This window comes from Paenibacillus alvei DSM 29 (assembly GCF_000293805.1).
Taxonomy (GTDB): Bacteria; Bacillota; Bacilli; order Paenibacillales; family Paenibacillaceae; genus Paenibacillus_B; species Paenibacillus_B alvei.
In genome coordinates this window covers 606,372-664,042 of the sequence record NZ_AMBZ01000004.1, presented here as the reverse complement: position 1 = coordinate 664,042, position 57,671 = coordinate 606,372, and the positions used below count along the sequence as shown (strand labels likewise).

The window sequence follows — 57,671 nt, the reverse complement described above, 5'->3', positions numbered from 1 at the left end:
AGTACATGGGTGTCTCCCGTACTGAACGTGCGCATGACCTCATCCTTTTCTGAAGGCGTCATGCGTCCATGCAGCAGCCCAACCTTCAAATCTGGAAACGCCTGTTGCATCTGTACATGTACATCGATTGCATTCTGTACATCCAGCTTGTCCGATTCCTCGATGAGCGGGCAGATGATATAAGCCTGTCGTCCAGCATCCACCTCGCGGCGGATAAAGCCAAGGACACGGTCGAGCATATCATGCTTCACCCAGTACGACTTAATCGCCTTGCGCCCAGCAGGCCGCTCACGAATAGAGGACACATCCATATCGCCAAAAGCGGTAATCGCCAGCGTACGAGGGATTGGCGTCGCGGTCATGAGCAGCACGTCTGGGTTCATCCCCTTGCGGCGCAATATGCTGCGCTGGTTGACACCGAACCGATGCTGTTCATCCGTAACAACAAGACCAAGTTTCCGGTAATGCACGTCATCCTGAATGAGCGCATGTGTCCCGACCATAATGTCGACCATGCCCATCTGCAGCGATGCGAGCAAATCTTTGCGCTTCCGTCCGGACAAGCTTCCTGTCAGCAGCCCGACCTCAATGCCGTGCGGCTCGAACAGCTTCGTCAAGGATCGCATATGCTGCTCTGCCAATATTTCCGTAGGCACCATAAGAGCCCCCTGGTAGCCTGCACGTACAGTAGCATACAAGGCAACAGCGGCCACAACCGTCTTACCGGAGCCGACATCTCCCTGCAGCAGCCGATTCATACAGGTAGGAGCCCTCATATCGTGCAAAATATCAGTTACAGCCTTCTTCTGACCATCTGTCAGCTCGAAGGGAAGACTGCGGACGAATTCGCGAATCGTCGCATTGCCAACCTCATGAACAACCCCGTCAGCACGCTCGCGGGTAACCGCACGGAATACGTGCAGTTTCAGCTGGAACAGCAGCAATTCCTCGTAGACCATTCGTCTTCGCGCCTGCTTGCCTTCCTCTGCATCCTGCGGCATATGCATCGCCCTCACAGCCTGCTTGCGCGGCATCAGTCGATAGCGCCGCATCAATTCCGGCGGCATCAGCTCAGGAATTGCTTCGCCGAACTGTTGAAGCGCTTGCGTAATCGTTTTGCGCATCCATGCCTGCGTAATCTTGCCACCGACTGAGTACACGGGCTGCAGGGTGTTTTTCCGACCTTCTCCACGATCCGAGAATTCAGATGTCGACACCGTCATCTGCAGTCGGCGCTGATCCCATTTCCCGGTCAATACAATCTCCCGCCCTTGCGTAAGCTGTTCGCGCAAATAATGGCGGTTGAACCATGTTGCTGTAATTAGCCAATCCTCTACCATCACTTTGCAGGACAAGCGAGACTTGCGTCCGAAGCGCTGCAGAACGGGAGCGCTCATTACCCGTCCTTCGACGGTTACTTTCTCTCCATCCTTTAGTTCGCTAAGCGAGCGCAAATGAAAATCATCGTAACGGTATGGAAAATAATCAAGTAAATCAGCAACGGTAGAGATGCCAAAGGCGTGAAGCTCTTGTTGTTTCGAAGCGCTCACGCCTTTAATCATCGTTACCGGACATTGTTTAAGTTCAATCATAATTGCACCACACTTACCCTATTGCACAGATTCGACGGAATCCGTATCTGCTGGCCACATGAACACAGCGCCTACGCCCGTACCAACATGGGTTCCGATGACAGCGCCGATAGCCGTGTATGAAAAAGAGCGGATATCGAAGCGCTGCTTAATCGCTTCCGTCAAGTCATCTGTTGCGGATTGGTCACTTGTATATCCCATCACGACATGGACCGGATGATCTGCATGATCCTGCTCCAGCAGTTCAACAATGCGCGCAACAGCCCGCTTATGCCCGCGAACCTTGTCCAACGCATACACTTCACCCGCACCATCCACAGATAGGATAGGCTTAATGTTAAGCAGCGTCCCGAACATAGCAGCAGCTTTGCCGATACGCCCTCCCTTATGCAAAAATTCCAATGAATCTACTAAAAAGTATAAAGAGCGCTCTGTTTGATAACGCTCGATCATAGCCAAAATCTCTTCCTTGGAATGCCCTGCTTCAGCCATGCGTGCCGCCTCAACTACAATCAGTCCAAACCCATAGGAAGCTGACTTCGAATCGACAATCGTAATATCCGCCTCTTCCTCAAGCATGCTCTTGGCAAGGACTGCGGATTGATACGTTCCGCTAAGCGCTGAGGACAAATGTATTGAAATAACTTGGGTGTCCGATTCTGTATTCAATCGTTTGTATACATCCAAAAACTCGACAGGCGAAGGCTGAGATGTTGTAGGAAGCTTATCAGCCTGCACCAGCTTCTTATAGAACTGTTCTGCATTGATCGTTACAGCATCCTTGAACATCTCTTGGCCAAAATGCACCTTGAGCGGTACCATCTCGATCCCGTAGCGTTCACGCACATCCTGCGGAATATCCGCTGTACTGTCCGTTACGATACGAATATGACTCATACAGAATCCCCCTCCACATTGTCCTACTCTACGGAAATGATATAGGAATAGATCGGCTGTCCGCCTTGATGCACTTCTACCTCAGCATTTGGATAATGTTCGCCAAGCCATGCCACAAGCGCTTCCGTATCCTCGTCCTTTGCTTCCTCCCCAGTAAGAAGCGTAACGACTTCCCCGTTGTTCTCCATCATCTTCGTTACCAACTGCTGCAAGGTATCTGTAACCGATTCAGTCGTTGTTACGATTTTGCCATTGACAATACCCATGTAGTGTCCAGCCTTAATCTCCAGACCGTCCAATGTCGTATCACGCACCGCGTACGTAACTTGACCGGATGTAATATGAGCAATAGCATCCTCCATAGCTGAACGGTTCACTTCTAAGCTTTCGTCCTCTTGGAAAGCAAATGCAGCTGCAATTCCTTGCGGAATCGTCTTGCTGATGAGAACCGTCACATCACGCTCCACAATCTCCGCAGCCTGCTTCGCAGCCATAACGATGTTGGAATTGTTCGGCAGAATGAAAATGTGCTGCGCCGAAATCGATTCAATGGCATCAATGAAATCCTGTGTGCTCGGATTCATTGTCTGTCCGCCAGACAACACAACATCTACGCCAAGGCTGCTGAAAATGTCACGAATCCCATCGCCCATCGCTACTGCGATGAAGCCATAAGGAGCGAGTTCTTCAGCTGGAGGTTCAATTGGAGTTGCCTCAATTGTCATTTCCTGCACAGGAATTTCCGCGAATATCTCTGGCATAGCGGATACATCTCCGTGTTCCCCATGTATGATTTCACGGTGCTGCTCACGCATATTCAAAATGTGCATTTGTGTCAGCTCGCCATATTCCATCGCGAGATCAAATACTTCGCCTGGCTTGCGGGAATGGACATGAACCTTAATGATTTCATCATCTGGAATCAAAATGATCGAATCCCCATTTTTGGCAAGCGCTTTCCTGAAATTGTCTTCGTCGAACGGCTTTGATGCACCGCGCGTACGATCAATGAAGAACTCCATATCGTACAAGAATTCAATATCTTCCGTATGCAGCTTCGCTTGAGCAGAAGTATGCAAATTCGGTGCTGGCACTGCGGATGGTGTATGAACTGTCGTAGGTGCAGCCGTCTCATGGAACGTGCCGTCAGCCGACTCCAGAACACTCAGGAATCCTTCATAAATATATACAAGGCCTTGTCCACCAGAGTCAACAACGCCTACCTGCTTCAGTACAGGCAGCATATCCGGTGTCTTCGCCAGTGCTTCCTTGGACTTCGCTACTACCTCCCGCATAAACTCCGTCAAATCTGGAGTACGGCGAGCGATTTGAACAGCGTGCTTAGCCGTTTCCTTCGCAACTGTCAATATCGTTCCTTCAACCGGCTTGACGACAGCCTTATAAGCAGTATCAACACCGCTTTGCATCGCATGAGCGAACTGAACGGAGTTTACCTCATCCAGACCAGCGACTCCACGGCCAAAGCCACGGAACAATTGAGACAAAATAACACCCGAGTTACCCCGGGCACCCATTAGCAATCCTTTGGACAAAACTTCTGCCGATTTGGCAATTGATGCAGACATCTTCGCTTTCAACTCAGTTACGCCTGCTGTCATCGTCAAATTCATGTTCGTCCCCGTGTCCCCATCAGGAACTGGAAAGACATTTAATGAATTGACGTGCTCTGCGTGGCGATTCAAACTGTCTGCACCACTTAGCACCATATTGGCAAATTGTGTTCCATTTAAAGAACGTATATTCAACGAATATTCCCCTTCCTAGCTTAATACGCGTACGTCTTGGACAAAGATGTTGACTTGCTCTACTGACAGGCCAGCTACATCATTCAATACATATTTCACTTTCTGTTGAATGTTGTGCGCCACTTCGGATATTTTCGTTCCGTAGCTTACAATAATATATAAATCGATATGTAGCGCATCTTGCTCTCGGCGCACTTCGACACCACGCGTCAGATTTTCGCGACCAAGCAGCTCTGCAATGCCGTCCTTCAACTGCTTGCGCGAGGCCATGCCCACAAGTCCATAACATTCCATTGCCGCAGATCCGGCGATGACTGCTACGACCCCTTCGGAAATATTCACAGATCCGAGATCAGTATCCAATTGAATGGTCATGGTTGTTCCACCCCTTTTTGTGAGTATTATGGACTAATCAACATTGTACTATAATAGAAAACAGAAATAAACAAAGTTTTTGATTCAGTTGACGAGGCTTTTTCGAATATGATATCATATTTGAGTATTTAATTGTATCAGGGTTGTTTTGGGATAAGGAGGTGTAAGGCATGGCTCGCAAATGTTATGTAACGGGGAAAAAACCTGGTTCCGGTAATCACGTATCGCACGCGAATAACAAAAACCGCCGCACTTGGGGCGTTAACGTTCAAAAGGTTCGCATCTTGGTAGATGGCAAACCAAAACGCGTCTACGTGAGCACACGCGCTTTGAAAGCAGGTAAAGTGACTCGCGTCTAATCCCATGAAAGATATACAAAAAGCACCTCGACGCGATCAGGTGCTTTTTTTCATATCTCAATGGAGGCTCCTCATTGATTATTCGTTCAATGAAGAGCCCTTTTTTATATATGCAATGATTACATGAGATGACACGGATTGATGCCATCTTGCAGAGAACGGTCGGCCCTCCGAACGGGACGGAACAACCGTTTCTGCTTCATGCCAGAACCCGCCGTAGTTCATATTTGTGCTGAGCCTGTTGTCCCGTTCCCGCTGTATCTCTAATGCGATTACGCTCGGGTGGTGGATGATAAATACGGATTCAGCATTATGGCCGCCGGGAACGTCAGTTTTTTTGAAACGTATTTAAGATGGCCTTGACGAAACCTCCCAAGAACTTAGGCAGCTTAAACGTATAGAACTTCATACTCCACCCTCCTCGTCATCTCATCTACCCTACAGTTCCATTCGCCGACCTGTCCGAAAGACCAGTCATGATAAGAAAAAAAGGTTACATGAGATCTGTGCTCATGTAACCACTATATGCCGACCCTATACGCTCTATGCATGGAGAGCAAGCCCGATTCGGAAGGATTCAAACAGCAGGCGCAGGCATTTGCTTCATATATGTGACAACTGACATCATGAATAAAAAGATGAAGTAAAACAATACGGACAAGGATACAAACCAAATCCGTACTCCTTTGGTTTCGTACCGCTTGAAGAACCTGTACCCGAGATACAACGCTCCTACCGAGCATACCAAGTTAACCGGAAATGTCAAAAACGCATACATTCCTACCAGCGATCCGCATACAAAACTGTACAGCGTCAGCATTAGCGCCGTTACCCACATGCTTTTCTCCCCTTTGTCGCTCAGAAGCATCACGCTCTCCCAGACAAACCTCTCGCGATGTTTCCTCACAATCTAGTTGCCGTGTCAACCTCTCTGGGCTGCTTCACGAATGAGACGTATCGCTTCAGTGCGATCCTCCGCTCCGTACACAGCGCTTCCTGCCACAAGCACATCTGCTCCTGCTGCCGCAACCAGACCGGCTGTAGCCGTTGATATGCCTCCATCCACTTCAATATGCACATCCTGTCTGCCGAGTTCGTTCAGCTTCATACGCAAACGCTTGATTTTATCGGTCATCGAAGAAATAAACTTCTGTCCACCGAACCCTGGATTCACCGTCATAATAAGGAACAAATCCACATCGCTGAGCAGTTCTTCAACGGCTGACAACGAAGTTCCTGGATTCAGAGCAATGCCGGCCTTGGCTCCGCATTCCTTAATTTGATGCACCACACGATGCAGATGCGGGCAAGCTTCCGCATGTACGGTAATGACATCGGCGCCGGCCTTGGCAAAGTCGGGAACATACTTCTCAGGCTCCACAATCATGAGGTGAGCATCCAATGTCAACTTCGTATGCGGACGGATAGCATCTACAATGAGCGGACCGAACGTTAAGTTTGGAACAAAGCGGCCGTCCATCGCATCGATGTGAATCCAGTCGGCGCCGCCTTGCTCTACGTCACGGATATCCTGCGCGAGCTTCGCAAAGTCGGCAGACAAAATGGAAGGGGCAATTCGGATGTCGTTCTGCTGTGTCATGTTAGTACCTCCGTTTCTTCTCTTTCATTTCCTCGAAAAATAGCACATAGTGCTCATAGCGGGATTTTGCAATATCACCTTGCTCCAAAGCCGTCTTTACCTGACAGCCAGGCTCATGAATATGCGTGCAGCCGCGGAATTTGCAGCCGTCCGCATACGCTCTGAACTCACGGAAGCAATCTCCAAGCTGATCAACGCCCAGCTCCAAAAAATCGAGCTGGCTAAATCCCGGAGTATCCGCAATATATCCGCCGCGAGGCAGCGCAAGCAATTCAACATGCCGCGTCGTATGCTTGCCTCGACCGAGACGGTGACTGATCTGGTTCGTTTCCAATGATACGCCAGGCAGCATCGCATTGAGCAGCGATGACTTGCCGACACCAGACTGGCCTGCAAATACGCTGATATCTTGATTCAGCTTGCTCTCAACTTCACCATAGCCATATCCGCCCCGGGCGCTGGTAGAGATAACGTCGTACCCGATATTCGAATACAGCTGAATCGTCTCTTCCATCTCTTGACGCGCAGCTTGCTGCACCGTCTCCGGCAGCCCATCGATAATATCGCACTTCGTCAGGACAATAACTGCATCAAGACCCGCATGCTCGATATGTACAAGGAACTTGTCCAGCAGTTGCCTGTTCAATATCGGCTCCGCTACAGAAAATACGAGCGCTGCCAGTCCTACATTCGCAATTGGCGGACGAATAAGCTCCGTCTTCCTTTTTTCAATTTGATCCACCGTTCCTTCTCCATTATCCGTCATAGAGAAGGTAACGCGATCTCCTACTAGCGGAGATACGCCTTTTTTCTTGAAAATGCCGCGGGCACGGCACTGAACGACCTCTTCGTCTGCAGACTCATCGGGCCGAACATAATAGAAGCCGCTCAGCGCCTTTACAATTAAACCTTTTGGCATACATGTTCCTCCAAGCTCTTCTCGTTCCTGCTGTTCATTGCACGGTATAAGGATAAACCGTTAGTTGCCAGATCCTTCACCGCCAACCTCTCCATTCTGTCCGCCATTCTCGGGGGGCGCAATGCCCCCCTCGCCATTACCTTGGCTGCCGCCTGAATCGGGATTTCCTCCAGACGGTGTATTAACCGGAATATCAGGCGGTGGCGGAATGTGCACAGTTCCCTGCTTCGCATCGGTGTAAGACACAGGATAAGCATCAACAAATTTGCCGTTACGCTCAAAGGACACCGCCCCATCCTTATTTGGAGCAAGAATAAGCTCCACGTTGAACGTTTTGGCTGACGTAATCGTTTCTGTTCCCCATTCCCTTTTCTCGCCGCGGGCATCCGTATAGTAAATTCGAATTTTACTCGACTTGCCTTCCACCTCAGGATACACGGTCAATGGGAATGTATATTGCAGTGCCTCGGGCGGATAGCCAGAGCTGACATAAATACGAACCTCCGCACCCTTCGTCACCGGATCATTTGGCTCATACGGCTGCTGCTTGATGACCTTGCCCTGTTCTTCATAGCTAGGCTCTTCCACCACACCGTCCTTGGCAAGCTTCAGTCCACTCGCCTCAATTGCGGCAATTGCAGCTTCCTTGGTCATACCTTTCAAGTTCGGCATGCCAAACGGCTCCTTGCCCTTGCTGACGACAAGCTTGATTGTGGCCGTTTTCGGATCGACCTCTGTATCCGGACTTGGCGACATGCTGACGACCATACCTTCCTGTATCTCGTCGTCATACACCAAATCCTTCTCGATCCGCGAATCCTCGAAGCCAAGACTATGCAGTTGATTCACAACACTGTCAACTGGCTTCCCCTTGTAATCTTCAAGCTTAACAAGCGGGGTTCCTTTGCTGACGTACAAGCGAATGGCGGATCCTTCCTTCACCATTGCCCCTGGAGGCTTGCTCTGGTCGAAAATCTTTCCGGCCTCGAAGCCTTCCTTATATTCCTCAACAACCGGATCTTCAATCTCAATCTTAAGAGCTCCTAGCTCTTTCTGCGCTTCACTTATTGTCTTGTTCTTAAGATCCGGAACCGCAACATCATTGACCACAAGCACACTTTTCACGTAATACACAACACCAATTAAAATCGCAAGGAATACAATAGTCACACTGGCCCAAATCGCCGGCTTCACCCAGGATTTGCGCTTGCCTGCTCCTGCAGCAGAAGAAGACGAGCGTTCAGGGAGGGTTTCCTTTTTCCTTGGGGAACTTTTTATTCGCCTCCCCAGTGGAACGAATTGCTGGCATAACCCTGGTTTCTTGATCGTCATCATACATGGGCCGCGGCTTGAATGTAATTTTAGGCTCATTCAGACGCTCCGGCAACAGGCATGTTTCCAGATCACGCATCATTTCCGCTGCGGATTGATACCGTTCAGCAGGATTTTTGCGCATCGATTTCAGAATGACGTTCTCTACACTTTGAGGAATATGCGGATTAACCGCTCTTGGCTCATCGAATGGCTCCTGCAAATGCTTCAGCGCCACGCTAATCGGACTCTCCCCGAGGAATGGAAGCTGGCCCGTAAGCATCTGATACAGCACGATCCCCAGCGAGTATAAGTCAGACTTTTCTCCCGTTGACACGCCCTTTGCATGCTCCGGCGAAAAGTAATGAACAGAACCAACCACAGAGCCGGTCTGTGTAATCGTCGATGAAGTAACTGCACGCGCAATCCCGAAGTCCGTCACCTTAACGCGTCCGTTCCGGCCGATCAGGATATTATGGGGCTTAATGTCACGGTGAATAATATGATTTTGATGAGCGTGATCAAGCGCATCACATATTTGAGTAGAAATGCGTATCGATTCGTCCACCTGCAGCGGGGCCCGTTCCAAAATAATCTCATTCAGATTGTGCCCTTCCACATACTCCATAACGATAAAGTGTGTATCCTCCTCCTGCCCAACATCATAGATGCTGACCACATTCGGATGAGATAAGGAAGCTGCTGACTGCGCCTCCCGGCGGAAGCGGCGAATAAACTCTTCATCATGAACGAACTGCTGGCGCAATACTTTGACTGCAACATAACGGTTCAGCAGATTATCCAGTGCCTTGTATACAAGCGCCATTCCACCGCCGCCAATCCGCGTAATGATCTCATAGCGGCCAGACAGTATAGTACCAATCATGAGCTACCCCCCTCTTCCATGACGCTGTTCTCCATACGATCCAGAAGAACTATCGTGATGTTATCATCTCCTCCGGCATCAAGCGCCTGTCCAAGCAGGCGATCCGCCTTAACCGGCAGAGGAAGCGAAGGATCAATGACAACTCCCCATATTTGTTCAGCATTCAGCATATTTGTCAGCCCGTCACTGCACAAAAGCAGCACTTCATCAGTCCGAAGCTCAATGGACAGCAAATCCACTTCAACCTGCTCGTCCGTCCCAAGCGCACGAATAAGCACATTGCGCCGTGGATGATGCTCTGCCTCCTGTGGCTCAATTTGGCCTCGCTTCACCAGTTCATTAACGAGTGTATGATCATCCGTCAACTGTTTAATTCCGCTGCGATTAAGCACATAGGCCCGACTGTCTCCGATATACCCAATAAACCCTTTCCATTCCGTTTTATCGAACAGCGCAGCCACAATCGTCGTTCCCATATGATGATATTTCTCATCTTGAGAAGCAATATGAAAAATCGTGTGATTCGCTCGAATAATCGCCTGTTCAAGCGCTTTGCCCAGCATGGCAGTGTCCAAATCACTCGGCAATGCTGACAATTCAGATATGACGGTTTCGACAGCAAGACGGCTTGCAATATCTCCCGCTTGATGTCCGCCCATTCCATCGGCTACGATCGCTGCGTAATAGCCGTTCGACAGCTCGGATACGAAGGCGCGGTCTTCATTTACCGCTCGTACGCGTCCTACATCAGAACGTTGAACAGCCCTCATTTTCGATCACCTCGCATTAGACTCCATATGTTTCGCTCGCAGCTGCCCACATGCTGCGGCAATGTCATGCCCCTGCTCTCGACGTATCGTCGAATTAATACCACGATCCAGAAGCGTACGGTGGAATGCAAAAATATCGTTGCGCGGGGTACGCACATAGTTCCGCTCTGGCACATAGTTGACCGGAATCAAGTTGACATGTGCGAGCATTTCCATACGTTTCAATACATCCGCAAGCTCTTCCGCATGCTCCACCTTGTCGTTTACACCACCAATAAGCGCATATTCAAAGGTAATGCGGCGTCCCGTCTTCACTTGATAATGCTTGAGCGCCTTCATCACTTCCTCGAATGGAAATCTGCGGTTAACTGGCATTAATTTCGAACGCAGTGCATCATTCGGCGCATGGATCGAGATAGCCAAGTTGATTTGTGTATTCTCGTCGGCAAAACGATAAATACTTGGCACAATCCCACTCGTAGACACCGTAATATGACGTTGTCCGATGTTAAGCCCCTTCTCATGAATCATGATGCGCAGAAATGCCATCGTAGCATCATAATTTTCAAACGGTTCCCCGTTCCCATAATAACGATGCTGCTTACGCGCTCTTCTGATTCGTCCAAAATTTTCTGAGCAGCCACGACCTGGGCTACAATCTCTCCCGCTGTTAGGTTCCGTTTCAACCCGCCAAGCGTAGAGGCACAAAAGGTACAGCCTACACGGCATCCAACCTGGGTCGTAACACAAATGCTGTTCCCGTAACTGTGCTTCATAATGACAGTCTCAATCGCATGGTCATCGTGCAAACCGAATAGGAATTTATACGTACCATCCTGCGATTTCATGTGCGTTATTTCTTTCAGTGTTACAAATTGGAAGCTATCCTCAAGCTTCTGACGAAGCGACTTGGACAAGTTCGACATCTCTTGGAAGTCGTCTACGCGCTTCACATACAGCCAGTCAAAAATTTGTCCGGCGCGAAATATCGGCTCTCCTTGCTCCTTCAACCATTCTTGAAGCTGTTCAAATGTAAGATCGTATATAAATGGTTTCATTTGTTCGTTCAACCTCTACCTTTCCTCAATCATGCAGTTCGATTTATTTTACCACAAATGGGCGAAATGCTAAAAGCGAAGTGTTGCAAGCACCAGATCTATCGAATTTGAAAAAGAAAGCCGCAACGTTCAAGAAGCCTTGTCTTGAGCGTTGCGGCTTATGCTTCACACCCTGTGCAGGTATTATCGTCTTAATGCGATTCACACGATCCCCGCTTACTTTCGCTTCTTCAGGCATGCGATGAAGAATCCATCCGATTCCGCATCATGTGGCAGCACCTGCAGCATACCTGCCGGGCTGCGCTTCAGCGCCGCAGCGAGAGGCTCCGCAGGGAGAGCCTGCTTCCACGTATCATCCAGTTCCCATCCTTCTTCGGCAGCGTATGCCAGGAAGCGGCGAACCACATCCTCATTTTCCGCTCGTTCAACCGTACAAGTTGAATATACAAGGCGGCCGCCTGGACGAACCAATTGAGCTGCCTGATCAAGCAGCTCAGCTTGAAGGGATGCGATAGATGCTACGTCCTCAGGACGCTTGGCCCACTTAATATCCGGCTTGCGTCTAATGACGCCAAAGCCTGTGCAGGGCGCATCGAGCAGAACTGCATCGAAGCTGCCAACAGGCAGCTCACGGCCTAGAATGGATGCATCTACATTCATCGTAGCTACGGATGTCAAACCCAAGCGTTCAGCCTGATCCGCGATAAGCGCCACCTTATGGGCATGGACATCATTAGCCACAACTTCCCCTTTATTGCCCATTCGCTCCGCAATATGTGTCGTCTTGCCTCCAGGTGCAGCACAGCAGTCCAGCACTCGCATGCCAGCCTCTGGCCGAAGCGCCTCAACGACAAGCATCGAGCTCTCATCCTGAACAGACAACTCACCATTGCGATACCATTGGCTTAACGCCAGATTACCGGCGCCCTCAGCCACAATGCCGTCCTTGGAGAGTGAGGAAGGCATTACATTTAAGCCTTCCGCTCTCATGTCGACAAGCAGCTTCTCTCGATTCGTTCGCAGTGCATTCACGCGTGCACTTCCGTGCGGCGGACGATTGTTCGACTCGCACATCGCAGCTGTCTCTTCTTCCCCGTAAGCCTTAACCCAGTTAGAGACTAGCCAAGCCGGATGCGAATGTTCCCATACGATACGAGAGACTGGATCTGAGCCAGCAGGAGTTTCCCATAATTGCGGCTCGCGCATGATCGCCCGCAAGACACCATTGGCGAAGCCGCCCATCGACTGGCCGCCTCGGCGCTTTGCAATCGTAACCGCCTCATTAATCGCGGCATGGGCAGGGATGCGATCCAGATAATGCAATTGATAGGCCGTCATTCGGAGCAGATTGCGCATCCACGGCTTCAGCTTGGCTAAGCCGCGCTGCACCTTCTGCTCCAAAACACCATCTATCGTGTTCAAACGTTGTATCGTTCCATATACAAGCTCAGTTGCAAGACCTGCATCAACACGCGCAAGGTTCGCTTCCTGGAGTGCTTGATTCAATTGCAAATTGCTGTAAGAATGCTCCTTCTCTACTTGAACGAGTACCTCTAGCGCAACATCGCGCGCTGTCTTACGCTTCTTCGCGCCCCCTGAATGCTGCTCGCTCACTTCAGCACCGTCCCTTGCACCATCTTGCCGCCACGAACGAATTCACTAGCAGCCATTGCCTTCTTGCCGGCAGGCTGCACCTCTGTCAGCCACAGTGTGCCTGCACCTGCCTGAACCTCTATGCCTCGCGGACTCAATGTTAGCACTGTCCCAGGTTCATGCACTCCTTTGGACACAGCAGCTTCAGACATACTCGGCGCCTCACATGCCCACACCTTGAACACCTCATCGTTCCACAACGTAAATCCGCCAGAGAATGGCACAAGGCCGCGAACCTGATTGAAAATATCACGCGCAGAACGCGACCAATCGATCTTCTCATCCTCGCGTTTCAAGTTAGGTGCATAAGTTGCTTCCTCATGAGGCTGCGGAACTGCCTGGATTCGGCCTGCAATCAAATCCGGCAATGTATCAATAAGAAGCTGGGCTCCGGCAGCACTTAGCTTCTGGAACATCGTGCCCGCATTATCCTCATCCGTAATCGGAACCTCGATCGGCCGAATCATATCGCCCGTGTCCATGCCTTCTGCCATATACATAATCGTTACGCCAGTCACCGACTCGCCGTTCATAATCGAACGCTGAATCGGCGCTCCCCCCCGATACTTCGGGAGTAGAGAGCCGTGAACATTAATACAGCCAAGACGAGGAATTTCAAGCACCGACTTTGGCAGAATCTGACCGTAAGCCGCGGTTACAATCAAATCTGGTTCCAATGCGCGAATATCCTCAATCGTGGTGGAGGTACGAAGTTTCTCTGGCTGCCATACGGTAATCCCATGTTCCAGCGCAGCAGCCTTGACCGGCGTAGGCGTCAGTATACGCTTGCGACCTACCGGACGATCCGGCTGAGTTACTACTGCTGCAACTTCATACCCTTCCTTCAGCAAATTCTCCAAGCAAGGAACAGCGAACTCAGGCGTCCCCATAAATACTATCTTTGTCATCGCTTATTCCCTGCCTTCGCGGGGCACCTCATATACCCGTTCTGCAATTTCGGTAAACAATACACCGTTCAAATGGTCAATCTCATGCTGGAATGCACGCGCCAAGAAATCTTCAGCTTCGATAGTAATTTCGCGCCCATTGCGATCAAGCCCTTTTACCGTGATTTTTTGATGGCGGCGCACATCACCATTAATTCCCGGGATGCTTAAACAGCCCTCCGGCCCAAGCTGCTCTCCTTCAGCAGACAGGATAACAGGGTTAACCATCCCGATCAAGCCATGTTCATCGCCGACATCTACAACAATGACACGCTTCAAGATACCGATCTGAGGTGCTGCAAGCCCAACTCCCTCCGCGTGGTACATCGTGTCTGCCATGTCTGTCAGCAGCTTCTGAATGTTTGGAGTAATTTTAGGGACTTCCTTTGCTACTTGATGTAGAACCTCATCCGGTTCATGTACAATAATACGCAATGCCATAGGGCACACCATCCTTTTTATCGTTATTTTGTAATTTATTCACCGCATATGGTAATAACCCATTCTTTATATGAATCCCTACATCATCATTTGCGGATCGATATCCACATTGAACCATACATCTTGTTCTTTAGATACCGTGTCGAACTCCTTCATCGCTTCCGCCATCAAGGAGGACAAATCCGCCTCCCCCTTGCTCTTGATAATGCATTGGAATCGATAGCGATTTTTAATACGCGGGATCGGAGAAGCAACGGGCCCCAAAATCTCAATCGCGTTACCCGATCCATTTTGTGCATGGAGCCATCCCCTCTGCTCAGCCAACTCCTTCAGCCTGTGTGCAGCATTTTCTGCGACGCGCACCAGCAGCGGCAGCTGTTCATGGGTCATAGAGAGAAGGGCTAATCGGCAAAATGGGGGAACCATTTGCTGCCGCCGATGCCTAAGCTCTTCCGAAGCGAACGCAGCGTAATCATGCTGCGCAGCATGGATAATCGAGTATGCTCCGGAGCATAAGTCTGTACAACCACTTCACCTGGAAGTTGATGTCTCCCTGCACGACCTGCAACTTGCGTAAGAAGCTGGAACGTCTTCTCTGCAGCGCGGAAGTCCGGCATATGCAGTGCAGAATCCGCAGTGATAACGCCTACCAATGTCACATATGGAAAATCAAGTCCTTTCGCGACCATTTGCGTCCCAAGCAGTACGTCTGCTTTTCGTTCGCCGAACTGGGCAAGCAGACGTTCGTGCGAGCCCTTCTCCGTCGTCGTGTCGACATCCATCCGAATGACACGGATGCCTGGAAAGCGCTTGGCAAGCTGCTCTTCCACGCGCTGTGTTCCGGTTCCAAAATAACGTATATGCTCGCTTTCACAAGAGGGACAGATAACCGGCGCTCGTTCCGCGTAACCGCAGTAATGACAGCGCATATGCCCTGACTTCATATGATAAGTTAATGAAATATCGCATTCTGGACATTGAGCAACATATCCGCATGTTCGACACATGACAAACGTGGAGTAACCACGGCGATTCAACAGCAGAACAGTCTGTTCCCCCCGCTCTATCCGCTCCTTCAGCGCCTTTTCCAGCGGAGCGCTGAACATAGAACGATTGCCAATCTTCAATTGCTCGCGCATATCAACGATTGTCACGGGAGGAAGCTCTCTTCCGCCGACGCGCGTCGGCATGGCCAGCGGAGCCAAATCCCAAGCAGGCGGCTCAAGTCCTGACGGCGGGACTTCATACCCATGAAGCTTGGCCGCATAATACGTCTCCATGGAGGGCGTCGCCGAACCGAGCACAACAACGGCCCCATGCAGCCGCGCCCGCTCTATGGCAACGTCACGGGCATGATACTTCGGTGTTTCTTCTTGCTTATAAGAGGTTTCATGCTCTTCGTCCATAATGATGAGACCGATATGCTCAAATGGGGCAAATACCGCCGAACGGGCGCCAATCGCAACCTGTACGCGCCGTTCTCGAATTTTCCTCCATTCATCATAACGCTCCCCTTGAGATAGGCGACTGTGCATGACAGCCACCTTCGAGCCAAATCGGCCCTTAAAGCGCTCCACCATCTGGGGCGTCAGAGATATTTCCGGTACTAATACGATAGCTTGTCTTCCAGAACGCAGACAACGATCGATCGCCTGCAAATAAACTTCTGTCTTGCCGCTCCCCGTAACGCCGTGCAGAAGAAATGTCTGTGCATACTCCTTATCCAGCACTTCCGTAATTCGGCTCAGAACGCCCTGCTGCTCTTCTGTTAGAGCCAGGGGCTGCGTAGGCTTGAAGCGCCGGTCTGCATATGGATCACGCAGAACCTCAACCTCATCGACGACTACCAGGCCTTTGCCTTCCAGAGCTTTAACCGCAGAAGCATTGAGCGAGCGAAGCGGAAGTTCTCCGCCGAATTCAAGAAGCTGATAAAGCAATTCCTGCTGGCGGCGGGCACGAGAGCCAATATCCACAGCCGCTTGTTCAGCCTGTTCCGGATCGACAGCCAGACTCACTCGCTTCAGCTTCTTCACACCGATTCGATCTTTAATGCGCTCTGTCTCCACTAGCCAACCATGCTGCAGCGCCTCTTTGATCAGAGCAGCAGCATCTGGAAAGGCTTGCAGCAGCTTATCAGCCGCAATCGGCTCATGCCGATCCACATAGGCAAGCAATTTAGGGGTTAAGCTGTCGGCCAGCAGCTTATGCGGCATCAGCGCAAGCTGATCAGGAAGCTGCATGTCTACGTTTGAATGATCTTCATGCAGCCGTGCATGATGCATGTACAGCACCGCATCCTCACCAAGCTGTACGGCTTTCTCCCGCTTGCCCTTCATTGCTCCTGGGATCATAACCTGCAGCGCTGCCGTTAGGGTGCATACATAGCGATCACTCATCCACTGTGCGAGCTGGACCAAATCAGGAAGCAGCGGAGGAACAATGTCAAGCAGCTGCTGGATTGGCTTCAGTCTTGAAATCGGCACGTCCGTCATATCTGAGAGCCCGATGACAAATCCCTGCACAGTTCGTCCGCCAAAGGGAACTCCGACCCTGCTGCCGATTTCCAGCCAAGCCTTCATCTCCTGAGGAATTGCATAATCAAATGGACGATTCGTTGCCTTGCTGGGCACATCAACAATGACCTGAGCCACAGAGCTGTGAGATCCTTCACCCAAGATCGTATCTCCCACCGTTTGGAACAATGGTTGATGTTCAGACATCCAGTCATGTCCGCTACTCAATCGGATGCACCTCTTCAGTGCGTGCCTGTGCTCTTACCGGATCATTCATTCTTGACGCAGCAAGCTGCAATATCCGCTTGGCAACCCCGCTCTTCGCTATGAGCGGAACCCGTTCTACGAGACCTTCCGCGTCATAGATCGATACCTCATTATTATCAGATCCAAATCCACCTTCAGAGCGAGATACATCGTTTGCTACAATGAGATCAAGCCGTTTGCGGCGAAGCTTGTCTGCAGCATGCTGATCAACATGCTCCGTTTCGGCAGCGAACCCAACGAGGAATTGTTTCGATTTTTGACGCCCAAGCTCTTCTAAAATATCTGGATTCCGTTCCAATTCAATAACAAGGCGCTCCCCTGTCTTTTTCAACTTCTGTGGCGCCCGATTAACAGGGCGATAATCTGCTACCGCAGCCGTTTTTACGACAAGATCGATTTCAGGGTAGCGGCTCATCACTGCCTCGTACATATCCTGTGCAGATTCCACACGGACAAGCGTTACTCCATCAGGCGGGCATACCTGTGTTTGGCCTGCAACCACGATAACCTGAGCTCCCATATTTCGAGCTGCCTCCGCAATCGAAAATCCCATTTTGCCGGATGAATCATTCGTAATATAGCGAACAGGATCAATGCGTTCAACCGTTCCACCAGCTGTAACGAGTACCTTTTTGCCATACAGCAGTTGTTCTTCTTGTGCTGCAGCTTCTGGCGTTCCACCTAAACGATTCAAGGCTGCGCTTGCTGTCGAGCTATTCAAGCTAGATTCAACGGAAAGCGCATTAGAAGCCATCCACTGCTTGAGCTGTTCAATGATATGCTCAGGCTCCGCCATTCTTCCCTTGCCCGTATAGCCGCAAGCAAGAAGGCCCTCTTCCGGTTCGATGAACTGTACCCCGCGTTCGCGCAAAATCGACATATTGTTCTGAACAGCAGGATGGGTATACATATGTACGTTCATCGCTGGCGCAACAATGACAGGCGCTGTTGTAGCAAGCAGCGTTGTTGTCAGCATATCATCAGCAAGTCCATGTGCCATCTTTCCAATTACATTTGCCGTTGCCGGCGCAACCAGAACCAAATCCGCCCGATCCGCCAAGTCAATATGCGATACAACCGAGGCATCCCTCTCATCAAATGTATCTGTATATACAAGCTGACGAGATAAGGTTTGGAAAGTTAATTCCGTTATAAACTCCGTAGCAGATTTCGTCATAATGACGTGAACCTCTGCGCCTTCTTGCTTAAGCTTGCTGCATAAGGCAGCAGCTTTATAAGCGGCAATGCCTCCAGTAACTCCGAGCACTATCGTTTTCCCTTGCAACATTGTAACCCGCCTTTCCGTTCAGCCGATGCGGCTTTCGTCGCTGATCGTTCGTGACCGCCACACAATTCATCCGGTCAACATAGTCTCTGAACGTTAAATTTCTTTTAGGAATGATTGCTCACACAGCAGCACCTCGTTCCCTCACGTTGAAAAAAATAACAACCTTGCGGTTGTTATCCATTTTCATACATGTATGAATTTCCGTGCTGCGTGCACCGCCAGTTATCTAACTTAGTTTATTATCTAGCGTTCAGCTCATTGCACTACAGTGCTTATTCACCTGGCTGAAGTTGGGTATGGTCTTGTTCTGTGTGAATATAATCGCCATAAATTTCTTCCAAGGCTACGCCCACTTGTTTATGGGATTTCGGGTTTTTCAACTCTGTACGTCCGCCCTCACGCAACTGGCGTGCGCGACGAGAAGCGGCAACTACTAAAGAATATTTACTGTCAACCTTTTTCATCAATTCATCAATGGAAGGATAAAGCATGGTTCAGCACTCCTTTTTTCATATCCTCGCTTCTGACAAACATCCAGCAGACAATATATGCCGTCTATCTGCGCTTTAGAAGCTGCTCTCTTCTAGCAACCGTGACAAGGCACACTTCCTATTGAAAGTGCGCCTTGCTGCAGTTTATTCATTAGTCTTAATCTTACAATGTTCGGCAATGATGATGCTCTCTATACGCTTGCATGCAAGATCAATCTCATCATTCACGACTGCATAATCGTAGTTCTCCATTAACGCAATCTCTTCAACAGCTACGTTCATGCGGGAATCGATAACATGCTCCTGCTCTGTGCCGCGTCCGCGAATGCGATCCTTCAGCTCGTCGAGCGACGGAGGAAGCAAGAAGATGAATATTCCATTCGGGAACTTCTCCTTCACCTTCATTGCGCCCTGCACTTCGATTTCCAAAATTACATCCCGGCCTTCGGCCAACTTCTGTTCCACGAAGTCGCAAGGCGTTCCGTAATAATTGCCCACGTATTCCGCATATTCAAGCAGGCGATCTTCCTCAATCATCTGCATGAATTCCTCGCGTGATTTAAAGAAATAGTTAACCCCGTCTACTTCGCCAGCACGCGGCTTGCGTGTCGTTGCAGACACGGAGTAGGTAAGATCGTTGGTCTTCTTCAATAAAGCTTTGCATACTGTGCCTTTGCCGACGCCAGACGGGCCGGACAGCACGATTAATAACCCCTTCTTCATCTTCGTCTCCATCTTATTCGTCGTTGTCGTCATCCTTTGTAGATAGACGGTGAGCTACCGTTTCAGGCTGTACTGCGGACAATATGACATGATCGCTGTCCGTGATAATTACAGCACGCGTACGCCGACCATATGTAGCGTCTATAAGCATATGACGGTCTCGAGCCTCTTGAATGATTCGCTTAATTGGAGCCGATTCCGGACTCACAATCGAAATGATACGGTTGGCAGATACGATATTACCAAAACCGATATTAATTAGCTTAATCGCCATTACAGGTCCTCCCTCTACTTTCGAGCGCTCCTAAAATTATTCAATATTCGCTGCTTGTTCGCGAATTTTCTCCAGCTCCGCTTTCATTTCCACGACGCGGTTCGTTATTTCCAAATGATTTGCCTTGGAGCCGATGGTGTTCGTTTCGCGGTTCATTTCTTGTACAAGAAAATCAAGCTTGCGTCCTATCGCTTCATTACTTCCGAGCAGTCGTCTAAACTGTTCGAAATGGCTCTTCAGCCGCGTCAATTCTTCATCAATGTTAGAGCGTTCCGCAAACAGTGCCACTTCCATTGCGAACTTATGTTCATCAAATGGAAAGCTGGCATCCAACAGTTGTTCGATACGTTGTTTCAGTTTCGCTCGATAATCGGTCACAACGACCGGAGCCCATTCTGTGAGTTCCATATGAAGCAATTCCAACCGGCTCAGTCGTTCCGCCAAATCTCGGTTGAGGTGGCTGCCTTCCATGGCGCGCATCTTGCACAATCCGTCCATTGCTTCCAGCAATCCTGATTCCAGAGAAGCAGCAAGCTCCTCCTCCGACCAAGAGGTTAACTCTCTAACCGTAAACAAATCAGGAAGCGAGAGCATGTCGGTAACCGACAAATCTCCCGCTACACCATACTCACTTTGAACTATTGCAGAAGCCTGAAGATACGCCTCGAGCGTATGCCGGTTCAATTCTACTACCGACTTGACTTCACCATTCTGCTCCTTATTGATATACACATCGATTCGGCCGCGGCTAACCTTCTGCTGAACGATGCGCCGAAGGCGATCCTCATAGCATGTCCACTCCTTCGGCAAGCGAAGCACAGCTTCGCAGTATCGATGGTTGACAGATTTCGCTTCAAACGTTATCTTATAACCGCCAATCTCGCGGTTAGATTGACCGTAACCAGTCATACTATAGACCACGGGCACCACATCCATTACCCTATTTTAATTGATTATGTCAGACGATACAAGGGGTCTGCTTGGCGTTCCGCTTTTTCCCATACATACTGGGTCAATTCAGCCGTCATTTCATAGAACATGAACGGCGTCATGAAGTAGATGCCCTTAAAATGGGTAAGCGCGACATCCAACAGCTCCTTCGCGATAGCAACGCCTTCCTTCCGTCCTGCTTCCCCTTCTAATCCGTTCATTCTTCTGCGTACATCATCAGACAATTGAATGCCAGGAACCTCATTGTGAAGATACTCTGCATTCCGTCCGCTAGCCAGCGGCATAATTCCGATAAATACAGGAACATCGAGATGTTTCGTTCCCTCTGCTATCCGTTCGATCAAACCAACATCATACACGGGCTGCGTCATAATATAATCCGCGCCTGCCTCGACTTTCCGTTCTAATCGAGCAATTGCCTTATCCAGATGCTTCACATTCGGATTGAAGGCGCCCCCAACGACAAAGTTTGCCTTCTGCTTCAACGGCTTGCCCGAGAATGCCAAACCGCTATTTAATTGTTTGATCATCCGTATGATCTCGAAGGAAGTCATGTCGTACACCGAGCTCGAATCGGGAAGATCTCCGAATCGGGCAGGATCTCCGGTTACGGCGAGCACATGGTCAATACCTAAGGCATGCAGCCCCATCATGTGAGATTGGGTTCCGATGAGATTGCGATCTCGACATGCAATATGGACAAGCGGGCGAATTCCGATTTTATCAAGTGCCATATAGCCGAGTGCCATATTGCTCATTCTTGTAACGGCAAGTGAATTGTCCGCCAAAGTAAGAGCATCGACCCCCGCCTCTTTCAATATTTGCGCACCCTTCATGAACTTCGATATATCCAGATCGCGAGGCGGATCCAGCTCTACAATGACCGTATGGCGGGATCGTACCATGTCGACTATCGATTCTTCTGCATCATGCCCATGCCCGCAGCCGTCGAAGCAAGCAGCACCGTCAGGCCAGTGCAAGGATTCCGCTTCCTCTTCGATGCCAATGCTTTCCGCGGGTTGTACAGGAAGCTCCGGAACCTCCACGTCATGCAGCGCTTCTACAATGGCTGCTACATGCTCAGGCGTTGTTCCGCAGCAGCCGCCGATAATCCGGGCACCCATCTGTACGAACTGAACCGCGCTCTGCGCCATATATTCTGCAGTAGCCACGAAATTGTAGCGGCCATCGACATAATCAGGGAGACCCGCATTCGGAAATGCGGACAGCGGCAGGTCAATACGTCCTTGGACACCTTCCAGTGCGCGCAGCACGCCATTTGGACCCATGTGGCAGTTCAGGCCAACTACATCGGCGCCATCATCTCGCAGGACGCGGAAGGCCTCAAGCAAGCTTTTCCCGTCCTTTGTTCTCCGAGATTCTTCCACGGCAAACTGACATATAACAGGAACATCATGATCCAGCTCGCGCACAACTTGCAGGGCGAGACGCATCTCCTCCAGATCATAAAATGTCTCGAACATAATCCCGTCAACGCCTTCTTCCAGCATGGCGGACAACTGTTCATGATAATCCCGAATGACTTGATTCGTATGGACATTCTCGCGTTTCCCTGCTCGAATAGAGCCCAGCGCACCTATGACATAAGCACGATCCTCCGCCGCTTCGCGAGCAAGACGGACAGCCGCTCTATTAATATCCTTTACAAGATGCTCTTTGCCATGTCTATACAGCTTCTCACGATTCGCAGTAAATGTATTCGTCTCAAGCAATTGCGCACCTGCATCCACATACTGCTTATGGATATTGCGGACAACATCCGGATCACTAACATTCAGTATTTCATATGAGATGCCTACAGGATACCCAAGTTGATACAAATACGTCCCCATTGCACCATCGCCAATTATGATCTGCTCGCGCAGCGCTTCCCGAAAGTTCTTCATCCTGTCTCGCACCCCAATCTCCCATCGTTGGTGAATCCTCTGTGTATAGTGGTAACTCGCTTAGTAAACATTCTATCAAGAAACCGCGGTTCATCAAGTAAAATCGCCTATTTTATTCCGCCTTTTTTGAAAAAACTCAGAAATTCCACCAAAATACTAAGAAATGATTGCCCATTCTGCCTATGTAAAAGGGCCAGCCGCATCATTTTTGCAGCCAGCCCTTGCCTACGCATAACCGATTTTGGATTCGCTTGTTACTCGTTCCTTACTTCCATTCTCCTTCAAATACAAACGTCGCCGGACCTGTCATATAGACATGGTTATCCGCTGGATTCCATTCTATAAATAAGTCCCCTCCAGCAAGGGATACGGTTGCCGCCCGGTCTGTCAGTCCATTCAGCACACTCGACACAAGCGTAGCGCAAGCTCCTGTTCCGCAAGCAAGCGTTGGCCCAGCCCCACGTTCCCACACCCGCATCGTGACATGATCGCGAGTATCGATGGAAGCAAACTCAACATTGATGTTCCGCGGAAAATAAGAATGACTTTCCAACAATGGACCCCAAGCGTGTATATCAAATGTTGCCGCATCATCCACAAAGATGACACAGTGCGGATTGCCCATCGATACCGCCGTAAATGAAAATGCATGGCCGCCTGCTTCAATCGGCTTGTCAACGATTGTCGCTTCATCAAATATGGTCGGTACCCGTAGCCCATCCAGCACAGGCTCACCCATATCTACGCGCACAGCATGGACGCTTCCATCCTGGCGAATGATTTGTACACGCTGGATACCTGCCCGAGTTTCAATCGTCAACTCATCCCGATTAACGAATCCATGCGCTACAACATAAGTCGACACGCAGCGTATCGCATTGCCGCACTGTTCAGCTTCTGTTCCATCTGAATTGATAATTCGCATCATCACATCAGCAGATTGGGAAGGCAATATATATACAAGACCGTCTGCACCAATTCCGAAGTGGCGATCACAGACTGCAATCGCCAACTCCGATACGTTAGCTGGGAGCTCCTGCTCTCCATAGACAATTACAAAATCATTGCCCAATCCGTGCATCTTCGTAAATTTCATTATAATCAACCTTTCTTACGGCAAACTCAGTTTGCATTATTAACCGCATTGATCCTATTTATAACAATACAAAGTTTACCGTATCAAGGCTGTTCAATCTATAAACCTAGTGGAAAAATATTTGTACTATTCGCATGATTCACATTTATACCGACATTACATTACGGAAGTAATGGCACAAGTAGCAGCAACATCACGCTGCTCTACGGTTAGACGTATATGCAGGTTTAGCACCGCTTGGACGTCCCGGTTTCGTGCCGGTCAGCACAGATCCGATGCCCATCAAGAAAGTTGGTATGCCGGCCATGACGAATGTAATCGCCCAGTCTCTAAAGTTAAGTGGTACCGTTTTAAATATTGGCTGCAAAGGCTCAATGTAAAGCACGCCAAGCAGAAGAAGAAGCGATGAGGCCACTGCCAGCACCAAATAACGATTTTGGAAAAAATTCCGATGGAAGATTGAACGAGAACTCCGGCAATCGAATACGTGAATGAGCTGAGCAAGCACGAGAGTCGCGAACGCGACCGATTGAGCCTTTGTAAGCTGCGCAGCACTGTCTGGATTCACACTCCATGTGAGCCAAAATGCAATCAGTGTGCACACCCCGATCAAAATACCGCGGCTAATAATTTTCCAGCCCAATCTGCGTGAAAAAATGCTTTCCTTTGCGGAACGCGGCCGATGCTCCATCAAATCCTTCTCCGGCTGATCAACGCCAAGCGCCATTGCCGGCAGACCATCGGTCACCAGATTCACCCACAGAATCTGAATCGGTACCAGCGGTAGAGGTAGCCCTAATATCATTGCAAGGAACATCACCAAAATTTCCCCAACGTTCGATGCCAGCAAGTAACGAATAAATTTTCGAATATTTTCATAAATGCCGCGGCCCTCTTCAATAGCAGCTACAATCGTAGCAAAGTTATCATCACTTAAAATAAGCGACGAGGCCTCTTTCGTTACATCGGTACCTGTTTTGCCCATTGCAATTCCAATATCCGCTGCCTTAATCGCCGGCGCATCATTGACGCCATCACCCGTCATCGCAACTACATGCCCGTTGCGCTGCAAAGCCTTAACTATCCGCAGCTTATGCTCAGGCGATACCCTCGCATATACATAAGCATTGTCCACAACCTTATCCAACGCATCGTCATCCATCATTGCCAGTTGTACCCCGCTCATCGTCAACCCGCCGCGAGGAATGATTCCAAGCTGGTTGGCAATCGCTTCAGCGGTCATCTGATGGTCTCCGGTAATCATCACCGTCTTAATTCCAGCACGTCTGCAAACAGCGATAGCTTCTCTTGCCTCTCGGCGCGGCGGATCAATCATGCCGGCTAAGCCTGTGAACACGAGTTGAGCTTCTACTGCGTTTTCGTTTTCTTCATTCTCTCTTGGCTTCATTTCGCGATAGGCAAGCCCGAGCACACGCAGTGCCTGCTTCGCCATCGCCTCGTTAGCAGCTAATGCCTTTTGCTTCAGCGTAGCCGTAAACGGAACGACCTTGCCGTCCCAAAGCGCATAACTGCAGCGCTCCAGCAACACGTCAGGCGCGCCCTTAACCAACACGAGGCGGCCGCCCTGGTGTTTCACAATGACAGACATACGCTTCCGATCCGAATCAAACGAAATTTCTCCAATGCGCTCATACGCTGTTGATAGCGATTGCGGTGTCATTCCAAGCTTCGCTGCCAGCACGAGCAGCGCTCCCTCGGTCGGATCCCCTTTAATATCCCATATCGGCTTAAGCTCTTCTTTCTCTTTGTCTGATGCTTGCTTGCCGCCCTTGCCTTTCTTGCGATCAGACAGTACAGAAGCTTGATGCTCGGTTGGATAAGATTCGATAATGGTTGCATTATTGCACAGGGCACTAATTTGCAGCACGCGGCGCAGTGACTGATCATGCTTCAAATCAAGCTGTTTGCCCTGCTCCGTAATTTGTCCCATCGGCTCATAACCTTCGCCGCTAACCTCAAGTGAACGACCGCCTGTCCAAATGCGGGTAACGGTCATCTTGTTTTGAGTAAGTGTCCCGGTTTTGTCTGAACATATTACAGAAGCGCATCCAAGCGTTTCCACAGATGGAAGCTTGCGCACAATAGCCTTTCGCTTTATCATTCGCTGTACGCCTAGTGCAAGCGCAATCGTGACTATAGCCGGCAAACCTTCAGGAATCGCAGCAACAGCCAAGCTGACACCTGCCAAGAACATCGTCATTGTCGGTTGTCCATGCAAAATCCCAGCTACCACAACCAGTACCGTTACCAGCAAGGCTACGACAATCAAAATTTTGCCTAGCTGCTCGAGCCGGTGCTGAAGGGGGGTATCCATCGACTCCGTATTCTCAATTAGATCGGCGATTTTCCCCATCTCAGTGTCCATACCCGTACGAATAACAATGCCCTTACCAGAGCCCCGCGTAACCATCGTCCCCATAAAGCCAATATTTTTCATATCCCCTAGCGGAAGTTCTTCCTTGTCTATCGGCCTGGAATGCTTGCCGACCGGTACGGATTCACCTGTTAACGCTGATTCCTCAACATAGCAGCTATGTGTCTCAATCCAGCGAATATCGGCAGGTATACGATCTCCACTCTCCAAAAACACGATATCTCCGGGCACAAGTTCACTCGCAGGCACATTGCATAACTGCTTATTGCGAAGAATGTTAGCGGTAGGTGCAGACAGCTGCTTCAACGCGTGCAACGATCGCTCTGCTCGGAATTCTTGAATGAAACCAAGCACGCCATTCAGCGTAATGATTGCAATAATTGTTATAGCATCAAGATACTCTCCAAGTATCCCAGATACGAGCGTTGCGCCAGCAAGCACCAGCACCATGAAATCCTTAAACTGGTTCAAAAATAACGTGATCGGCGAGACACGCTCTCCCTCTGCCAGTTCATTCGATCCAAATCGTGTATGGCGCGCTGCCGCTTCTTCGTCAGAGAGCCCTTCTTCCCGGTGGACTCCCAGCGTTTGAAGCAGTTGCTCCGAGGATGACTGGTGCCACTTCATTTGATCCATGGTTCTTACCCCTTTCCATTACCGTTATTGTTCCATAGGGAAGCCTTGCGAAAGTGTCCAAGCAGATACCCTCTACGCTAAAGGTATTCGGACGAGTCCGAAAATATCCCAACGATCCAATAGACACTTAAGTTTTGATCGAAAATATGGCATGATAGGAGTTACAAACAACATACATTGGCTCAGTCATACGAGCTTTTGTCTTAACACGAAGGATGATCGATTCCCTTAGTAGCGAGGGTGCCATTTGCCCGTATCCTTATGCAGCAAATCTTGCTGCGGCGGCCTTGCTAAGAAATTGAATATAAATAAGATAGGAGCTTTAATACGATGTCATTAGATGGAATTGTAACCCGTGCCCTTGTCGATGAGCTGCAGCAGACGATAGGCGCCCGCATTCATAAACTATATCAACCTACCGAACACGACCTAATCCTGCATATCCGAACTGGCGGGAAAAATCGTAAATTGCTGCTCTCTGCCAACCCGACGTATCCGCGCGTTCACTTTACGGAGCATTCTTATATGAACCCGCCGGAGCCGCCAATGTTCTGCATGCTTATGCGCAAACATTGTGAAGGAGGCGTTATCGAGAAAATCGAGCAGATTGGACGAGAACGCATTTTGCATATTACCGTTCGTTCTAGGGACGAGTTGGGAGATGAATCACAGAAGAAGATTATTATTGAGCTGACTGGCAGACACAGCAACATCATTATCGTCGATCCAGCATCTTCTACGATTATTGATGGTATTCACCATGTAACACCTGCTATTAGCAGCTTCCGCATTATCATGCCTGGGTTCGCCTACACGGCACCGCCAGAGCAGCACAAGCTGGATCCGCTGTCTGTAGAGCCATCCGTCTTTGAATCTTTATTTTTGGAACACATCGAAGCTTCACCTGAACAAATTATCGATTTCAAATTTTTATCCAAATGGCTTGTGCAGCACTTCTCCGGTGTAAGTCCACGACTGGCTGATGAGATCGTCTGGCGTACAGGCCTGTTTACTGCACTAGATGGCCAAGAACTGACGGAAGCTACAGCAGAGCAAGAACCGCGTACGCCTCATACGGTGGTTCTCCGCTTGCATGAAGTATTTTTACAGGCAATGGACGATGTCTCTCAACAACGGTACAAGCCTACTTTGCTTGTAGATCAGCGAGGCAAAACTTATTTTTCTGCGCTGGAAATTACCCATATCAACGGCGAGACTCAGTCTTTTGATACGATGAGTGAATGTATGGAGCATTTCTATGGGGACAAGGCCGAACGCGATATGATTAAGCAGCGCGTCGGGGATTTGTTCCGGTTCCTGCAGCAGGAGCATGCGAAGAACACGAAAAAATTAGACAAGCTGGAGGAGACGCTGCAAGATGCGCAAGATGCTGATCGATTCCGCATCATGGGAGAGCTGCTGTTTGCTTCCCTGCATATGATCTCCCGAGGCGACAACGAAATTACGCTTATTAACTATTACGATGAGAACGGTGCATCCATCACGATCCCGCTTGACCCGCTACTTGCCCCTTCAGACAATGCGCAGCGTTATTTCAAGAAATACAATAAAGCTAAAAACAGTATTGCCGTGGTACAAGAGCAAATGACAGCCGCGCGGGAGGAAAATCGCTATTTCGAGACACTGATGCAGCAGCTTGAGGATGCAACTGTGCAAGATGCACAGGAAATGCGAGAGGAACTTGTAGGGCAGGGCTATTTACGTGATCGCGGCCGCAAGGATAAGCGGAAGAAGAAGGATAGTCGCCCAACGGTATACTGCTATACTTCATCTGAAAATATCCCAATCTATGTGGGAAAAAATAATTTGCAAAACGAGTACGTAACCAATCGTCTCGGCAAACCGAATGATACTTGGCTGCATACGAAAGATATACCAGGGTCACACGTCGTCATCCGCAGCGAACAATTCGGAGATGCGACTCTAGAAGAGGCTGCCCAACTCGCGGCCTATTTCAGCCAAGCGAAGCACTCCAGCCAGGTGCCTGTCGACTATACGCTTATCCGCCATGTGCGCAAGCCGAACGGAGCCAAGCCTGGATTCGTCATCTATGAGCGGCAGAAGACGCTCTTCATCACGCCTGACGCCAAGCGCATTGAAAGCATGAGCCTAACAGTCAAGCAAGGCGGCTAATCACTCCTTTGCGCCATAGCGGCCTTGAAATACAAAAAAGACCTGCTAAGTCAGCAGGTCTTCTTCTCTATACGACGATACGAAAATAGTTTGGGGTATACAATCAGCCCGTTTATTTTCAACAGTACGAGCATTCAGCTACTGCGCTCCGCCCGAACACGCTGTGCCCGCTCTTGCAGCTCGCGAACCACATCCGTCTTCACACGGCGGCCGCCCAATGCTCCGTGGAATACATCTCCCTTGCGAGCTCCGTGGAAGTCAGAGCCTGCAGTCTGCAGTAAGCCCCTCGCACATGCCATTTCTTTATAGCGCTTAGCATCTTCTGCAGAATGATCCGAGTGCCATACCTCAATGCCGTCCCATGGGGCTGCATCCAACAAGCGAACGACAAGATCATCCCGATGATAAATCCCAGGATGGGCCATAACCGCAGCGCCGCCGGCATCGTGAATCCATGCAACTGCCTCCTGCGAACGAATGCGAGGAGGGTTCACATACGCCTTTCCTCCAGCACCCAGATACTCGTCGAAAGCCTCCTTCATATTTTGAACAATTCCTCGGCGAACTAAGGCATCTGCAATATGAGGACGCCCTACTGTCTCTCCAGGAGACAGCGGCCGTCCCAGTTCCGACACCACTTCTTCCATCGTGAGCGGGATTCCCAGCTCCGTCAGCTTCGCAACGAGCATTTCATTGCGACGATCCCGAACTGCTCTAAGCTCAGCCAGCCGCTCCAGCAGCTTTGTATTCGAAATATCCAGGAAATAACCGAGCACATGAATGTCGATACCGTCTTCAACCGTACTAATCTCAACACCAGGCACGACTTGAACACCATATTGCTCTCCAGCAGCAACCGCCTCCGGCACACCCAGCACGGTATCATGATCGGTAATCGCTACAGCATGCAGACCGGCCAAATAGGCAAGCTTCACATTATAAGCAGGCGTTGTCATCCCGTCTGATGCAATTGTATGGGTATGCAGATCCGCGCCACCGTGCTCCTCACTTGAACCTCCCGCTCCTTGTGGAGCGTATAACATGGTCTCCTCTGCTTGAATGTCGTCAGATCTCTTATTCATCTTATCAGCCCCTTATCATGTCGATTGCGAAGCATCGTCAGCAGCGCTGTCGCAGGCAGTGACAAAAGATCAGCTTGAGCATGTACCGCATAAAATTGCCGTTTCACACTCACCTGTCGGATACGAACAGTCTTCACCAACCCTAACGCCTCCTCATGCCGCACAACAGATGGTGACAGCATCGTTACCCCAATTCCTGCCTCAACAGCCGATTTCACAGCTCCCGTACTCCCCAGTTCCATGACTACATGAAGTCTTTCCGGTTCAATTCCGAGACGCCGAAGCGCTTCCTCCATAACAATTCGTGTACCGGATCCGATTTCCCGCAGCACAAATGGATAGGACAGGACATCCTCAAGCTTTACTTCATTTGCTGCGGCCAAAACATGATCCCGAGGTACGACGAGCATCAACTCGTCTTCCATGATTGGTTCAACGTGTATGTCGTGATCCGCCACTGGGGCCTCCACAAGTCCAAGATGCAATTGTTGACTGCGAATACCATCTACAATTTGCGAGCTGTTCATCACCCGTAATTGAATATCCAATTGCGGGTGCAGCTTGGCAAATTGACCGAGGATCGGCGGCAAAATATATTCACCAATGGTCAAACTCGCCGCAAGCACAAGTTTGCCATGCAAGTCGAGTGTGTAATTCGACATCATTTCCTCTGTTTCACGAACAAGCTCCATACAACGATGTGCATAAGGGAACAGCTTATGGCCCGCCTCAGACAATTGCAGCTTCTTCGTAGAACGGTGCAGCAGCTTTGTGCCGAAATACTCTTCCAATGCCTGAATCTGCATCGTTACTGCCGGCTGCGTCATATGCAGCGCTTGTGCCGCAGCCGAAAAGCTTCCTCTTGTTGCGACGTTGTAGAATATATGCAGCTGATGAAAATTCAACCCCATACGCCTTTCCCCTCTTTCCTGCTTCCTAGCCTCTATTATAGCGTAAAATTGCGCGATTCCATAAAACATGTATCTCATCCGATGCTCCATCTGCAGGCATTGCAGATCCAGCTGTCCGGGGCTATTGTCATAAACATATCAAAAAAGCCAATCAGATGATCTGATTGGCCTAGTGTGTATGTGTGATCCATCGAAGCATTCATCTATGCTTGCGGCTGTTCTTCACCAACGTCATGCGCCGCGAGTGCCGCAGCCATGAATAATAAGTCTTTAAATCACGCAGTTCCATCGTTTCCGACATTTTGCCGAGAAACGTAACGATGATCATCTTGGATAACGGATCGCCCGCCAAATCAAACTCCGTGTCAGATTCCACGAACTCTGCTACCACGACCAAATCATCATCAATTAAGAACACGTCCTGCTCATTGCGATAGTAAGAAATGATCCGATTCTGCTTCAAGCTGTCCCATATAAACGCCGCTATTGATTCAACATCCGCCTCTTCCTTCGCGATACGGTCAATCCAGCGGGATCGCGCATGATTCGTTATGACAACATTGGCTACTTTCTTATCGCCTAACAACACATAGAAAGGTTCATAGGTGCTCCATCGATTCATTACTTTATCTCTCATTGGCTTCACCACTCTCCACCATGTTAGGTCTTTTTATCTATGTATATATACCCATTATATTACATGATGTGTCAACTGTTCTCAAGTTCAGGAATGAACTTTTTCACTCATTTTAGGAAAACTTTAACATCAAAATCGGATTTTGCAAAAAAATAGCAGACCCCTCCAACACACGGAGTGGTCTGCATATCCGTTACTACCATTACATTCCGTAAAAACGAGTTTTATCTGGAACATCCTTGCTGTATTCCGTTTTAATCTCGTTGCGATACGAGCGCTCGATTTTCTTTACATAATTTAGGCGCTTCATATTTTTAACTGTATCTTCCGCCTTTTCCGCGTTCACGTATAAGACGGCATATTGCATTTTCTTTGACACATAATGAAGCGTCCCATATTTATCCAAGTTACGAGCAGCCTTCACATCGCTTACCCATACGATATACCCCGTCCGTTCAGGAACCATAACACTTGCCCTCCCCCTGCCGTTCTACTAGGAACAGCTGCTGCAACCACCGCTGCATCCGCCGCTACCACATCCACCCTTCGGCTGTGGATCATTGCTCGGCACCTTGATCGTTTCAGACACGGCAAGAGCAATTGTTTCTGACAAGTGATGCAGCAGCTTATCAACTGCTTCCTCGGCTTGCTTGAATTGATATACTGCTTCTATAGACTCCAGCTCTTGTTGTACAGCGAGCACTTCATCCTTTGCCTTATGATAATCGGGATGGAAGTGGCCGAACCGCTCCGCCTCTTCGAAGCGTTCCTTCTTGCGGGCAAATTCGCGTACGAGCTGCTTTACCTGCTCATTGCCTTCCATGCGTTCTTTCCACATCACATAATCGGCAACCTCTATCGACTGGTTGATCATGTCGCCTAATTCATATGCATTGGTGAGCAGAACGGCCATATCGGCAACATCTTGTTTTTCTTCTATTGGCACGTTATCACGCTCAATTCTTTGTAGAGTAGTACGATGAGGGACAGAGCAGTCCAACCCTACAGCAGCCCCTCGGGTACGATCAAGCGTACCCTGTCCCACTTCTCAGGAGACAATTGAACCGGCTTGTCACTTGACAAGCAAGGCAGCACGTAAGCCGTTATCGCCCAGCCCAGGTCATCAGAACTTGTTGAGGTCAACGGAACGATTACCTGTAATCTTCCCTCTTCCTCAACTTCAAGCTGTGTCTGATGCCGGATAGCAGCCATCACCATATCCCGCTTCGTCGAGGTATGATAGGATCGCAAAGCCTTCGTCCACTGGCCGGAAATATCATTATAACTAGCCTCTTCTGCATCTTGTGCGAGTAAACCGGTATCCATTTCATAATACTGCAATGAGGATGGACTGTAAACTGGCCCTTTAAGATCCGCTTCCTCCGCCACTTGCCCATGATTCCCATCCTGCCACAGCTTCGGCATACGTCTTCGTTCCTCACCGCCCCAGCGCTTTAAGGGCGGCAATTCGAAACGAATCAGTTGACTCTCAACCTCATCCACATGATCTCGATCTACAATGTAATCTTCAGAGCTTATTGGAACAAGCCAGTTCCTGAGCACCTCGGAACTTTCCATCGCTGATTGCACAGCTTGGGCCGTATCCGAGTCTGCACAACGAAGAAGAACCACTTCCGAGAACTGAATTCTTCCGTATTGTCGCCCCCACATTTCGATAGCGTCACGTACTGGATCCGGCACCCCAGTCAACGAACACCTCTCTAGGAAGGAGAGAACGGATTGAACCGACCGACCGTGCTCCAATCCGTTTTCGAACGATTCGCGGGTAAGACGATAGGTATCCATCTGGTCGGAATTCCATAGCTGGGCAAATACCTCCAATTCGAAGCGGATGAGAAACGAAGCATGAGGAGGCACCATAATCTCGAAATCCGGTTGTACAAATAGAACCCGTTCCTGTTCATCCTCTTCTTGATACACAGTGCGGAACATCCAGCAGTCATCAGCTTCCCCGACATCGCACAGCCCTAATGCATGGGATGTACGCAGCCACTCCTTTATTTGCTGCCGCACTGTGTCAAATGTGACATTCCCAATATCGAGCCATCCGAGATCACGACAGGCATGTCCGACAATTTCATCCGAGCTCCACTTACCCATCCTTCCGAAATGGAGCACCGCATATGCAACATGTCTTATCAATGCCTCATTTGGTAAATAGTGCTCAATGACAACCTCGGCAATTGCCCGCAGCGCTTCCTGTGAAGGCAAGTTGAGCCACTTTTTCAATTGGTCGTTCTCCACTGTATAGCTTGTTGCATCTTTGCGCAGCAGCCCAAGTCGAAGTGCCGTATCAAGCACAATGGCTACATGTATCGGCATCGACTCAGCGAAAGGTATTTTGACGTTCCAGCCAGCAAATACCTGTCCATGCAGACAAAGCAAGGAATCGAGCCTTGAGATCGCCCTTTTATGCAGTACTCCCTTGGCCGTAAGAGGCAGTCCTTCATTCAGCGCATACACAAGGAGTTGGAACAAGTCCCTCAACATTCCCTTGGAGGATTCTACCGATATGACATTGCTTCCATCAAGGGGTTGAAGTGAGTACAGCCATTCATCTCCTGACTTCGTCCCCTTGGACTGAGGGACATTTTCCAAGTCCATTCTATCTAATCGAAATGCAAGCAGGCGCTCATAAACATCCTTAGGAATAAAAAAGAGCCGTTCTCCCCAGGTTGTCCGCACACTCGCCAATAAACCTGATTTCAATAATGGGCCGCAAGCGGCACGCAGCATTGCACCTGTTGCCATAGGACCGTGCCATTTGTGCAATGCGTCTAATGCGAAAGGAAGCGTAGCCGTTCGATTGAACATGACATCATACGAGGCTCTATGCTCCTCCGGCAGCGCTGCATAAGCCTCGACAATCTGAACAGGATTGTCGCTGAATTTTTGCCATTGCTGGCTGAATGAATGCTCCTTATTTTGTTCCATTCGCTTCCATAGTTGATACGTATTCATGACAGTCCTCCTGCTGCTCAATTGCATATTGATACCCTTGCTCTACTAGAAACCGCTGCCGCTTCATCGCATAATCCCGTTCCTTTGTATCCTCGCTTACGACCGAATAGAAACTGGCTTGTCTGCCATCCGCCTTGGGACGAAGCAGCCGCCCAAGCCGCTGGGCCTCTTCTTGTCTCGAACCGAAGCTTCCTGACACTTGAATAGCTACCGTTGCATCCGGCAAATCTACAGCAAAATTAGCAACCTTGGAGACAATAAGCACCTCTATCGAGCCTTGCTTGAACTGAGCATACAGCTGCTCACGTTCTTCTTGCGGTGTTTTTCCTGTCAGTACAGGTGCTGACAAAGATTGTGACAACCGATCCAACTGCTGCAAGTATTGTCCGATAATCAACGTTGGAAGCTTCGGATGGCGCTTCAAGATCCGCTTTACCGCTTCTATCTTCAATTCATTCTCTCCAGCGATCCTTGCCTTATCTCGCTCTCCCGCTTGAAGATAATACTTCCTGCCTTCCTCTGACAAAGGCACTCGCACTTCCACGCAATCGACCTCTGCGATCCACCCGTCCTGCTCCAGCTCCTTCCAGGGCAGTTCGTACCGCTTTGGGCCAATTAGGGAAAATACATCCCGTTCGCAGCCATCTTCACGGACGAGCGTAGCAGTCAAGCCAAGCCGCCGTGTGGCCTGCAAATCAGCCGTCGTGCGAAATACCGGAGCCGGAAGCAAATGTACTTCATCATAGATGATCAACCCCCAATCCCGCTCATGGAACAGGTGCATATGCTGGCACTCACGTTCTTTATCCTGACGGTAGGTCATCATCTGATAGGTAGATATTGTAACAGGTCTTACTTGCTTGGATTTACCGGTATATTCACCAACTTGTTCATCCAACAATGTCGTCCGGGTTAAAATCTCCCGCTTCCACTGCTTCACGGAAGTCGTGTTCGAGGTTAGAATTAAGGTCTCGCTTTGTAATTCTGTCATGGCGGTTATTCCAACGATCGTTTTGCCCGCCCCACACGGCAGCACAATGACGCCATCTCCAGCTGCACGCTTCGCGCTGCCGATAAATGCCTGCACAGCTTCGCGCTGGTAATCCCGTACTTGAAAGCCCCCCTGCTCTTTCAATTGAAAATCAAGCGGCTCTCCATCTCTGTAACCAACCCTGTCCACGATCGGATACCCAGCATTGGCAAGCGCTCGCTTCAAGCGGCCACGGTGCTTCGCTAATATCGCTACAATTCCATCCTGCGGCTTCCCTGTAAAAAGTCTGCCTACCTCCCGATCCGATAGCATCCGATCCAACACTTTAGGATCCTTGGCGTGCAGGGTGATGCTCGCATCTCGCTCTTCTCCATGCAGAACGAATAAGCCATACCGCCCCATCCACATCGCGATCTCTTGCTTGACCTTTACAGGAACAGGGTATGTCGCATATGTATCCAGCACCGCGCATACCATCTCCGCAGTCTTCCCGCTCGCCGCAGCATTCCACAGCGTGATTGGGGTCATACGAAAGGTATGGAGTCCTTGCGGATGCTTCATTAACTCTGCAAATCCCAGTAGGGCACGGCGAATGTCTGAATAACTGGTAGACTGCGCATTAACCAATATCGTCATATCCTGCTGCACAACAAGTGCAAACGTCTCTCTTGCCATTTGTTGCACCTCCCCTCGTTTTCTTCATCAATCAAGTCAAACTATTTCACCTAGTGTAAAGCTGTATTCCAACGCCCTTCTTATGAGGCCGCAGAATGCAAAAAAGTTCATCTCTCCCCTATAGCAGAAGACGAGATGAACTGTTCCTGTGTCCTTAACTAGCCCTAATGTGTATAAGGCGATTCAGATATCTCGCTGAGCGCCTGACCTGCTTCATCGGCGAACGGTGTCCGCTTCGCTAGATCACCGATCGATACGATTCCTACGAGCTTGCCGTTCTTCACTACAGGCAGTCGGCGAACCTGCTGCTCAGCCATTAACGCTGCTGCTTCATCAATCGTCGCATCCGGCGATATACTAACCAGTTCTTCTGTCATAATATGCGAAATGCGCGTCGAGCCTGGGTGCTTGCTCGCAATCCCGCGCAGCACCAAATCCCGATCCGTTACTGCCCCAACGAGCCGTTCACCATCTACAATCGGAATAAATCCCGTATCATATTGCTTCATTTTGACGGCTGCCTCATAAATGTTGTCCAATACTGTGCATGTGGCACAGGTTGTCGTCATTACCTCTTGTACCGTTGACATCAGCATCCTCCTATTCAGGCATAGGATGCCCCAATTGGCGAAACATATCCAAGCGAGCCAATCACTTCTTCGGCATAGTGCGATCTAATGCTCATTCATTTTAAATATCAGCCATTTACATGTTTTTACTACAGATTAATCCCGTTACGTATTCTATACTACTATATCACATGCAACCAATGGTTACTTTTGCTCGGCTAATGCATCCATTGCTAATCCGATTAACATTTGCCCCGCAATCAGCATGGCAGACTCCTCAAAATCGAACTTCGGATGGTGGTGTGGATAACGAGCATGATCCTCATTTCCCGCTCCTACAAGTACGAAGCAACCCGGTATCTGCTTTACATAATAGGCAAAATCTTCAGCAGGCATCATCATTTCTGCTTCCCGAACGCAATCTTGACCGACCACTTCATCTGCAATGCGGAATACGCGTTCAGCCTCGCTGCCATCATTAACAAGTGCTGGATAGCCAACACGGAATTCCATCTCATATTCGGCTTCATGCATCGCGCACGTCAGCTCTACAATACGTTCGAAGCGCTGCCGTAGCAGCTGTCGAACTTCTGGATCGAAGGAACGAATCGTCCCCTTCAGTTCAGCTCGATCAGCAATAATATTCTGTGTCGTGCCTGCCTGAAGAGAGCCCACAGATATAACAGCCGGCTGAAGCGGAGATACATTGCGGCTCACAATCGACTGCAGCTGCTGTACAAGCGATGCCCCAATAAGGACGGCATCCGTACATAAATGCGGCATCCCCCCATGACCGCCCTTCCCTGCAATCGTCAAGCGGAAATCATCTACAGCTGCCATCATCGATCCTTCGCGTGTAGCTACAATGCCTGTAGGAATCGGCGTCCACAGATGAACGCCATAGATCCGATTCACACCTTCGAGCGCTCCATCACGAATCATCGCCTGGGCCCCGCCAGGACTAACCTCTTCCGCAGGCTGGAACAGCAATCGAATTTCTCCCGTCCATAGGCTGCGCTGCTCTGACAACACTTTGGCTACCGACAGCAGCGTAGCTGTGTGCCCATCATGACCACATGCATGCATGACGCCAGGAACCTGTGAGCGATAATCGCACTGCTTCTCATCTTGAATCGGAAGCGCATCCATGTCTGCGCGCAGAGCAACGACAGCACCATCGCCGTTGCGAATCCGGCCTATCAGACCATTTCCGCCAATGCCGGTTTCAACCTCAATTCCGAAGGAACGCAACTGATTCGCTACAAATGTGGCTGTTTTCGACTCTTCATAGGACAGTTCCGGATTCTGATGCAAATAACGCCGCCATGCGATCGTCTGCTCAAACTGTGTTGACAAAGCTTCCTTCCATAAGGACGATGCTTGAGACACACTCATCCTTCTCTCCCCCTACCTTCACATTTCCAATATTGTACCATACCCCCGTAATCTACCGTAGATATCTTTGCATGATTTTGACCGATGCGCCGGTTCATGCGGTAACCACGCTAGGGATCTCTTGCGCAAGCGTAGGAAACATACTATCATGGAAATGAGTAAAGATGGTTGTACTTATAAGGTAGACGAGAACTCGAAGGAGGAAAGTGGTACATGATAATCGAAAATTCTGGCCTGATTGGGCTTGAATCCGACCTTGCTTATCTTGACGAAGCAATGGAAAAGCTCGGTTTCGTACGAGGCCAATGGGAGTATTACCGTGCTACATACGACTTGAAGATGGAAGCAGGCAGCGAAGACTATTACTTGCGTATTAATACACGAGTGAAAGAAGGCAAGCTCGAGAAGCCCGATGCCGTTTTGGCTATTGAAGCGGTCTACATGGGACGTGCGTCTTTCCCGCATGGGTTGGACTATGAAACCCCGATCCCGCAAGCACAGCTCAATACCGCTACTCAACGCCTGCATCAATTGAAGGAAGCGCTCAGCGCGTAGTGGTTCTCACTTGAGTAGAACATACAAACCCATGAAACGAGATACCCCGTCTCCACCAGCCAAAGGCACGCCGGATTTCACCTTGCTCGTGCTTACTTTATTGCTCGTAGGATTCGGTGTCGTCATGGTGTATAGTGCGAGTTCTAGTCTAGCTGCCGTTTCTGCTTTATACAACCACGATGCACTTTACTTCGGCAAACGTCAGCTCATGTGGGCTGGATTAGGATTGATTGCAATGCTGATTGCAATGAATATCCCGTACAAAATGTATAAAAAGTTATTTATCCCTTTATTTATTGTTACGATTATAATGCTGGCTCTCGTTCCTTATATAGGACAAGAGCGAAACGGGGCAAGAAGCTGGTTCGGTATCGGCGGCACCATTGGGGTACAGCCGGCGGAATTGGCTAAGATTTCAATTGTTCTGTACCTGGCCGCCTTAATAACCAAGAAGGGCGAGAAATTTCGAGATTTCAAAAAGGACTTTTCCCTGTCATGATTATCGTCGGCTTCGTTGTCGGCCTGATCATGCTGCAGCCCGACTTTGGATCTGCGATGATTTTGGCCGCCTGCGCCGGTGTAATCGTCATTGCAGGCGGAGCCAACCTGAAGCACATCATGAATTGCCTGTTGGTAGGACTAACAGGTGTGATTGTCGTTTTAGGATTACATTCTTTGCTATCGCCCGGGAAGCTGGCGGACGGATATCAATTCGCCCGCATCCAGTCTTGGCTCGATCCTTTTCAAGATGCACAAGGAACCAGTTATAATTTGCTTCAATCGTTGAAGGCCGTCGCTCATGGCGGATGGACAGGAGCCGGGTTCGGTCAGAGCATCCAGAAGCTGTTGTATCTGCCTTATCCGTATAATGACTTCATCTTCGCCATCATCGCCGAGGAATGGGGCTTTATTGGAACAAGCATTTTCCTGATCGTCTATTTGATGTTCATTTGGCGTGGTATTATAATCGCCCTCCGATGCCCGGATACGTACGGAACGCTTGTGAGCGTCGGCATTATCGGTATTATTGCCGTTCAAGCCTTCATCAACATTGGAGGCGTAACGAGAACGATACCGATTACCGGTGTTACGCTGCCGCTCATTAGTTATGGCGGTTCCTCGCTGCTTATTACGATGGCGAGTATCGGCATATTACTGAGCGTCTCCCGCGAGGCCAATCGGATAAGTCATGATAAAAAGCCAGTTGGCAGCTTGCCGAATTCTCGCGAACGAACAACAAAAAAAGACTACCGACCGCTCAGGTCCGTGTAGTCTTTTTTTGTGTGTTGTGCATGCAAGCATAAGTGCCTATTTGGTGATTCGCTGAATCTCCTCCAGCTCCTCGTCTTTAAATGCGACGCCCTCTACCTTAATATTAATTTCAACGACGTCTAGTCCGGTCATATTCTGAACCGCTTCGCGGACGTTTAATTGCAACTGGCGGCACACTTCCTGAATTGGCATGCCATACATGACAATCACTCGCAGATCTATAGCGGTTTCCACTTGACCTACCTCTACAGATACACCCTTTTGCACGTTCTTGCCGCTCAATCGCTTCGCCCAACCTTCGGACAGTCCGCCTGACATAGCAGCAATACCTGGAGTTTCAAGCGCAGCAAGACCAGCGATTGTGGCGACGACATCGTCGGATATCCGAATGTTACCTTCCTGTGTGTTCAATTGTTCCTCAGCCATCGTCATCCTCCTTTCTGTCTCACCTATATTGTAGACGATTATTGAACATGAAAGCAAACAGAGTATTCAACTCGCCCCAAATTCAGATGTTGCACGATAAAATGGATCAATTGGCCATAGTTTACAAACGAAAATCAGTTCGCTATATTAAATATCAGATATTTTGGCCCAAACAATTTAAACGATAGGAGTGGTCGGTTTGCGCAACCGATTGTTTTTCGCGCTATTGTGCATCACATTCGTCCTAAGCGGGGTAGGTCATTACCTCCATTGGAATATGACAGTGCAATTCGTTATTTCCGCAATCGCGATTATCTTCGTGGCGGGCTTCCTCGGACGATCTACAGAAAGTGTATCCCATTATGCAGGCCAGCGACTTGGAGGATTCCTAAATGCAACCTTCGGTAATGCAGCTGAGCTTATCATCGCGATCTTCCTTGTGCGGGAAGGACTATTCGACATGGTCAAGGCCAGTTTAACAGGAGCAATTATCGGCAACTTGCTGCTTGTATTGGGCCTTAGCTTATTCGTGGGCGGATTAAAGTTTAAAGTGCAGCGATTCAACATTGAGCTTGCCGGAATGAATGGCTCCCTCATGCTGCTTGCTGTCATTGCATTATTTGTGCCCGCCGCATTTTTTACGACCCATTCCATCAGTGCAGAAGGAACGAAGACACTCAGCTTAATCGTAGCAGGTGTATTGATTGCTGCCTATTTACTCTGGCTCGTGTTCTCTATGATTACGCATAAGGACATGCTCGTAGACGAATCGGCGGTTGGTGAAGAGCAAGCCGAAGAAGAGCCTGCTTGGTCCAAATCCAGATCTATCTTTTATCTGCTTCTATCTACGGTCATGGTCGCATTCGTCAGTGAATGGCTTGTTGGCACCCTGGATTCATTCACCGCACAATTCGGCTTATCCGAACTGTTCGTAGGGGCATTCGTGATTGCGATCGTGGGCAATGCTGCAGAACATAGCGCGGCAGTTATGATGGCCATGAAGAACAAGATTGGCGCTGCCGTCGAAATTGCAATTGGCAGCAGCTTGCAAATTGCACTGTTCGTAGCACCGGTGCTCGTCTTCGTCAGTACACTGTTTGGACAAACGATGGATATCGTATTTACAACCATTGAGATGGTGGCAATTGGCGTCTCTGTATTTATAGCCAAATCCATTTCCCAAGACGGTCGTACGAACTGGTACGAAGGCCTGCTGCTGTTAGCTGTGTATGTGATTCTTGGCGTCTCCTTCTATCTCGTCTAAGCGATCCGGTCTATGCGATCTAGCTCAGCTATTAAGCGTGGGGACAGCTTGTCATCAACTTTTTTATACATAATGAACACAAAAAGCTTGGGACTTGTCCCAAGCTTTCTTTGTATTCAGCCGTTACGCTATACGCTCTACATATTTTCTTCTCTATTTATTTCTCTGCTTTGTTCAATGCTTCATACAATACGGCAAGATTCCGCTCTAATCTGCTGACCAGCATACGTCCGACATCCTCTTCTACCAATCCAGCTCTTACCGCAAAGTCCACCTGTCTAGAAAAACCATACATCTGCGTATCTAGCACTTCCTCATAGAGAGGGCAGTAACGCGTCGCCAAGTTCTCCATTTGAACTTGAATGAGTTTCTCTATTTGATGCGCATCATCTTCAAGCAGAGCGAGCGCCTTATCATTGATCTTTTGTACCACATCCGACGAAGACATGCCTGATTTCCCCCCTATGACCCGAAGTCACGTTTGTTCTATTTCTAATATTAGACGATCACGCCCTGTAACACAAGATGCACGGTGAACTTCTATGTGATAAACCGCACATTTCCAGCGCCATGGCAAACGTTCATAAAGGACTGAATGCCTTGCACCGCGCGCATATTTACTGTATCACAGATGTTGCATGGCGACAAAAAATATAATGAACCGTCAACATGAACGTCGCAGTCTCATTCCAATATGAAAGAAGAGCCGAGACAAATCGTCCCGGCCCCCTATTCTTCTCGTTTCGAATTATTCGGCTACAACAGTTACATTCAAACCGTGCTTTGCAAATACCTCAGCCATTGCTGCTTTTGCCTCGTCCACATCTGAACCATGGACATGCAGTTCATAGGCTTGATTACCAACGAGCGTTGTGAACAAGCCAAGAATACTTTTTACGTCAATGTATTTGTTGTCGGCTTGTAACACAATCGAGGATCTGAATTTGTTCGCTGTTTGCGAGATTTCCACAATTGCCGTGTTATTAGACATTGAAATCCCTCCGTCTCAGTAAATCACATCTAAATTTATACGCTTCCATCATACCGTGAATAAGAGTCTTGGCGCAAGGTGAAATCCTTCATTAGAAGCAGGCAAATATAGACTACTTCAAATGTTCAGGATTCAAGCATTCCAGCTCTGGAATGACAAATCGGCCGTCTTTGCGTACGAGCACATCATCAAAGTACATCTCACCGCCGCCGTACTCTGGACGTTGGATCAGAACCAAGTCCCAGTGGATGGACGAGCGATTGCCGTTATCCGCTGTGTCATAGGCTTGGCCCGGTGTGAAATGAATGCTGCCCGCGATCTTTTCATCGAACAAAATATCCTTCATCGGGTGCAAGATGTACGGATTGACGCCAATTGCAAATTCCCCGATGTGGCGAGCCCCTTCATCCGAATCCAAGATTTCATTCAAGCGATCCGTATCGTTGCTTGTTGCCTCCACAATTTTACCGTTCTCAAAACGGAATTTCACGTTCTCGAATGTGAACCCGTTGTAGATGGACGGTGTATTGTAGGACAAGGTGCCATTCACCGAATCACGCACTGGAGCCGTATACACTTCTCCGTCTGGAATGTTCCGTTGTCCGGAGCATTTGACAGAACCAATGTTCTTGATGGAGAAGCTAAGATCTGTTCCTGGTCCGACCAGGCGTACCTTGTCAGTACGATCCATCAAGTTTTTCAAAGCATCCATCGCTGTATCCATTTTGGAATAGTCCAGGTTGCATACATTGAAGTAGAAATCTTCAAACGCCTCTGTCGATGTGTTCGCCCACTGGGCCATTGAAGCGTTCGGGTAGCGGAGCACAACCCATTTCGTGCGTTTTACACGCTCTTCCATATGTACAGGATGGGAGTAAATTGACTCATACAATGCCATCTTATCTTTTGGCACATCTGCCAATTCATTCGCATTCTCCCCTGCACGAATACCGATATACCCCTGCATATTCTGCATACGAAGCAAATCGTACTCTTTCCATGTCTCCATTTGCTCTTTGGTTGCATTCAAGAGAAGCGAACGCAGCACAGAACGATCGGTTAGCTGCACAAACGGACGGCCGCCACGCTTAGCAATCTCGTTCACAATACATGTAACCAGTTCACGCTCAGATCCAATCATCTCTACAAGGATATTTTCCCCTGGCTGTACATCCACAGAGTATCCAACCAAGTTTTTCGCAAGCTCTTCTATTCTTGGGTCTTTCATCCTATGGTTCCTCCTCGGTCGGTTTGCATGATCTTACGATTATCATTGTATCACGATGATCGCATGACGTCAGCGGTTCCTACCGCTGTACAAGTGATACTCTACTCATACAAAAATCGGGACTGCATGTGAACCAGCTCTTCCTTCGGCTCTCCTTGCTCATCATAAGATGAAGTGATCCAACCTTCTACGTAGGCAGGAAGCGAATCACGCTTATTTACCCATACCACATACTTCGCTTGTACCGCTGCATTCTTCAGCTTCGCATAGAGCTCCTTACGGCCTTGAGCAGCAAGGGCTGATAGTTTCTTTTGCAGCTTTTGCTCGTCAGCTTGAGACATGCTGCCCTTCATTTGCTGCAGCTGTACATTTGGTGTAATCAACCGATCATAATCATCAATCAATTGTTTCGTATACATGTGCTTAGCTTGTTCTGCGTCTACATCAACTTGCAATGGAATCAAATCCGCTCGCTGCTTCTCGTCCATGCTCATAATATGCATCTTGCTTGTTGAGCCTGCATGTGTTTGTACAACGGGATCATAACTTGTCAGCGCCTTCACACGCTTGGCCCCATCGATTCTAAGCTCTTCCAATTGTTTAAGCGGATTCCATCTGTTCTCTGTCGTTGTCTGCTCAGCCTGAGGGCTTAACCGCATATAGATCCCCTTATGCTGTTGAATTTCTCCCTCATATCGCAGCTGCTTCGCCAGCAGCTTATCTCTACCTGTTCGAATTTCAGCCATCCCCTGAAAGCGAAACTGATCTTTACCTGCCATGCCATTTAGTGCTCTGTCAAGCAATGCTTCAGGAGGTGTATGATCCGCAATCGAACATCCATGGATCAAAATAGCACCAAGCAGCAGTACTACTGTCCGCGTTATCCTGTTCCACTTTACTCGTACTTTTGCTCTTGTCGTGGTTATCATGTCAATCACCTCCACTATATTCATGAACGAAAAAAGAGGTGGGAAATGTTATTCCCGCCTCTTTTAGCGTTTCACGTCTGTTTTGGAATTATTCGACGGTATCGCAATGCGCTTACCACTCCTTCTTGCTCACTTGAATCCGGTTCCGTCCACCGTTCTTCGCCTCATACAAGGCGACATCTGCCCGGTAGAACAAAGATTCCACACTAATCTTCTCATCCTGCCAATTCCAGTCTGCAATTCCACATGAAACCGTAACACGCGGATCTGTTTCATTGGCCACTCGAGTCCGTATCCGTTCCGCCACACCAAGTGTTTGGGGCAAGGTAAGCTGTGGAAAGTATATTGCAAGCTCCTCACCGCCCCAACGGGCCGCAATGTCTGTTTCTCGAATCGATGAGCGTATGATTCGGCTGACTTGATTCAGAATCTTGTCGCCAATTTGATGACCATAGGAGTCGTTAATATGCTTAAAATAATCAATATCCGCCACAATCAATGACCCACAGAAATCATTCTTTTGCAGCCGATCGATTTGCTTGTCCAAATAATGCCTTGCAAAAAGCCCTGTAAGCTGGTCTTTATTCGCAAGATGTTTCACTCTTGCATGCAAGGTGGCGTTTGCAATAGCAAGACCAATATGAGTAGCAAGCATTTGCAGCAGCTTCAAGTTCTCATACGTAAAGAATTGCGGCCGCTTGTCTGCAAGCAAGACAATCCCAACCAGCTCGCCTCCGCCGAATAACGGAGCTGCAATAACGGAACGCAAGCCGAGCTTCTCGAAGAATTGCATCGAAGCAGGAGTCTGCTCCGTACAGTCAGACACAATTATCGGTTCACGCAGTGAGATCATATAGCCGAACAATCCTTCATCTGCCGGCATATGAGCCCCATCAAACTCTTCTAAATTACAGGATACGACCTCGAAGCGATTCTTCTCAGTATGGAGCTGCAGCAATAGGCAAAATTCAGCACCGAACACCCGCAGCAGTTCATGCGTAGCGTCTCGGAATACATCCCGCAGCCGTAGGCTCTGATTAATTCGCTTCGTCAAATCATTGATAAAACGGAGCTCTTGTATGACTTCATTGGCTTGCTCATGAAGTCGTGCATTCTCAAAAGCCGTCCCTGCTGTCTCTACGACGAGTTGAATGAGCTGCACATCCGAAGGATCAGGATCCTCGCCAAGGAAGCATACCTTCAACACGCCGTATGAGCCTTGCTTACCGCAAAGTGCAAAGGCAACTTCAATATGTCCCTCCTGCGTTCGTCCGTAACATAGTTCGCCCTTCATAAAGGCTTGCATTACAATTGGGTCTCCCCATGACTTGAATACGAGCGTCTTCACCTTCGGATTCACACTATGATGATCTTGCGATAAATACACCTCAATGCTCGATTCCGGCACAAGCCGTTCGACACTTTCCATAATTTGTGTCAATACTGCATCTACATCAATTCGATCATGCATGTGACGCACAACATTATATAGAACATCTCTGCGCTTATATTCTCTTTCAACAACGCGCTGTGTGTACATAAGTTCTTTAATAAATGTATATTCAAATGCAAGATAGAACTGAGCGCGAAGCGCGTGTGTCCACGCTTCGAGTGCTGTCATAGCCTCATTCGGCATCAGCAGTTTATACACAGCGACTGCGAACACATCACGCCCTTCTCGTGTGTGCAGCGGGCACATAACCAATACCCCGTCTCCAATAGCTGCTATCGTCTTGGTTCGCTCTTGCAAACATTCATTCATCGCCTCGCTGGCTCTGCTGTCCGTATCCAGCAGTGACTTATCTCCTGCGAGCCATCCACCGGAATAATCATAAATAGCGCTGCTTCCAATGATGGACAGCGCTTCATTTGGCATATCCTTTAGCCACGCGCGGTAGGCGGATTGCAGCAGTGAGGCAATATACGGAAAGTCATGAGGTGTCACATCACGTTGCAACAACCATCCTTCTATTGCCAATTCATCATCGACAGGAGCGGATTCTTGGTAATCCTTTGTCTCTATCTTTTTCGGTTCTAATTCAATTGTATAATGTGGAAGTTGACGTTCCGTCATCCTCTTCTCCTTCATATTCGAAAGGTTGTTCATTTCCTATCATACATGATTTTTCAATGAAAATGTACTATATCCCGAAAACCAATTCTAAAATTTTGGTCCATTAGAACCATGCCTAAAGATCTAATGACTAGACGTTTTCCAGCATAATTGGAATTGATAGCTTGACAGAAGAGTGTCCTATCTTATAATATTATGTGATGTATATGGGCGAAACTGTTGTGTCACCCTCACGACAATCATCACCGACTAGGCAGCGGCTGAAAACCTGAGTCGGAGCTGAACGAATTGATCGAACGGCATAGGATGATTTCGACGCAATGACACCCCACAATCTAACGATAATTTTGATTGAGAAGGAGTCAATATAACATGGCACGTTACACAGGTCCTAAATTTAAATTGAGCCGTCGTCTTGGAATTTCCTTGAGCGGTACTGGTAAAGAATTGAAGCGCGCGTATCCTCCAGGACAACATGGTCCAGGACAACGCAAAAAATTGAGCGGCTACGGCGTTCAATTACAAGAAAACAAAAATTGCGCCACATGTACGGTTTGGGCGAGAAGCAATTCCGCACATTGTTCAACCGCGCATCCAAATTGCCAGGCATCGCTGGTGAGAACTTCATGTTCTTGCTCGAAAGCCGCTTGGACAACTTGGTATTCCGTCTTGGCCTTTCCAACTCCCGTGCAGGTGCTCGCCAATTGGTAGCACACGGTCACGTGACTGTGAACGGTAAAAAAGTAGACATCCCGTCTTACATCGTAACTCCTGGTGATGTTATCGGCTTGCGTGAAAGAAGCCGTGGCTTGAAAGTGATCAAAGAGGCTCTTGAAGGCCGTCATCACTTGGCAGGATACTTGGAATTCAACGAAGCTGCTATGGAAGGTAAATTCGTACGTTTGCCTGAGCGCGGCGAGTTGTCCCAAGACATCGATGAAAAGCAAATCGTCGAGTTCTACAGCCGATAAGATTCGCTCTATCGCATAGAAGCGACACCACAATCGCCTCCCCTAGCGGGAGGCGATTTTTTTATGTTTACCCGCTATATTATCATCAGGAAATGCGATTTACGACGCTCTTTTTCCCCTCACTTTTATGGTATAATGGAAAGCGCTGCACTTACTAAGGAGGAAAAAATGCATGGTTGAGGAGAAAGTGACGGAAAGCGGCAAAAAACCGACGCGCAAGAGGTCGATTGGCCGCACGATATGGTCCGTTATCAAATGGCTCATGCTGTTCGGCCTGCTATGCGGCTTATTTGCTGGTGGGGCTGGTCTCGGTTATGTAACGTCCTTAATTAAGGACGAACCAGTTCGCCCACGGGAAATGATTCAGCAGAAGATTCAGGAGAATGCCATAACGGGATTCGTCTTTTTCAATGACGGCAATCAAATCGGACAGCTTCGAACCGAAGAAGATCGTCGTCCCGTCTCATTAAAAGATATCCCCCAATCCGTCATAGATGCCCTTATCGCGATTGAAGACAATCGATTCTATGAACATATGGGCGTTGATATTCGCGGACTGTCTCGGGCTGTAGTACAGAAAGTATTGAATCAATCTGTGCAAACGGGCGGCAGTACGCTTACACAACAATTGGCAAGACGAGTATTTTTGAATTTGGATCGTACCGACAGCCGCAAGGCAAAGGAAATATTGCTCTCTCTGCGTATGGAGCGCGTGTTGTCCAAAGAAGAAATTATTGTTGCATATTTAAATAAGGTTCCTTTCGGCAACGGTTCAACAGGCTATAATTTATACGGAATTAAAGCAGCAGCTAAAGGTATTTTTAATATTGATAATTTGAGCAAGCTGAATATTGCCCAGTCTGCATATTTAGCGGGTCTTCCACAGTTGCCTTCTGCCTATTCGGCCTTTAACGGTAAAGGTGAAATCAATGAAAAAGGTATTGCACGTGCGATAGAGCGGCAGAAGCTTGTTCTCAAACGAATGCTTGAAGAAAATAAAATTTCGATGCAGCAATATAATGAAGCGCTGGCGTTTGATATTCGCAAATCGATTGCCCAGCCTCGGGAGAAGGCATACGCTACATATCCGTATCTGATGATGGAAGCGGAACGCGCAGCCGCAGAAGTGCTCGTGCTTCAGAAAAACCCAGGACTTACGAAGGCAGACTTGCGCAAGCGCGAGAACAACGATATGCTGCAGTCGGCACGCGAACAGTTGTTGCGCGGCGGGTATCTCGTATATACCACCATCGACAAAAAGATATATGATGCGATGAAGCGAGTATCTTCCAATCCCAATAATTTCTCACCGGACAGTAAAACAAAAGGTGTTGAACAGGTTGCGTCGTTGATGGTCGATCATAAATCTGGTGCTATTCTAGGCATGATCGAAGGAAGAGACTTCAAGATCGAGCAGATGAACTTCGCCACGCAAATGCTGAAGCAGCCTGGCTCGACGATGAAGCCGCTGGCTGCGTATTTGCCTGCGCTTGACCAGGGCTTGATTCAACCAGCTTCCATATTGGACGATGCTCCGATGGTGCTCAAGGACGGCTCTAAGGGTTATCATATTCCAGGCAACGCCAACGGTCGCTATCAAGGGCTCGTTACCGCACGAAGCGCATTAAGCCAATCACTTAACCTGCCGGCTCTCAAAATCTACATCGAGAAGCTGGGTGTAAAAAAAGCGCTGGATTTCGTGCAGAAGCTCGGTATCACAACCATTCAGCCTGAAGATTACTACGCACAAACTGGCGTTATAGGCGGCTTGCGCTATGGCGTTACGGTTGAGGAAATTACCAATGCATTCGGTGCAATTGCGAATCAGGGTGTATTCAATGATGCGTACTTGATTAGCAAAATTGTAGATTCCAAAGGAAATATCGTCTATCAGCACAAGGAAGAACCGCAAGCGGTCGTTTCCAAGCAAAGCGCCTATCTGATGACAGACATGATGAAATCGGTCATTACGGATTCGAGAGGTACAGGACGCCGCGTGAGAGGCGAATTTGACCTATATGGAAAAGTTGAGGTTGCCGCAAAAACTGGCTCGACCCAGAACTATGCGGATACTTGGTTCATCGGCTCAACTCCTGATGTCACGATGGGCGTATGGGTAGGCTATGACAAGCCGATTCATGTATTGAATCGCGATGCCCGCTCACGCTCGACAGAGATATGGTCGAAGGTCATGAACGAGGTGAACAAGGCCAAGCCTGACCTGCTGCAAACGAAGGAATTTACTCGTCCTGACGGCATTGTAAGCATGACAGTGTCTGGGTACAGCGGTAAGCTTCCAAATGAATTAACAAGACTTGGCGGCAAATTCGTTACAGATATTTTCAACCGCAAGTATGTTCCAAAGACCGAAGAAGATGCGCTTGTTCACATGAAGTACATTACCTATGACGGCGTCAACTATATACCACAGGACAGCACTCCTGCTGATATGGTTGCAGAGAAGGTTGTACTGAAGCGTGAGAAGCCAATCCAGGAGCTTGTTGAAGAATTGAAGAAGGCGCTGGGTCATTTATCATCCAGCAGCAATCGCCGATCTTTATCTGCCTATTTGCCGGAGGACGCCAATAGTGACGCACCAGCGAAGGTCGATCCACGTCAAGACGATGGCAAAGCGCCTTCTGCACCACGCGACGTTCGGATTGCAGCATCGAAGAGCGATGCCGTTCACATCACCTTCTCTCGCAATCCAGAATCCGATGTAGTCGGATACCGTCTATATCGATCATTGAACGGCGGAACATACCAGCAGCAAAGTGGAACCGTATTGACCGGTGATGATACGAGATTCAGCAGCTATGCATCAAGCAGCCAACAATACAGCTTCTATGTGACAGCTGTCGATGTCGGTGGACATGAATCGATACCTTCTGAAATTGTCCAGTGGGGAGCTCTAGGCTCAGGAACAAAAACAGAGGTACCTCAACCACCGGGTACCAATGATCCAAGTGAATCGAGCAGGAGAAATTCAGGCGGCCAAGCCGGTAGCCATGAAGCCGATAATGGCAATGCTCAGGAGCCGCAACAGTCAGCAGCTCAGGCTCCTGACTCTCCTAGCGGACTGAAGGCATCGTTAACGGATATGGGTGTAAAACTTACTTGGAAGGCTTCAGCCAACAATCCAAGCGAATATTACATCTACTACAGCGCGAGCCGCAACGGCCCTTATGAGCGAATCGGATCTTCTGCCTCAACTGACTTTGAGCTGATTACATTAACACCAGGCGGATGGTATCATGTAACAGCTGCAAACAGTGCAGGCGAATCATCTGCCTCCTCTTCTGCTCAGGTCAATAATTAAATTTACACAAAAGAGGACAGAATGCGATAGACATTCTGTCCTCTTTTTTTCATGTTATCATCCATTGCTTCTTCCCTCATATGCTAACATTTTTCCGCTGAACAAGCCGTTCCAAATGCATCGTTAGAAATCCGATTTCTTCTGGGGGTACCGCTTTTTCCAGCCCTTCAGCAATCCAGCCTGCCAATATAATTGCCTTTTCATAGGCTTCTTCATATTCTTCACGAATTTGAACGAGCAGCGGATTGTTAAGTGTCTTCCCTGCTCTTACTCGATCAATGAGTCCCTTTAAGTGACCAATAAAGAGTACTGTGGAGAGCGACTCATCAAAGTCAATGCCAACATGCTTGCCATTCTCCAGCACTCTCGATATCATTTTCAATTCAGCAACAGACTTATTGCCCTTGCCGCCACTTCTTGCTCCGTGAAAATGCATTGCCAAGAACGCAACCTCATCTTGAGGCAAGTTCACATCCAACTGATCATTTAGGTAATCTATCGCCCGCTCTGCTACGCGATATTCATCTCGATACAAATGCTGAATTTCGAACATGAAGGGATTGCTGATCACTAAGCCGCGCTTGCAGCGCTCAATGGCTAAATTAATATGATCAACGAGTGCAGAATGAATCGTTTCTGAGAAATCCCCTTCCAAATGACTCTGTGCAAATGCAATCACTTCCTCGACTACACCAATAATTTTGAAATCCACCGCATACAAAATTTGCTCGTAATGCTCCAGCACTTCCGTCGTATGCAGTAAAAATTCCTGTTTTATATCATTTTCATTCACCTCCATACCCAGCTTTTTTTGAAAGCCAATCCCTTTGCCAAAGGCGATAGAGTTTTTCCCATTGGATAGTTTGGTCATCACCACATTATGCGACAGGACATGCACAATTTTCCGTTCAATCATCCGCTCTCCCCTTCCAAGAATCGAACTGCCCTGCTAATGGATAACCGAAATATGCGTGCTAACCGTTAATAAATGCTGACACGCTTAATCTTCGCTCAATCTTCTCCCGCAGAAGCTCCGAATCCGTTCCCATCACAATATGGATGTGACCTTTGCCGACACGCATCAAACCATACGCGCCAAGAGACATAATCCCTCCCTCATCTACCTTGGAGTCATCCTCAAGCCGCAGCCGAAGTCTAGTAATACACGCATCGACAGCTCGAATATTTCCCATTCCTCCTATATAGCCTAGCAATCGTTCCAATAGGGCATCTGTATCATCTCGCGTTCCAATTGAGGGGATTACGGCCTCCATCGTTGCCTGCTCCTCACGTCCTGGTGCGTGAACATGAAATACACGGATTGCAATTGTTGCGGTCGCATAATACAGTCCAAAATAAAGAATTCCGAGTAATAGCAAGAGCAGAGCATTTCTAACGCTCGTCCACGATATGAACATATCGATGAAGCCTGCTGAGAATCCAAATCCTGCTCGAATGCTCATGAGATCTGCTAGCATGAGTGCTAATCCCGTATAAATGGCATGCAGACCATAAAGAACTGGGGCAGTCAGCATAAGTGTAAATTCAAGCGGCTCTGTTATCCCTGTCAGGAAGCTTGTCAATGAGGCTGTCAATATAATCGACGCAACACGCTTGCGTTCATGCAATTGGGAGGAACGGACTATGGCAAGTGCATAAGCCGGCAGTCCAAACATCATAACAGGGAAAAATCCTGCCATAAAGGTTCCAACTGTCGGATCGCCTGCATGGAACCGCCACAAATCGCCTCGCACAATCGCCCCGGTATCTGTTACGTATTCCCCAATTTGAAACCATGCAATATTGTTCAGTATATGATGCAGTCCAGTAGGTATGAGCAATCGATTCAACAAGCCAAATATGCCAGCCCCCCAGCCTTTTGCCGTCAGTATACTGGAACCTGTATCACGAATGGCCTCCTGGATTGTCGGCCAAATCAGACCAGCTACTACCCCTACACCAACCATCGCAACGGAAGATATGATCGGGATAAAACGCTTGCCTCCGAAAAATCCGATCGCTGCCGGGAGCCTTATTCTATGGTAACGGTTATACAAGGCAGCTACGATCCCTCCGCATAGCATTCCTCCCAGAACACCCGTATCCAAGACAATTCCATGCTCAAAATGCTTCATGACATTCGTAAATACAAAGTAACCAACAGCAGCGGCCAAAGCTGCAACCCCTTGGCTTGATGTCAATCCAATCGCTACCCCCACAGCAAAAAAGAGCGGCATATGATCGAAAATGGCGTTTCCACCTAACTTGCATACACTTGCTGCTGCTGCCATCCATGGGATATTGGAATGAATATCTCCGATACGCACTAATATCGAAGCTGCGGGGAGCACTGCAATGGGGATCATCAGTGATCGGCCGACTTGCTGCATATAAGTCATCATTTTCATTCGCAACACTATCCCCTTACCCTACTCGGATATGTGTTATTTAATCGCACCAGCCATCATGCCGCTTGTAATTTGCTTCTGGAAGATTATATATAAAATTAGTACAGGGATGATCGAAAGCAGTAATCCCGCAAAAAGTGGCCCCCACTCTGTACGATACTGCATCTCGGCCTGCATAATCGCGATGCCGACAGGGATCGTATACTTATCGGGATCATTTACCAGCACCGTACCAATAATATATTCATTCCAAATATTCAATACGTTCATCATGCCAACAGATATAAGTCCAGGCTTAACAAGCGGAAGCATAATACGAAAAAAACACCATAATGCGAGCTGCCGTCGATGGAAGCCGCCTCATCCAGTTCCTTCGGCATCGACCTAAAAAATCCAACAAGCACAAATACGCCAAATGGCAAATTAATTGCCGTATACACCAGAATCAGTCCCAGAAGCGAATTATCCAGATGCAGGTTGGAAAGAAGGAAAAATAACGGGATTAAGCCAAGGATAAGGGGAATCATCATGCTGGACAAATATAAATTATAGAGCGCCATGCTTCCGCGAAACGGAAATCTAGCGATAACATAGGATGTAGTTGAAGATAGAAGCAATGCCAGCACGGTGCTTGCCACTGTAACAAGCAATGAGTTGGTAAAGTACATCCCTAAATGGTAGTTGCTCCAAACTGCTGTGAAATTAGCCCATTCAAGCGGCCACTCCGGCAAGCTCCACGGTGCATGTAACAGGAACTGCTGATTCGTCTTGAACGAACCAAGGATCGTCCACAGCAGCGGATAAATGACGAATATCGTCCAAATCCCGAGCAACGCATACAATAAGGCTCTAACAACCTTTTGAGAACGCTTACGAGGATATTGCTCTATGGAATTCATAGACTGTCCTCTCCTTTTCCAGTCCAAATAATCAAGCCATCTCAATTGCATCTCTATGCATTAGCCGCTGAAGCGCCAGGGTTGTTATGAGCGACAGGACAAGGATCAGTACACCAATCGCGGAAGCATAGCCGAAATGGAATTGTCGAAATCCCATTTGATACAAATATGAGCCCATGACCTGTGTTGCATTATCCGGTCCGCCTTCTGTCATCATCCACACGATGACGAACGAGCCATTCAAGGTTGTCATAACCACCCATAGAATGGATACTTTGATTTGCTCCCACGTAAGCGGCATCGTGACACGCCAAAATTGCTGCCACTCCTTAGCACCATCAATACTCGCTGCCTCATATAAGTCCTTCGGAATATTCAAAATGCCCGCAATAACGAGGATCATGACAAAGCCTACACCTGCCCATATTGCCGGAGGCAGCAGCATCCACATCGCCAGTTTCGGATCTCCTAACCATGGTGTCTGAACCTTTTCTGACGTGAACAAAGATAGAAACGAATTTAAAAATCCAATACTAGGATTGTAAATATAATTCCAAAGCACGCCAATGACTACGACCGACAGGATGTTGGGGATAAAAAATACTGAACGGAAAAATCCGCTTCCACGTACCCGAAAACGGGTCATCAGTACGGCGAACAATACCCCTAATCCGACAATGCCAACTACCTTCCAAAACACAAAGAAATAATCATTCATGATCGCCTTGATGATTATAGGGTCATTTGCCAAGTCGCGATAGTTCTGGATGCCGATCAAGTTCTTCGTCTCCGATCCACCCGACCAGTCTGTAAAACTGTAATACAATCCGTGAAAAATGGGGTAGATCATAAACAAGCAGAAAAACAGCAATGTTGGTACCGTAAATACGAACACAAAGAGCTGACGCTTTCTCTTCCATGAGAGGCCGACTCTTCCGCTTGCATTCCCCTTTGCGGGAGTTCCCTGTGCGGGCACCATCTTTTTCAAGTAGTCCCCTCCTTAACTCTCATTTGTTCAAAGCCGTCGTGTTATAGATCAGGATGCATGCGCTACGACTTCACACATGCATCCCCAAATAATCACTGTTCTGCTTTATTTTCTTGCCTTCGCAGCCGCCTTCTCCATCCGATCCATCCATTCATCTGGAGTAATGTTGCCCATCATAAGTGCAAGGGTTGAGTCTGATCTCACCTTGTCTACATCCGCATTCAATTCAATGTAAGGAGCAACAATGGTGTTGTCTGAGCTGTAAAATTTCATAGCTGTCTTGGACAGCTCACTCGCATTTGATTTCTCCAAATCCGCTTTCAAGTTGCCAAGTGCACCTGTCTCCTCCGCCCATGTAATGGCAGATTGCTTCGTGAATAAGAACTCGAGGAATGCTTTTGCGGCAGCTGGATTTTTCGCTTTCTTCGCAATTCCTACCGTAGCAGTAAATGGTATCGCTACATATTTGCCGCCCGGCTTTTGTGTGATTGATGGAATGAAACCGAATTCAAAACCTTGCGGAACATCTTTCTTCATTTCATTTTCGAGCCAGAGTCCATTCGGAATAAAGGCATCCTTATGCTGCAGGAACAGCATTTGCGAGTCAATATGGTTAATTGGAGCTGAGGCTGGGTCAATAAGGCCTGCATCCCGCATTTGCACCATTTGCTCCAATGTCTTCTTCACTGGCTCGCTCTTGAACACGCCTTCCTTCAAGGCGAACATATCAAGCAAAATAGAAGTATCGTTGTTGTTGTTCACGACAAATGCGGAATCCATTACACCATTTTGGAAGTAGTACGGGTACTTTCCTGTAAAAATAAATGGCGCATTGACCTTGCCGGATTCCTTGATTTTCTTCGCTTCGCTTATAAAGCTTTCAAAATCTTTCGGTTCAGTCCAGCCATTGTCTGCAAAAAATTTCTTGTCGTAGAAAACTCCCCAGGAGCCGAATACGAATGGAATCGTATAAATTTTGCCGCCGTAGTCGATCGGCTTCAGCAGCAGTTCGTCAGAAATCTTGTTGCCATCCGCATTCTTGGCCTCTTTAAAGTAATCTGTCAAGTCCATCAATTGATCATCTTGTACCATTTGGGTTGCATTCGAGCCAGCACCGTCAATGTAGACAAAGTCAGGAGGGTTTCCTTGAATCCAGCGCGGCTTCATCTGATCATTGATTTTCGGGCCTGCTGACTCTTTGACTTTTACATTCGGGTACTTTTTCTGAAACTCCGCGATAATCTTCTTCCAGCCCTGATCGCCATATCCGCCGACAAAATACTGGATTTCAAAATCACCCGACACGTCGCCGCCTGTCGACTCTGTCTTGCCTGAATCGCTATTGTTTTGTGCTTGTTCTGATGTCTTTCCGCTGCCTCCGTTATTCGACGCTCCATTCGTCTGACTGCTTGAGCTGCAACCTGTTGCCGTCATTAAGACAAGTGCGGTAATGATAAGCAGCAATAAGGATCTGCCCCACTTGTAATGTATTCCGTTCATGGATATACCCCTCTCCGTCACAATGGATTGATTTCGCGAAAACGGTGCAACGACAAAAAGGCACACGTTAAGAAGGCAGTCACATAGCGACTGAACTTCCATAACGAATGCCCTTGCGGTAACATGTTATGTCCATTCTATTGTACTTGTCGTTTCGCGTTGCATATTCGCTTTGCTATTGGGATAATATCCCACTATTATGGATTTGTCAATAATGACTTCAGCAGTTAATCCTCAATCGTTGATAAATCGCCTGTCGGCAGGCTCAATTCCCATGCCTTGAGCACACGGCGCATAATTTTGCCTGAGCGAGTTTTCGGCAATTTGTCCTTGAAC

At 48.6% G+C, this 57,671-nt stretch carries 45 protein-coding genes and 6 pseudogenes (2 of these 51 cut by a window edge); 7 read left to right on the top strand and 44 right to left on the bottom strand.

The genetic code is table 11. The features are described from left to right. The 4 genes in view from recG to PAV_RS16745 are tightly spaced (at most 54 nt apart) and all read right to left on the bottom strand, a layout consistent with a single transcriptional unit that may run on beyond the window. Positions 1–1,592: the 5' portion of an ATP-dependent DNA helicase RecG gene (recG, locus tag PAV_RS16760; protein ID WP_005548286.1), read on the bottom strand. It extends 457 nt beyond the left edge of the window; only the first 1,592 of its 2,049 coding nucleotides appear in the window; its start codon is at positions 1,590–1,592; its stop codon lies beyond the left edge, outside the window. An 18-nt stretch (positions 1,593–1,610) separates the two neighbouring features. Further along, on the bottom strand, positions 1,611–2,489 hold the full coding sequence (locus tag PAV_RS16755; protein WP_005548284.1) for a DegV family protein: 879 nt from the start codon (positions 2,487–2,489) through the stop codon (positions 1,611–1,613). Between the two features lie 23 nt (positions 2,490–2,512). Beyond that, complete coding sequence (locus PAV_RS16750; protein WP_005548282.1) at positions 2,513–4,216, bottom strand: DAK2 domain-containing protein; 1,704 nt, start codon at positions 4,214–4,216, stop codon at positions 2,513–2,515. 54 nt (positions 4,217–4,270) lie between these two features. Continuing rightward, the gene (locus tag PAV_RS16745; protein ID WP_005548280.1) at positions 4,271–4,630 is read right to left on the bottom strand and encodes an Asp23/Gls24 family envelope stress response protein; all 360 of its coding nucleotides are present in this window, start codon (positions 4,628–4,630) and stop codon (positions 4,271–4,273) included. A gap of 170 nt (positions 4,631–4,800) precedes the next feature. On the opposite strand from PAV_RS16745, the gene rpmB reads away from it, so the two are divergent. Then, complete coding sequence (rpmB, locus tag PAV_RS16740) at positions 4,801–4,989, top strand: 50S ribosomal protein L28 (RefSeq protein ID WP_005548278.1); 189 nt, start codon at positions 4,801–4,803, stop codon at positions 4,987–4,989. Positions 4,990–5,317: 328 nt separating this feature from the next. On the opposite strand, the gene spoVM is transcribed toward rpmB, so the two are convergent. The 19 genes and pseudogenes from spoVM to PAV_RS16640 all read right to left on the bottom strand — a co-directional run bounded on the left by spoVM (position 5,318) and on the right by PAV_RS16640 (position 27,115). After that, on the bottom strand, positions 5,318–5,398 hold the full coding sequence (gene spoVM / locus PAV_RS16735) for a stage V sporulation protein SpoVM (protein WP_019424875.1): 81 nt from the start codon (positions 5,396–5,398) through the stop codon (positions 5,318–5,320). 168 nt (positions 5,399–5,566) lie between these two features. Next, positions 5,567–5,857, bottom strand: a complete 291-nt coding sequence (locus PAV_RS16730; protein ID WP_005548277.1) for a hypothetical protein — start codon at positions 5,855–5,857, stop codon at positions 5,567–5,569. Positions 5,858–5,911: 54 nt separating this feature from the next. Continuing rightward, positions 5,912–6,589, bottom strand: a complete 678-nt coding sequence (gene rpe, locus PAV_RS16725) for a ribulose-phosphate 3-epimerase (RefSeq protein WP_005548276.1) — start codon at positions 6,587–6,589, stop codon at positions 5,912–5,914. 1 nt (position 6,590) lies between these two features. Then, positions 6,591–7,508, bottom strand: a complete 918-nt coding sequence (gene rsgA / locus PAV_RS16720) for a ribosome small subunit-dependent GTPase A (protein WP_005548275.1) — start codon at positions 7,506–7,508, stop codon at positions 6,591–6,593. A gap of 60 nt (positions 7,509–7,568) precedes the next feature. Next, positions 7,569–9,705 (bottom strand): annotated as a pseudogene (gene pknB, locus PAV_RS16715) (Stk1 family PASTA domain-containing Ser/Thr kinase). Beyond that, positions 9,702–10,475: a Stp1/IreP family PP2C-type Ser/Thr phosphatase gene (locus tag PAV_RS16710; protein WP_005548271.1), complete on the bottom strand. Its 774-nt coding sequence runs from the start codon at positions 10,473–10,475 to the stop codon at positions 9,702–9,704. The pseudogene pknB and the gene PAV_RS16710 overlap by 4 nt, the downstream one beginning before the upstream one ends. Before the next feature lie 6 nt (positions 10,476–10,481). Then, positions 10,482–11,533 (bottom strand): annotated as a pseudogene (gene rlmN, locus PAV_RS16705) (dual-specificity RNA methyltransferase RlmN). A gap of 216 nt (positions 11,534–11,749) precedes the next feature. Then, the gene (rsmB, locus tag PAV_RS16695) at positions 11,750–13,147 is read right to left on the bottom strand and encodes a 16S rRNA (cytosine(967)-C(5))-methyltransferase RsmB (protein WP_005548267.1); all 1,398 of its coding nucleotides are present in this window, start codon (positions 13,145–13,147) and stop codon (positions 11,750–11,752) included. Further along, entirely contained in the window at positions 13,144–14,094 is a 951-nt protein-coding gene (fmt, locus tag PAV_RS16690; protein ID WP_005548265.1) for a methionyl-tRNA formyltransferase, read from the bottom strand. Before fmt ends, rsmB begins: the two co-directional genes overlap by 4 nt. Positions 14,095–14,097: 3 nt before the next feature. Continuing rightward, positions 14,098–14,574, bottom strand: a complete 477-nt coding sequence (def, locus tag PAV_RS16685; RefSeq protein WP_005548264.1) for a peptide deformylase — start codon at positions 14,572–14,574, stop codon at positions 14,098–14,100. Between the two features lie 78 nt (positions 14,575–14,652). Beyond that, positions 14,653–17,294 (bottom strand): annotated as a pseudogene (gene priA / locus PAV_RS16680) (primosomal protein N'). 13 nt (positions 17,295–17,307) lie between these two features. Further along, positions 17,308–18,642, bottom strand: a complete 1,335-nt coding sequence (gene coaBC, locus PAV_RS16675) for a bifunctional phosphopantothenoylcysteine decarboxylase/phosphopantothenate--cysteine ligase CoaBC (protein WP_005548262.1) — start codon at positions 18,640–18,642, stop codon at positions 17,308–17,310. 272 nt (positions 18,643–18,914) lie between these two features. Then, on the bottom strand, positions 18,915–19,133 hold the full coding sequence (rpoZ, locus tag PAV_RS16670; RefSeq protein WP_005548260.1) for a DNA-directed RNA polymerase subunit omega: 219 nt from the start codon (positions 19,131–19,133) through the stop codon (positions 18,915–18,917). Between the two features lie 144 nt (positions 19,134–19,277). Further along, positions 19,278–19,856 carry a guanylate kinase gene (gene gmk / locus PAV_RS16665; RefSeq protein ID WP_005548258.1) on the bottom strand — a complete coding sequence of 193 codons (579 nt, stop codon included), beginning with the start codon at positions 19,854–19,856 and terminating at the stop codon, positions 19,278–19,280. Positions 19,857–19,869: 13 nt separating this feature from the next. Further along, positions 19,870–20,130: an extracellular matrix/biofilm regulator RemA gene (gene remA, locus PAV_RS16660; RefSeq protein ID WP_005548256.1), complete on the bottom strand. Its 261-nt coding sequence runs from the start codon at positions 20,128–20,130 to the stop codon at positions 19,870–19,872. A gap of 36 nt (positions 20,131–20,166) precedes the next feature. After that, positions 20,167–21,051, bottom strand: a complete 885-nt coding sequence (locus PAV_RS16655) for a YicC/YloC family endoribonuclease (protein WP_005548243.1) — start codon at positions 21,049–21,051, stop codon at positions 20,167–20,169. A 32-nt stretch (positions 21,052–21,083) separates the two neighbouring features. Continuing rightward, entirely contained in the window at positions 21,084–22,988 is a 1,905-nt protein-coding gene (locus PAV_RS16650) for a bifunctional homocysteine S-methyltransferase/methylenetetrahydrofolate reductase (RefSeq protein WP_040736018.1), read from the bottom strand. A gap of 265 nt (positions 22,989–23,253) precedes the next feature. Further along, entirely contained in the window at positions 23,254–24,084 is an 831-nt protein-coding gene (gene dapF, locus PAV_RS16645; RefSeq protein ID WP_005548239.1) for a diaminopimelate epimerase, read from the bottom strand. 193 nt (positions 24,085–24,277) lie between these two features. After that, positions 24,278–27,115 (bottom strand): calcium-translocating P-type ATPase, SERCA-type, encoded by a 2,838-nt coding sequence (locus PAV_RS16640; protein ID WP_005548237.1) that lies wholly within the window; start codon positions 27,113–27,115, stop codon positions 24,278–24,280. A 330-nt stretch (positions 27,116–27,445) separates the two neighbouring features. Between PAV_RS16640 and PAV_RS16635 the strand changes: the two genes are divergently transcribed. Next, positions 27,446–29,269: an Rqc2 family fibronectin-binding protein gene (locus PAV_RS16635; protein ID WP_005548235.1), complete on the top strand. Its 1,824-nt coding sequence runs from the start codon at positions 27,446–27,448 to the stop codon at positions 29,267–29,269. Between the two features lie 134 nt (positions 29,270–29,403). Here the strand turns inward: PAV_RS16635 and PAV_RS16630 are convergent, their stop codons facing one another. The 9 genes from PAV_RS16630 to PAV_RS16590 all read right to left on the bottom strand — a co-directional run bounded on the left by PAV_RS16630 (position 29,404) and on the right by PAV_RS16590 (position 38,511). After that, positions 29,404–30,351 carry a PHP domain-containing protein gene (locus PAV_RS16630; protein WP_005548233.1) on the bottom strand — a complete coding sequence of 316 codons (948 nt, stop codon included), beginning with the start codon at positions 30,349–30,351 and terminating at the stop codon, positions 29,404–29,406. Next, entirely contained in the window at positions 30,348–31,262 is a 915-nt protein-coding gene (locus PAV_RS16625; protein ID WP_005548231.1) for a selenium metabolism-associated LysR family transcriptional regulator, read from the bottom strand. Before PAV_RS16625 ends, PAV_RS16630 begins: the two co-directional genes overlap by 4 nt. A 199-nt stretch (positions 31,263–31,461) precedes the next feature. Continuing rightward, on the bottom strand, positions 31,462–31,899 hold the full coding sequence (locus PAV_RS16620; protein WP_040736017.1) for a hypothetical protein: 438 nt from the start codon (positions 31,897–31,899) through the stop codon (positions 31,462–31,464). A 202-nt stretch (positions 31,900–32,101) separates the two neighbouring features. After that, positions 32,102–32,365 (bottom strand): YlbG family protein, encoded by a 264-nt coding sequence (locus tag PAV_RS16615; RefSeq protein ID WP_005548226.1) that lies wholly within the window; start codon positions 32,363–32,365, stop codon positions 32,102–32,104. A 27-nt stretch (positions 32,366–32,392) separates the two neighbouring features. Beyond that, positions 32,393–32,812: a YlbF/YmcA family competence regulator gene (locus PAV_RS16610; protein WP_040736092.1), complete on the bottom strand. Its 420-nt coding sequence runs from the start codon at positions 32,810–32,812 to the stop codon at positions 32,393–32,395. Between the two features lie 89 nt (positions 32,813–32,901). Beyond that, a complete protein-coding gene (locus PAV_RS16605; RefSeq protein ID WP_005548223.1) occupies positions 32,902–34,881 on the bottom strand; it encodes a helicase-associated domain-containing protein in 1,980 nt (659 codons plus the stop codon). Then, positions 34,841–36,547: a DNA repair helicase XPB gene (locus tag PAV_RS16600; protein WP_005548221.1), complete on the bottom strand. Its 1,707-nt coding sequence runs from the start codon at positions 36,545–36,547 to the stop codon at positions 34,841–34,843. Before PAV_RS16600 ends, PAV_RS16605 begins: the two co-directional genes overlap by 41 nt. Before the next feature lie 164 nt (positions 36,548–36,711). After that, positions 36,712–37,137, bottom strand: coding sequence for a CBS domain-containing protein (locus PAV_RS16595; RefSeq protein WP_005548219.1), 426 nt, complete (start codon positions 37,135–37,137; stop codon positions 36,712–36,714). Positions 37,138–37,320: 183 nt separating this feature from the next. After that, positions 37,321–38,511 (bottom strand): M20 metallopeptidase family protein, encoded by a 1,191-nt coding sequence (locus PAV_RS16590; RefSeq protein WP_005548218.1) that lies wholly within the window; start codon positions 38,509–38,511, stop codon positions 37,321–37,323. A gap of 213 nt (positions 38,512–38,724) precedes the next feature. Between PAV_RS16590 and PAV_RS16585 the strand changes: the two genes are divergently transcribed. Then, on the top strand, positions 38,725–39,066 hold the full coding sequence (locus tag PAV_RS16585) for a YugN family protein (protein WP_005548216.1): 342 nt from the start codon (positions 38,725–38,727) through the stop codon (positions 39,064–39,066). 31 nt (positions 39,067–39,097) lie between these two features. Continuing rightward, positions 39,098–40,338 (top strand): annotated as a pseudogene (gene ftsW / locus PAV_RS16580) (putative lipid II flippase FtsW). Positions 40,339–40,374: 36 nt separating this feature from the next. Here the strand turns inward: ftsW and PAV_RS16575 are convergent. After that, the gene (locus PAV_RS16575) at positions 40,375–40,764 is read right to left on the bottom strand and encodes an Asp23/Gls24 family envelope stress response protein (RefSeq protein WP_005548210.1); all 390 of its coding nucleotides are present in this window, start codon (positions 40,762–40,764) and stop codon (positions 40,375–40,377) included. A gap of 199 nt (positions 40,765–40,963) precedes the next feature. Between PAV_RS16575 and cax the strand changes: the two genes are divergently transcribed. Beyond that, positions 40,964–42,028: a calcium/proton exchanger gene (gene cax, locus PAV_RS16570; protein ID WP_005548208.1), complete on the top strand. Its 1,065-nt coding sequence runs from the start codon at positions 40,964–40,966 to the stop codon at positions 42,026–42,028. A 157-nt stretch (positions 42,029–42,185) separates the two neighbouring features. On the opposite strand, the gene PAV_RS16565 is transcribed toward cax, so the two are convergent. From PAV_RS16565 to PAV_RS16545, 5 genes are all read right to left on the bottom strand, one after another. Beyond that, positions 42,186–42,476 (bottom strand): Fpa/YlaN family protein, encoded by a 291-nt coding sequence (locus PAV_RS16565; RefSeq protein ID WP_005548206.1) that lies wholly within the window; start codon positions 42,474–42,476, stop codon positions 42,186–42,188. Between the two features lie 300 nt (positions 42,477–42,776). Then, positions 42,777–43,019: an HPr family phosphocarrier protein gene (locus PAV_RS16560; RefSeq protein ID WP_005548204.1), complete on the bottom strand. Its 243-nt coding sequence runs from the start codon at positions 43,017–43,019 to the stop codon at positions 42,777–42,779. Between the two features lie 112 nt (positions 43,020–43,131). Continuing rightward, positions 43,132–44,247 (bottom strand): aminopeptidase, encoded by a 1,116-nt coding sequence (locus PAV_RS16555; protein WP_005548202.1) that lies wholly within the window; start codon positions 44,245–44,247, stop codon positions 43,132–43,134. A gap of 101 nt (positions 44,248–44,348) precedes the next feature. Continuing rightward, complete coding sequence (locus PAV_RS16550) at positions 44,349–45,176, bottom strand: hypothetical protein (protein ID WP_005548200.1); 828 nt, start codon at positions 45,174–45,176, stop codon at positions 44,349–44,351. 112 nt (positions 45,177–45,288) lie between these two features. Continuing rightward, positions 45,289–47,250 (bottom strand): sensor domain-containing diguanylate cyclase, encoded by a 1,962-nt coding sequence (locus PAV_RS16545; protein WP_005548198.1) that lies wholly within the window; start codon positions 47,248–47,250, stop codon positions 45,289–45,291. 372 nt (positions 47,251–47,622) lie between these two features. On the opposite strand from PAV_RS16545, the pseudogene rpsD reads away from it, so the two are divergent. Both rpsD and PAV_RS16535 read left to right on the top strand, forming a co-directional pair. Next, a pseudogene (gene rpsD, locus PAV_RS16540) lies at positions 47,623–48,221 on the top strand (30S ribosomal protein S4). Positions 48,222–48,393: 172 nt separating this feature from the next. Beyond that, positions 48,394–51,540 (top strand): transglycosylase domain-containing protein, encoded by a 3,147-nt coding sequence (locus PAV_RS16535; RefSeq protein ID WP_005548194.1) that lies wholly within the window; start codon positions 48,394–48,396, stop codon positions 51,538–51,540. Between the two features lie 76 nt (positions 51,541–51,616). On the opposite strand, the gene PAV_RS16530 is transcribed toward PAV_RS16535, so the two are convergent. From PAV_RS16530 to acsA, 6 genes and pseudogenes are all read right to left on the bottom strand, one after another. Continuing rightward, positions 51,617–52,456, bottom strand: a complete 840-nt coding sequence (locus PAV_RS16530; RefSeq protein WP_005548192.1) for a PRD domain-containing protein — start codon at positions 52,454–52,456, stop codon at positions 51,617–51,619. Between the two features lie 58 nt (positions 52,457–52,514). Next, positions 52,515–53,948: a PTS transporter subunit EIIC gene (locus PAV_RS16525; protein ID WP_040736014.1), complete on the bottom strand. Its 1,434-nt coding sequence runs from the start codon at positions 53,946–53,948 to the stop codon at positions 52,515–52,517. 36 nt (positions 53,949–53,984) lie between these two features. Beyond that, positions 53,985–54,508, bottom strand: a pseudogene (locus PAV_RS37310) (carbohydrate ABC transporter permease). A gap of 370 nt (positions 54,509–54,878) precedes the next feature. Then, complete coding sequence (locus tag PAV_RS16515) at positions 54,879–55,826, bottom strand: carbohydrate ABC transporter permease (protein WP_051135153.1); 948 nt, start codon at positions 55,824–55,826, stop codon at positions 54,879–54,881. A 114-nt stretch (positions 55,827–55,940) separates the two neighbouring features. Then, the gene (locus tag PAV_RS16510; RefSeq protein ID WP_005548186.1) at positions 55,941–57,335 is read right to left on the bottom strand and encodes an extracellular solute-binding protein; all 1,395 of its coding nucleotides are present in this window, start codon (positions 57,333–57,335) and stop codon (positions 55,941–55,943) included. A gap of 227 nt (positions 57,336–57,562) precedes the next feature. Continuing rightward, positions 57,563–57,671: the final stretch of an acetate--CoA ligase gene (gene acsA, locus PAV_RS16505; protein ID WP_005548185.1), read on the bottom strand. Its footprint extends 1,616 nt past the window's final position; 109 of the gene's 1,725 nt are visible here — the last part of the coding sequence; its start codon lies off the right edge, out of view; it ends in the stop codon at positions 57,563–57,565.

What these genes read in the sequence shown, in the direction of transcription:
- PAV_RS16755 (WP_005548284.1), bottom strand. Translation starts at nt 2,489, where the DNA reads ATGAGTCATATTCGTATCGTAACGGACAGTACAGCGGATATTCCGCAG.
- PAV_RS16750 (WP_005548282.1), bottom strand. Translation starts at nt 4,216, where the DNA reads ATGGTGCTAAGTGGTGCAGACAGTTTGAATCGCCACGCAGAGCACGTC.
- PAV_RS16745 (WP_005548280.1), bottom strand. Translation starts at nt 4,630, where the DNA reads ATGACCATTCAATTGGATACTGATCTCGGATCTGTGAATATTTCCGAA.
- rpmB (WP_005548278.1), top strand. Translation starts at nt 4,801, where the DNA reads ATGGCTCGCAAATGTTATGTAACGGGGAAAAAACCTGGTTCCGGTAAT.
- spoVM (WP_019424875.1), bottom strand. Translation starts at nt 5,398, where the DNA reads ATGAAGTTCTATACGTTTAAGCTGCCTAAGTTCTTGGGAGGTTTCGTC.
- PAV_RS16730 (WP_005548277.1), bottom strand. Translation starts at nt 5,857, where the DNA reads ATGCTTCTGAGCGACAAAGGGGAGAAAAGCATGTGGGTAACGGCGCTA.
- rpe (WP_005548276.1), bottom strand. Translation starts at nt 6,589, where the DNA reads ATGACACAGCAGAACGACATCCGAATTGCCCCTTCCATTTTGTCTGCC.
- rsgA (WP_005548275.1), bottom strand. Translation starts at nt 7,508, where the DNA reads ATGCCAAAAGGTTTAATTGTAAAGGCGCTGAGCGGCTTCTATTATGTT.
- PAV_RS16710 (WP_005548271.1), bottom strand. Translation starts at nt 10,475, where the DNA reads ATGAGGGCTGTTCAACGTTCTGATGTAGGACGCGTACGAGCGGTAAAT.
- fmt (WP_005548265.1), bottom strand. Translation starts at nt 14,094, where the DNA reads ATGACAAAGATAGTATTTATGGGGACGCCTGAGTTCGCTGTTCCTTGC.
- def (WP_005548264.1), bottom strand. Translation starts at nt 14,574, where the DNA reads ATGGCATTGCGTATTATTGTACATGAACCGGATGAGGTTCTACATCAA.
- coaBC (WP_005548262.1), bottom strand. Translation starts at nt 18,642, where the DNA reads ATGTTGCAAGGGAAAACGATAGTGCTCGGAGTTACTGGAGGCATTGCC.
- rpoZ (WP_005548260.1), bottom strand. Translation starts at nt 19,133, where the DNA reads ATGCTTTATCCTTCCATTGATGAATTGATGAAAAAGGTTGACAGTAAA.
- gmk (WP_005548258.1), bottom strand. Translation starts at nt 19,856, where the DNA reads ATGAAGAAGGGGTTATTAATCGTGCTGTCCGGCCCGTCTGGCGTCGGC.
- remA (WP_005548256.1), bottom strand. Translation starts at nt 20,130, where the DNA reads ATGGCGATTAAGCTAATTAATATCGGTTTTGGTAATATCGTATCTGCC.
- PAV_RS16650 (WP_040736018.1), bottom strand. Translation starts at nt 22,988, where the DNA reads ATGAAGAACTTTCGGGAAGCGCTGCGCGAGCAGATCATAATTGGCGAT.
- dapF (WP_005548239.1), bottom strand. Translation starts at nt 24,084, where the DNA reads ATGAAATTTACGAAGATGCACGGATTGGGCAATGATTTTGTAATTGTC.
- PAV_RS16640 (WP_005548237.1), bottom strand. Translation starts at nt 27,115, where the DNA reads ATGGATCAAATGAAGTGGCACCAGTCATCCTCGGAGCAACTGCTTCAA.
- PAV_RS16635 (WP_005548235.1), top strand. Translation starts at nt 27,446, where the DNA reads ATGTCATTAGATGGAATTGTAACCCGTGCCCTTGTCGATGAGCTGCAG.
- PAV_RS16630 (WP_005548233.1), bottom strand. Translation starts at nt 30,351, where the DNA reads ATGAATAAGAGATCTGACGACATTCAAGCAGAGGAGACCATGTTATAC.
- PAV_RS16625 (WP_005548231.1), bottom strand. Translation starts at nt 31,262, where the DNA reads ATGGGGTTGAATTTTCATCAGCTGCATATATTCTACAACGTCGCAACA.
- PAV_RS16620 (WP_040736017.1), bottom strand. Translation starts at nt 31,899, where the DNA reads ATGAGAGATAAAGTAATGAATCGATGGAGCACCTATGAACCTTTCTAT.
- PAV_RS16615 (WP_005548226.1), bottom strand. Translation starts at nt 32,365, where the DNA reads ATGGTTCCTGAACGGACGGGGTATATCGTATGGGTAAGCGATGTGAAG.
- PAV_RS16610 (WP_040736092.1), bottom strand. Translation starts at nt 32,812, where the DNA reads ATGGCCGTTCTGCTCACCAATGCATATGAATTAGGCGACATGATCAAC.
- PAV_RS16605 (WP_005548223.1), bottom strand. Translation starts at nt 34,881, where the DNA reads ATGAATACGTATCAACTATGGAAGCGAATGGAACAAAATAAGGAGCAT.
- PAV_RS16600 (WP_005548221.1), bottom strand. Translation starts at nt 36,547, where the DNA reads ATGGCAAGAGAGACGTTTGCACTTGTTGTGCAGCAGGATATGACGATA.
- PAV_RS16595 (WP_005548219.1), bottom strand. Translation starts at nt 37,137, where the DNA reads ATGTCAACGGTACAAGAGGTAATGACGACAACCTGTGCCACATGCACA.
- PAV_RS16590 (WP_005548218.1), bottom strand. Translation starts at nt 38,511, where the DNA reads ATGAGTGTGTCTCAAGCATCGTCCTTATGGAAGGAAGCTTTGTCAACA.
- PAV_RS16585 (WP_005548216.1), top strand. Translation starts at nt 38,725, where the DNA reads ATGATAATCGAAAATTCTGGCCTGATTGGGCTTGAATCCGACCTTGCT.
- PAV_RS16575 (WP_005548210.1), bottom strand. Translation starts at nt 40,764, where the DNA reads ATGGCTGAGGAACAATTGAACACACAGGAAGGTAACATTCGGATATCC.
- PAV_RS16565 (WP_005548206.1), bottom strand. Translation starts at nt 42,476, where the DNA reads ATGTCTTCGTCGGATGTGGTACAAAAGATCAATGATAAGGCGCTCGCT.
- PAV_RS16560 (WP_005548204.1), bottom strand. Translation starts at nt 43,019, where the DNA reads ATGTCTAATAACACGGCAATTGTGGAAATCTCGCAAACAGCGAACAAA.
- PAV_RS16555 (WP_005548202.1), bottom strand. Translation starts at nt 44,247, where the DNA reads ATGAAAGACCCAAGAATAGAAGAGCTTGCGAAAAACTTGGTTGGATAC.
- PAV_RS16550 (WP_005548200.1), bottom strand. Translation starts at nt 45,176, where the DNA reads ATGATAACCACGACAAGAGCAAAAGTACGAGTAAAGTGGAACAGGATA.
- PAV_RS16545 (WP_005548198.1), bottom strand. Translation starts at nt 47,250, where the DNA reads ATGACGGAACGTCAACTTCCACATTATACAATTGAATTAGAACCGAAA.
- PAV_RS16535 (WP_005548194.1), top strand. Translation starts at nt 48,394, where the DNA reads ATGGTTGAGGAGAAAGTGACGGAAAGCGGCAAAAAACCGACGCGCAAG.
- PAV_RS16530 (WP_005548192.1), bottom strand. Translation starts at nt 52,456, where the DNA reads ATGATTGAACGGAAAATTGTGCATGTCCTGTCGCATAATGTGGTGATG.
- PAV_RS16525 (WP_040736014.1), bottom strand. Translation starts at nt 53,948, where the DNA reads ATGAAAATGATGACTTATATGCAGCAAGTCGGCCGATCACTGATGATC.
- PAV_RS16515 (WP_051135153.1), bottom strand. Translation starts at nt 55,826, where the DNA reads ATGGTGCCCGCACAGGGAACTCCCGCAAAGGGGAATGCAAGCGGAAGA.
- PAV_RS16510 (WP_005548186.1), bottom strand. Translation starts at nt 57,335, where the DNA reads ATGAACGGAATACATTACAAGTGGGGCAGATCCTTATTGCTGCTTATC.